This window comes from Rhizobium leguminosarum (assembly GCF_001679785.1).
In the GTDB taxonomy this organism is placed as follows: Bacteria; Pseudomonadota; Alphaproteobacteria; order Rhizobiales; family Rhizobiaceae; genus Rhizobium; species Rhizobium leguminosarum_R.
On sequence record NZ_CP016290.1, the window covers coordinates 341860 to 399530 of the forward strand.

The 57671-nt window shown below is 56.6% G+C and carries 49 protein-coding genes and 9 pseudogenes (2 of these 58 only partly in view); 36 read left to right on the plus strand and 22 right to left on the minus strand.

Going from position 1 to position 57671, the window contains the following annotated elements; genetic code table 11:
- From BA011_RS43400 to BA011_RS36140, 4 genes and pseudogenes are all read left to right on the plus strand, one after another.
- Positions 1-957, plus strand: a pseudogene (locus BA011_RS43400) (AMP-binding protein); its annotated part reaches 164 nt to the left of the window's first position; the annotation flags it as partial.
- Between the two features lie 45 nt (positions 958-1002).
- Complete coding sequence (locus BA011_RS46405) at positions 1003-1503, plus strand: AMP-binding enzyme (RefSeq protein ID WP_335727700.1); 501 nt, start codon at positions 1003-1005, stop codon at positions 1501-1503.
- Positions 1504-1548: 45 nt separating this feature from the next.
- A complete protein-coding gene (locus BA011_RS43405; RefSeq protein WP_151343747.1) occupies positions 1549-1866 on the plus strand; it encodes a class I SAM-dependent methyltransferase in 318 nt (105 codons plus the stop codon).
- 130 nt (positions 1867-1996) lie between these two features.
- A pseudogene (locus BA011_RS36140) lies at positions 1997-2763 on the plus strand (IS6 family transposase).
- A gap of 26 nt (positions 2764-2789) precedes the next feature.
- On the opposite strand, the gene BA011_RS36145 reads toward BA011_RS36140, so the two are convergent.
- Positions 2790-3740, minus strand: coding sequence for an IS481 family transposase (locus BA011_RS36145; RefSeq protein WP_151343721.1), 951 nt, complete (start codon positions 3738-3740; stop codon positions 2790-2792).
- 139 nt (positions 3741-3879) lie between these two features.
- Positions 3880-4569 carry an ROK family protein gene (locus tag BA011_RS36150; protein ID WP_237352817.1) on the minus strand — a complete coding sequence of 230 codons (690 nt, stop codon included), beginning with the start codon at positions 4567-4569 and terminating at the stop codon, positions 3880-3882.
- Here BA011_RS36150 and BA011_RS36160 point away from each other — a divergent pair.
- Positions 4543-5681 (plus strand): IS3 family transposase gene (locus BA011_RS36160; RefSeq protein WP_186806533.1). Its coding sequence is split into 2 segments (ribosomal slippage): positions 4543-4801 and positions 4801-5681, totalling 1140 coding nucleotides; the frame shifts between segments, so codons are not numbered across the junction. The two genes, BA011_RS36150 and BA011_RS36160, sit on opposite strands and share 27 nt — an antisense overlap.
- Here BA011_RS36160 and BA011_RS43410 read toward each other — a convergent pair.
- Positions 5647-6198 (minus strand): ROK family protein, encoded by a 552-nt coding sequence (locus BA011_RS43410; RefSeq protein ID WP_237352818.1) that lies wholly within the window; start codon positions 6196-6198, stop codon positions 5647-5649. The genes BA011_RS36160 and BA011_RS43410 overlap by 35 nt on opposite strands.
- Positions 6199-6902: 704 nt before the next feature.
- Here BA011_RS43410 and BA011_RS36170 point away from each other — a divergent pair.
- The 5 genes from BA011_RS36170 (at position 6903) to BA011_RS36185 (ending at position 12331) form a co-directional block, all read left to right on the plus strand.
- Entirely contained in the window at positions 6903-8189 is a 1287-nt protein-coding gene (locus BA011_RS36170) for a DegT/DnrJ/EryC1/StrS family aminotransferase (protein ID WP_062943399.1), read from the plus strand.
- Positions 8190-8320: 131 nt separating this feature from the next.
- Entirely contained in the window at positions 8321-8992 is a 672-nt protein-coding gene (locus BA011_RS36175; protein ID WP_062943398.1) for an HAD family hydrolase, read from the plus strand.
- Between the two features lie 154 nt (positions 8993-9146).
- Positions 9147-9674, plus strand: coding sequence for a GNAT family N-acetyltransferase (locus BA011_RS43415; RefSeq protein WP_237352819.1), 528 nt, complete (start codon positions 9147-9149; stop codon positions 9672-9674).
- Between the two features lie 330 nt (positions 9675-10004).
- Positions 10005-11213, plus strand: a complete 1209-nt coding sequence (locus tag BA011_RS36180; protein ID WP_237352820.1) for a glycerophosphodiester phosphodiesterase family protein — start codon at positions 10005-10007, stop codon at positions 11211-11213.
- A gap of 35 nt (positions 11214-11248) precedes the next feature.
- Positions 11249-12331, plus strand: a complete 1083-nt coding sequence (locus BA011_RS36185; RefSeq protein ID WP_420493453.1) for a hypothetical protein — start codon at positions 11249-11251, stop codon at positions 12329-12331.
- Between the two features lie 339 nt (positions 12332-12670).
- Here BA011_RS36185 and BA011_RS36190 read toward each other — a convergent pair whose 3' ends face one another.
- From BA011_RS36190 to BA011_RS44675, 3 genes are all read right to left on the minus strand, one after another.
- Positions 12671-13201 carry a hypothetical protein gene (locus BA011_RS36190; protein ID WP_237352821.1) on the minus strand — a complete coding sequence of 177 codons (531 nt, stop codon included), beginning with the start codon at positions 13199-13201 and terminating at the stop codon, positions 12671-12673.
- A gap of 201 nt (positions 13202-13402) precedes the next feature.
- Positions 13403-14116 (minus strand): GntR family transcriptional regulator, encoded by a 714-nt coding sequence (locus BA011_RS43420; RefSeq protein ID WP_072642680.1) that lies wholly within the window; start codon positions 14114-14116, stop codon positions 13403-13405.
- A 194-nt stretch (positions 14117-14310) separates the two neighbouring features.
- Positions 14311-15018: a hypothetical protein gene (locus BA011_RS44675; protein WP_155773543.1), complete on the minus strand. Its 708-nt coding sequence runs from the start codon at positions 15016-15018 to the stop codon at positions 14311-14313.
- Between the two features lie 1232 nt (positions 15019-16250).
- Between BA011_RS44675 and BA011_RS46195 the strand changes: the two genes are divergently transcribed.
- Complete coding sequence (locus BA011_RS46195) at positions 16251-16385, plus strand: hypothetical protein (protein WP_257785329.1); 135 nt, start codon at positions 16251-16253, stop codon at positions 16383-16385.
- A 217-nt stretch (positions 16386-16602) separates the two neighbouring features.
- On the opposite strand, the gene BA011_RS36195 is transcribed toward BA011_RS46195, so the two are convergent.
- The 4 genes from BA011_RS36195 to BA011_RS36210 all read right to left on the minus strand — a co-directional run bounded on the left by BA011_RS36195 (position 16603) and on the right by BA011_RS36210 (position 20963).
- A complete protein-coding gene (locus tag BA011_RS36195) occupies positions 16603-17565 on the minus strand; it encodes a molybdopterin-dependent oxidoreductase (RefSeq protein ID WP_151343749.1) in 963 nt (320 codons plus the stop codon).
- Between the two features lie 219 nt (positions 17566-17784).
- Positions 17785-19308 (minus strand): ISNCY family transposase, encoded by a 1524-nt coding sequence (locus tag BA011_RS36200; RefSeq protein ID WP_065284366.1) that lies wholly within the window; start codon positions 19306-19308, stop codon positions 17785-17787.
- Positions 19309-19493: 185 nt separating this feature from the next.
- Positions 19494-20516, minus strand: coding sequence for a carbon-nitrogen hydrolase family protein (locus BA011_RS36205; RefSeq protein WP_064250620.1), 1023 nt, complete (start codon positions 20514-20516; stop codon positions 19494-19496).
- Positions 20517-20579: 63 nt separating this feature from the next.
- Positions 20580-20963, minus strand: a complete 384-nt coding sequence (locus BA011_RS36210; protein ID WP_065284367.1) for a RidA family protein — start codon at positions 20961-20963, stop codon at positions 20580-20582.
- Positions 20964-21143: 180 nt separating this feature from the next.
- On the opposite strand from BA011_RS36210, the pseudogene BA011_RS46410 reads away from it, so the two are divergent.
- A pseudogene (locus BA011_RS46410) lies at positions 21144-21506 on the plus strand (LysR family transcriptional regulator); the annotation flags it as partial.
- Here BA011_RS46410 and BA011_RS36215 read toward each other — a convergent pair.
- The 3 genes from BA011_RS36215 to BA011_RS36220 all read right to left on the minus strand — a co-directional run bounded on the left by BA011_RS36215 (position 21473) and on the right by BA011_RS36220 (position 24231).
- A complete protein-coding gene (locus BA011_RS36215; protein WP_065284368.1) occupies positions 21473-23086 on the minus strand; it encodes an asparagine synthase-related protein in 1614 nt (537 codons plus the stop codon). The pseudogene BA011_RS46410 and the gene BA011_RS36215 sit on opposite strands and share 34 nt — an antisense overlap.
- Before the next feature lie 73 nt (positions 23087-23159).
- A complete protein-coding gene (locus BA011_RS44680) occupies positions 23160-23318 on the minus strand; it encodes a hypothetical protein (RefSeq protein WP_167379018.1) in 159 nt (52 codons plus the stop codon).
- Positions 23319-23676: 358 nt separating this feature from the next.
- Positions 23677-24231, minus strand: coding sequence for an acyl-homoserine-lactone synthase (locus BA011_RS36220; RefSeq protein WP_065284369.1), 555 nt, complete (start codon positions 24229-24231; stop codon positions 23677-23679).
- 350 nt (positions 24232-24581) lie between these two features.
- Between BA011_RS36220 and tnpA the strand changes: the two genes are divergently transcribed.
- Together tnpA and tnpB are read left to right on the plus strand one after the other, a co-directional pair.
- Positions 24582-25010 carry an IS66-like element accessory protein TnpA gene (gene tnpA, locus BA011_RS36225; RefSeq protein WP_065282713.1) on the plus strand — a complete coding sequence of 143 codons (429 nt, stop codon included), beginning with the start codon at positions 24582-24584 and terminating at the stop codon, positions 25008-25010.
- Entirely contained in the window at positions 25007-25318 is a 312-nt protein-coding gene (gene tnpB, locus BA011_RS36230; RefSeq protein ID WP_065284370.1) for an IS66 family insertion sequence element accessory protein TnpB, read from the plus strand. Before tnpA ends, tnpB begins: the two co-directional genes overlap by 4 nt.
- Here the strand turns inward: tnpB and BA011_RS36235 are convergent.
- Positions 25306-27393 carry a recombinase family protein gene (locus tag BA011_RS36235; protein ID WP_065283441.1) on the minus strand — a complete coding sequence of 696 codons (2088 nt, stop codon included), beginning with the start codon at positions 27391-27393 and terminating at the stop codon, positions 25306-25308. The two genes, tnpB and BA011_RS36235, sit on opposite strands and share 13 nt — an antisense overlap.
- A gap of 492 nt (positions 27394-27885) precedes the next feature.
- Here BA011_RS36235 and tnpC point away from each other — a divergent pair, with 492 nt between their 5' ends.
- On the plus strand, positions 27886-29529 hold the full coding sequence (gene tnpC / locus BA011_RS36240; protein ID WP_064246225.1) for an IS66 family transposase: 1644 nt from the start codon (positions 27886-27888) through the stop codon (positions 29527-29529).
- On the opposite strand, the gene BA011_RS36245 is transcribed toward tnpC, so the two are convergent.
- The gene (locus BA011_RS36245) at positions 29498-29743 is read right to left on the minus strand and encodes a DUF6429 family protein (protein WP_041365332.1); all 246 of its coding nucleotides are present in this window, start codon (positions 29741-29743) and stop codon (positions 29498-29500) included. The two genes, tnpC and BA011_RS36245, sit on opposite strands and share 32 nt — an antisense overlap.
- Positions 29744-30110: 367 nt before the next feature.
- On the opposite strand from BA011_RS36245, the pseudogene BA011_RS36250 reads away from it, so the two are divergent.
- Positions 30111-30350 (plus strand): annotated as a pseudogene (locus tag BA011_RS36250) (protein rhiA); the annotation flags it as partial.
- A 13-nt stretch (positions 30351-30363) separates the two neighbouring features.
- On the opposite strand, the gene BA011_RS36255 reads toward BA011_RS36250, so the two are convergent.
- Positions 30364-31553 (minus strand): IS3 family transposase gene (locus BA011_RS36255; protein ID WP_151343586.1). Its coding sequence is split into 2 segments (ribosomal slippage): positions 30364-31301 and positions 31301-31553, totalling 1191 coding nucleotides; the frame shifts between segments, so codons are not numbered across the junction.
- A gap of 125 nt (positions 31554-31678) precedes the next feature.
- On the opposite strand from BA011_RS36255, the gene BA011_RS36265 reads away from it, so the two are divergent.
- Positions 31679-32080 carry a hypothetical protein gene (locus tag BA011_RS36265; RefSeq protein ID WP_237352823.1) on the plus strand — a complete coding sequence of 134 codons (402 nt, stop codon included), beginning with the start codon at positions 31679-31681 and terminating at the stop codon, positions 32078-32080.
- Between the two features lie 103 nt (positions 32081-32183).
- Positions 32184-32789 (plus strand): tail fiber protein, encoded by a 606-nt coding sequence (locus BA011_RS43440; RefSeq protein ID WP_237352824.1) that lies wholly within the window; start codon positions 32184-32186, stop codon positions 32787-32789.
- A gap of 754 nt (positions 32790-33543) precedes the next feature.
- On the opposite strand, the gene BA011_RS36270 is transcribed toward BA011_RS43440, so the two are convergent.
- Complete coding sequence (locus BA011_RS36270) at positions 33544-34287, minus strand: helix-turn-helix transcriptional regulator (protein ID WP_064245853.1); 744 nt, start codon at positions 34285-34287, stop codon at positions 33544-33546.
- A gap of 696 nt (positions 34288-34983) precedes the next feature.
- Here BA011_RS36270 and BA011_RS36275 point away from each other — a divergent pair.
- Positions 34984-35634 carry an outer membrane protein gene (locus BA011_RS36275; RefSeq protein ID WP_064245852.1) on the plus strand — a complete coding sequence of 217 codons (651 nt, stop codon included), beginning with the start codon at positions 34984-34986 and terminating at the stop codon, positions 35632-35634.
- Between the two features lie 35 nt (positions 35635-35669).
- Here the strand turns inward: BA011_RS36275 and BA011_RS43450 are convergent.
- A pseudogene (locus BA011_RS43450) lies at positions 35670-36171 on the minus strand (IS6 family transposase); the annotation flags it as partial.
- 98 nt (positions 36172-36269) lie between these two features.
- Between BA011_RS43450 and BA011_RS46200 the strand changes: the two are divergent.
- The gene (locus BA011_RS46200) at positions 36270-36398 is read left to right on the plus strand and encodes a hypothetical protein (protein WP_257785330.1); all 129 of its coding nucleotides are present in this window, start codon (positions 36270-36272) and stop codon (positions 36396-36398) included.
- A gap of 424 nt (positions 36399-36822) precedes the next feature.
- Here BA011_RS46200 and BA011_RS46270 read toward each other — a convergent pair.
- A pseudogene (locus BA011_RS46270) lies at positions 36823-37721 on the minus strand (LysR family transcriptional regulator ArgP).
- A gap of 101 nt (positions 37722-37822) precedes the next feature.
- Here BA011_RS46270 and BA011_RS45730 point away from each other — a divergent pair.
- The 4 genes and pseudogenes from BA011_RS45730 to BA011_RS36290 form a co-directional block, all read left to right on the plus strand.
- Positions 37823-37939: pseudogene (locus tag BA011_RS45730) on the plus strand (LysE family translocator); the annotation flags it as partial.
- Positions 37918-38886 carry a GlxA family transcriptional regulator gene (locus tag BA011_RS36285; protein ID WP_065284372.1) on the plus strand — a complete coding sequence of 323 codons (969 nt, stop codon included), beginning with the start codon at positions 37918-37920 and terminating at the stop codon, positions 38884-38886. The pseudogene BA011_RS45730 and the gene BA011_RS36285, both read left to right, overlap by 22 nt.
- Positions 38887-38892: 6 nt before the next feature.
- Positions 38893-38999 (plus strand): annotated as a pseudogene (purU, locus tag BA011_RS43460) (formyltetrahydrofolate deformylase); the annotation flags it as partial.
- A gap of 212 nt (positions 39000-39211) precedes the next feature.
- Positions 39212-40546 carry an ISNCY family transposase gene (locus BA011_RS36290; RefSeq protein ID WP_065279157.1) on the plus strand — a complete coding sequence of 445 codons (1335 nt, stop codon included), beginning with the start codon at positions 39212-39214 and terminating at the stop codon, positions 40544-40546.
- 356 nt (positions 40547-40902) lie between these two features.
- Here BA011_RS36290 and BA011_RS36295 read toward each other — a convergent pair whose 3' ends face one another.
- Positions 40903-42360, minus strand: a complete 1458-nt coding sequence (locus tag BA011_RS36295) for a PLP-dependent aminotransferase family protein (protein ID WP_065284373.1) — start codon at positions 42358-42360, stop codon at positions 40903-40905.
- A gap of 75 nt (positions 42361-42435) precedes the next feature.
- Here BA011_RS36295 and BA011_RS36300 point away from each other — a divergent pair, with 75 nt between their 5' ends.
- The gene (locus BA011_RS36300; protein WP_065284374.1) at positions 42436-43059 is read left to right on the plus strand and encodes an FMN-binding negative transcriptional regulator; all 624 of its coding nucleotides are present in this window, start codon (positions 42436-42438) and stop codon (positions 43057-43059) included.
- Positions 43060-44057: 998 nt separating this feature from the next.
- On the opposite strand, the gene BA011_RS36305 is transcribed toward BA011_RS36300, so the two are convergent.
- On the minus strand, positions 44058-44879 hold the full coding sequence (locus BA011_RS36305; protein ID WP_237352826.1) for a DUF3800 domain-containing protein: 822 nt from the start codon (positions 44877-44879) through the stop codon (positions 44058-44060).
- A 264-nt stretch (positions 44880-45143) separates the two neighbouring features.
- Between BA011_RS36305 and msuE the strand changes: the two genes are divergently transcribed.
- From msuE to BA011_RS36355, 10 genes and pseudogenes are all read left to right on the plus strand, one after another.
- Entirely contained in the window at positions 45144-45731 is a 588-nt protein-coding gene (gene msuE, locus BA011_RS36310) for an FMN reductase (RefSeq protein ID WP_065284376.1), read from the plus strand.
- A gap of 20 nt (positions 45732-45751) precedes the next feature.
- Entirely contained in the window at positions 45752-46855 is a 1104-nt protein-coding gene (sfnG, locus tag BA011_RS36315) for a dimethylsulfone monooxygenase SfnG (protein WP_065284377.1), read from the plus strand.
- 124 nt (positions 46856-46979) lie between these two features.
- On the plus strand, positions 46980-47894 hold the full coding sequence (locus tag BA011_RS36320; protein WP_065284378.1) for an ABC transporter ATP-binding protein: 915 nt from the start codon (positions 46980-46982) through the stop codon (positions 47892-47894).
- Positions 47894-48790, plus strand: a complete 897-nt coding sequence (locus tag BA011_RS36325) for a branched-chain amino acid ABC transporter permease (RefSeq protein WP_064251353.1) — start codon at positions 47894-47896, stop codon at positions 48788-48790. The genes BA011_RS36320 and BA011_RS36325 overlap by 1 nt, the downstream gene beginning before the upstream one ends.
- 3 nt (positions 48791-48793) lie before the next feature.
- Positions 48794-49861 (plus strand): branched-chain amino acid ABC transporter permease, encoded by a 1068-nt coding sequence (locus BA011_RS36330; RefSeq protein ID WP_335727699.1) that lies wholly within the window; start codon positions 48794-48796, stop codon positions 49859-49861.
- Between the two features lie 73 nt (positions 49862-49934).
- Positions 49935-51269, plus strand: a complete 1335-nt coding sequence (locus BA011_RS36335) for an ABC transporter substrate-binding protein (RefSeq protein ID WP_064251354.1) — start codon at positions 49935-49937, stop codon at positions 51267-51269.
- Between the two features lie 130 nt (positions 51270-51399).
- Positions 51400-52182 carry an ABC transporter ATP-binding protein gene (locus BA011_RS36340; protein ID WP_064251355.1) on the plus strand — a complete coding sequence of 261 codons (783 nt, stop codon included), beginning with the start codon at positions 51400-51402 and terminating at the stop codon, positions 52180-52182.
- Between the two features lie 23 nt (positions 52183-52205).
- Positions 52206-53447 (plus strand): SfnB family sulfur acquisition oxidoreductase, encoded by a 1242-nt coding sequence (locus BA011_RS36345; protein ID WP_065284379.1) that lies wholly within the window; start codon positions 52206-52208, stop codon positions 53445-53447.
- A 318-nt stretch (positions 53448-53765) separates the two neighbouring features.
- Positions 53766-54611 carry a calcium-binding protein gene (locus BA011_RS36350; RefSeq protein WP_065284380.1) on the plus strand — a complete coding sequence of 282 codons (846 nt, stop codon included), beginning with the start codon at positions 53766-53768 and terminating at the stop codon, positions 54609-54611.
- 365 nt (positions 54612-54976) lie between these two features.
- Positions 54977-55947, plus strand: a pseudogene (locus BA011_RS36355) (IS481 family transposase).
- A gap of 233 nt (positions 55948-56180) precedes the next feature.
- Here BA011_RS36355 and BA011_RS36360 read toward each other — a convergent pair.
- Positions 56181-57311 (minus strand): replication protein RepA, encoded by a 1131-nt coding sequence (locus BA011_RS36360; RefSeq protein ID WP_065284381.1) that lies wholly within the window; start codon positions 57309-57311, stop codon positions 56181-56183.
- Positions 57312-57650: 339 nt separating this feature from the next.
- On the opposite strand from BA011_RS36360, the gene BA011_RS45735 reads away from it, so the two are divergent.
- Positions 57651-57671: the start of a hypothetical protein gene (locus BA011_RS45735; RefSeq protein ID WP_237352827.1), read on the plus strand. It continues 1152 nt past the right edge of the window; only the first 21 of its 1173 coding nucleotides appear in the window; it begins with the start codon at positions 57651-57653; its stop codon lies off the right edge, out of view.

The window sequence follows — 57671 nt, forward strand, 5'->3', positions numbered from 1 at the left end:
GCTGCAAGTGCGCAGGGGAGACGTTGTCTCCATTTTATCCCCGAACACGCCCGCCATGATCGAAGCACATTTTGCAGTCCCGATGATTGCCGCCATTTTGAATGCCGTGAACACACGACTTGATCCTGCTTCAATGGCTTACATCCTGAGCCATAGCGAGAGCCGGATATTCCTTGTCGATCAGGACTACTTGGAGGTTGCTAGCGAGGCGCTGCGGCTGTTGCCGGCGTCCGATCGCCCTTTCGTCATTTGGATCAGCGACGACCAATCGCCCGGCCGTTGCCCGCAAGGCGAGGTCGAGTACGAGCAACTATTTGTTGCGGCGTCAGCAGTCCCGGTCCTGCCGCTCATATCAGATGAGCAAGACCCGATAGCGTTGAACTATACGTCCGGCACCACCGGCAGGCCGAAAGGTGTTCTCTATCATCACCGGGGAGCCTATCTGAACGCGATCGACAATATTCTGACATGGTCAATCCCCAAGGCTGCAGTTTTCCTTTGGACCTTGCCGATGTTTCATTGCAACGGCTGGTGCTTCCCCTGGAGCATAACGGCGGTTGGCGGAACCCATGTCTGCCTTCGCTCTGTAAGCGCGCAGTCCATTCTCGCTGAGCTGAAATCGCACCCAATAACACACCTCTGCGGCGCGCCGGTCGTGATGGGCATGATTGTCGAGGCACAGATGGAGCGGCTTGAACGTCCTGTCGCATTCGCAACCGCCGGTTCGCCGCCCCCTGTCCCGATCCTGAGGGAAATGAGCGGCTTGGATTCGAAGTGACGCAATTTTACGGGTTGACCGAGACATACGGTCCGATTGTCTCGTGTGAGCCCGGTTCCACCTGGGGCGATCTGTCCCCTGATGAAAGGGCAGGCTTCATGGCTCGTCAGGGCGTTCGTCGTCTGTTGCAGCAAGACGTTATCGTTGCCGACCCGCAAACGCTCGAGTTGGTCGCGAAGGACCGTAAGCAGCTTGGCGAGTTCCTGCTACGCGGGAATGCCCTCATGACCGGTTACTTGAAAGACGATGCGGCGACGACAGAAGCATTCAGGGGAGGGTGGTTTCACACGGGAGACTTGGCTGTCTGGGATGCCGACGAGGTCATTGAGATCAAAGACCGATCCAAAGACACCATCATTTCCGGCGGTGAAAATATTTCGAGCATCGAAATCGAACGCGCGCGCTATCAGCATCCATCGGTCCTGGAAGTGGCCGTCGTTGGCCAGCGGCATGAGAAATGGGGGGAAACACCCTGTGCCTTCGTGCGGGTTAAACGTGGTGACGCGATTTCCGAAGACGAGCTCCTTTCCTTTTGTCGGTCAAAGCTCGCTCGTTACAAGGTACCCCGTCGGGTGGTGTTTGGCGAACTGCCGAAGACTTCGACTGGAAAGATCAAAAAATCTGAATTGAGAGAAAGGGCAAACGACATGCTACGCGAACCGGGCTCTGCCCAAACACCGCAGGCGGGCCTTCAGGCGCCGGGCAAACGCACGATACCCAAGTAAAGGGACAGGCCCTCCGGCGTTACAGCCCAACCGGCCAATTTTGACATGAGGAAAGGCTCTTCCGATGAACGATTTAGTGCGTTGCAGTTTGGTCAAAGTTCTAGGGATCAACAGGTTTATCAACATATCTGGGCTGATGGTGACGATCGGCCGCCATCACCTCTGTTCGTGGAGATGATTGAACTGGCAATGAAGCACGCGCCGGATCTGGCTGTTGCCGACCTTGGCAGTGGCGCCGGACGCCACGCCAAATGGGCCGCCCAAAAAAGCTGCTGCGTTGACGCTATTGAATATGATGAAACCGCCCTTGCAAGGCAGGCTGCCTATGCCGAGCGTTGTGGAACGTCACCAAAGCCAATGTGAGAGAGTGGCTCCCCGCACGGGCGGCACAGATCTACAATTGTGTGGTGTGTTCGACGCGATGCATCACTTGGCAAGCACTTTGTCGGCATCGTCAACTTAACGGAATGTGGAATTCGATGTGCGATGAAGGTTGATGACAGACCGTGATCCACTCTATCGTCGACATCGCTTTCCCGCTGAAGTTATTGCCCACGCCGTGTGGCTCTATTTCCGTTTCCCTCTGAGCCTGCGAATGGTCGAGGACTTGCTGGCTGCCCGTGGGATCATTGTCGCGCACCAGACCGTCCGGCTGTGGGCGGAGAAATTCGGCCGCACCTTTGCCAACGAGATCCGTCGTCGATCATCCGGTCGGCTTGGGGACAAGTGGCATCTCGATGAAGCCGTTGTTTCAATCCGCGGCAAGAAGCATTGGCTGTGGCGCGCAGTTGATCAGGACGGTTTCGTCTTGGAGGTTCTCGTACAAAGCCGCCGAAATGCAAAGGCCGCCAAGCGCCTGATGCGCAAGCTCTTGAAGGGTCAGGGACCGTCGCCGCGTGCGATGATCACCGACAAGCTTCAGTCCTACGGCGCAGCAAAGCGAGAGATCATGCCAAGTGTAGAGGATCGCTCCCACAAAGGGTTGAATAATCGGGCGGAGAATTCTCACCAACCAGTCCGGCGGCGAGAGCGGATCATGAAGCGCTTCAAGTCACAGCGACATCTACAACGCTTCGTCTCCATCCATGATCCGATCCCAACCTATTTCAAATCCCGCGCCACGACATCTCCTCCGGCCACCATCGCGAACTGCGCACGGCGCCGATGAGCCTGTGGGCGAAAATTGCCGAGCATGAGAGATATCTGCGGATGGCGTCTTTCGCTGGCCTTTCATCCGTTAAGTTTACGACGCCGCTTTAGGTTCGAAAGCCACCTATAAGAACTACCTACCTGTTTAGTCCCGGCATTTGATGGATAGGATCGATGATGAATCGATCTGGCTCGGAAGTCCACCTTTTGCAGATGAACTCGTAGGGGGTGAGGCCCTTTAGTGTCTTGAGCCTGCGCCCAAAATTGTAGGCGTCGATGAAGTCGGCGAGATGCTTTTTCAGTTGTGCGTGATCGTCGTAGTGGAAGCGCTTGACAGTCGCTTCCTTGATCGTCCGGTTCATCCGCTCGACCTGCCCATTGGTCCATGGGTGCTTAACCTTTGTCAGGCGATGCTCGATCTCGTATTCCTCACAGACTCGGTCGAAGATGTGCTGGAAGGCATTTTGGTCACAGGCCCGGTTGGTGAACTGGATGCCATTATCGGTCAGGATAGTATGGATGGTGTAGGGCACCGCCGCGATCAGGTTGCGCAGGAACTGGGCGGCATTCATCTTGCCAGCTTTGGCATAGAGCTCAGCGAAGGCGAACTTGGACGTGCGATCAATCGCCACGAAGAGATAGAGCTTGCCCTCAGCCGTCTGCACCTCGGCAATATCGACGTGGAAGTAGCCGATCGGGTAGCTTTTGAACTTTTTCTTCGGTTCTTTGTCGCCTTTCACTTCCGGCAGGCGTGAAATGCCGTGGCGCTGCAGACACCTGTGCAGGGACGAACGTGTCAGATGCGGGATCGTCGGTTGAAGGGCATAGAGGCAGTCATCAAGAGGCAGCAATGTATGCCTGCGAAAGGCGACGATGACGGCTTCTTCTTCAAGGGAGAGGATTGTCGAATGCGGGTCCTTCGGGCCTGTCGGAAGATCGGCCAATGATGTCCGTCTCTTCCATTTGGCTATTGTCTTCTGATTGACCCCATACCGCTTTGAAAGCGCTCTCAGGCTCTCTTCACTATTTTGTATTGCTCGACGGATTGCCTCTGTCGTTGTGGCGCTCCCGTGTAGAACCTGGCCCATAGTGCCTCCCTCCATTCTAAGGAAAATAATGCACCATCAAATGCCGGGACTAAACACCTACCGTCTGCCAGATGCTTTCAAAGGCAGCCCATCTTGGCGCCACTTAAGACGCTTCCTGAGGATCGTATCGCGGATGTCATTAGATGACGAAATTCAGCAATTCAGAAAGAAGCAGACTGGCAGCACCGCGTAGAGCCGCCAGGCATTCGCCATCTCCGAAGGCAAGGACAATTTCATCACCCGGGCGATGGAATACCAAAACCCGAAAGCTTTCCTGGATTAAATGAAGTATGGAGTTTCCCCCTCGTACGATGTCGCCGTGAATAACGATAAAATTGGGCGCCATGAACTGCTGGAGGTTCGCCAGGCCGACCGAAATATTGAACGCGTAGTCGCGAAGTAATTCTCTTGCGCCTGGGATATCGTCGTTGGCCAGAGTCAATAATCGGCTCACATCTAGGGAGTGAGGTTGTGGCAACCGCCTGACCTTGGCCTCGTCCGTTAACCACTTCGAGCTGGCGATTGTTTCCCAGCATCCGCGTCGGCCGCACTGGCATATCCGACCTCTGATGTCTACGGTCGTATGACCGATTTCCCCGCCTGCACCTGCGGGTCCCCGATAGAGATGCCCATCAAGGTAAAGCGCTCCACCCAAAGTCTCGCCGATATGGACGGAGGCGAAGTTTCTCCGACCGCGGCCTTGTCCAAACCATCGGTCAGAGCTGGCTCGGGAAATCTGAACAGCCAGGATAAGTGGAATTTCTGCCTGACTTCGGCTTAGATGCCGGGAACAGGAGATACCATGACGAGACGACCGCGCCGGAACCATAGCCCGGCTTTCAAGGCAAAGGTGGCGCTCGCCGCGATCAGGGGCGAACAGACGCTGGTGGAACTGTCCCAGCAGTTCGACGTGCACGCCAATCAGATCAAGCAGTGGAAAGACCAGCTCCTTGAGGGGGCGACGGGCGTTTTCGGCGATGAAGCCAAGGCGGAGCCGGCGGGTCCAACCGTCGATGTCAAAACGCTGCACGCCAAGATCGGCGAACTGACGCTGGAGAACGATTTTTTGTCCGGTGCGCTCGGAAAGGCGGGATTGCCGGGCGGAAAGAAATGATCGACCGCGAGCACAAACTGTCGGTCGTGCGCCAGGCGAAGCTTCTCGGCTTCAGCCGTGGCAGCGTCTATTATTCTCCACGTCCCGTGTCGGACGTCGATCTGGCTTTGATGCGCCGGATCGACGAACTGCATCTCGATTACCCGTTTGCCGGAAGCCGGATGTTGCAAGGGCTTTTGAAGGCAGAAGGGCTGCAAACCGGACGGCTGCACGTCGCCACCCTGATGAAGAAGATGGGCATCGAGGCGATTTACCGTCGCCCGAACACCTCGAAACCGGCACCAGGACACAAGGTCTATCCCTATCTCCTTCGCAAGCTGGCGGTCACCAGACCCAATCAGGTCTGGGCGATGGACCTGACCTACATTCCGATGGCACGGGGCTTCGTCTATCTCTGCGCTGTCGTGGACTGGTTCAGCCGGAAGGTCCTATCGTGGCGGCTGTCGATCACGATGGAAGCAGCCTTCTGCATAGAAGCGGTCGAAGAAGCGCTTGCCCGCTATGGCAAGCCCGACATCTTCAACACCGATCAGGGGTCGCAGTTCACCTCCGTCGACTTCACCGCCGTTCTGAAGAACGCCGACATCGCCATCTCCATGGATGGCAAAGGCGCGTGGCGAGACAATGTCTTCGTCGAACGGCTCTGGCGGTCGATCAAATACGAGGAGATCTATCTCCACGCCTACAAGAGCGTTTCCGAGGCCCGCGCTGCCATCGGCCGATATCTGAGCTTTTACAACACCCGACGCCCACATTCATCCCTTGACCGGCAGACGCCGGATCGGGCTTACTTCAATGCGCTGACGCCGATGATGGTGGCAGCATAATCGAGGCGGAAATCCACTTAGCAAAACGCCCGGAACTGTTCAGACAAACCGAGCCAGCTCTGTCCCCAACCAGCAAAGCTCTGGTATCCTGATCGACACACACGGTAACGCCGAATCTTTTGTGCAACTCGGCTTCGAGCGGTAAGCCGTCCAGGAATGGCCCGAGACTGACGGTCACGATTGTGCCCGTCTCCGTATTGATCATTCCTGCAACTGCTACACCTATCCCTAAGATCGGTGTGCCAGACGCGATAGTTTCTTCGACACAGGTGCTTATAATACGGAATGCGTCGGAGGGGTGTGTTAGGTTTTTCGGAAAATCGGCGGCGTGTTGAGCATAGACCTCGCCCTCCAAAGAGACCAAACACGCACTCACGCGGTCGTGCAGCAGGAGCACCGCGCATATTGGCCTTGCATCCTTGGAAAACCACAGCTTGGTAGCCGGCTTGCCGCCTGCTTCGCTGGGAGGTATCACCTCTCCTTCCGCAAGAACACCCTGATCGATCAGGGGCTGCACAATCCCTCCGATAGTCCCTCGAGTCACACCGGTAAGGCGGGCCAGGTCCGCCCTGCTGGATGGCCCTATGTCGTACAAGGCTTGCAGCAATCGGCCCCGATTCGCAGGGCCCAAGGTTCCCGTTGGAATCAGTTTTTGGGCCGGTACTATACCCTTAGCGCTCTCATCTTTATGGCGATCGTCAGGACTGCCCTCACTTTCTCCCAGTCGGTGAGCTTCGAGTCTTCTTATCAAAGAGTCCATAGAATCCAATCCTGTTGGCCGAATCAATTGCGCCACCAACGGCCAGCACTATCAGAGGGCTAACCGCTTCTTCGCCATCCGGTGAGGCTCGGGTTATGATCTGGGGGCCATGTGCTGTTCTTCCAACGCATCTTATGATCGGCACCTGGCGCTTTACGGGAAACTTTGGCCGGTTCCCGTCCCAAGCCTTCATTCAGTGATCTTAGTTGTCCGCCCGATCATAAAAGAACTATTGAAATATCCCAAGCGCTCCGTGCAGAAGCTGACCAAGGTGACGCCCAAGCGGCTGCCTGACCATACACAACAGAATCCGATATTATACTTACTTTATCTCTCGCATCGTAAATATACTTTAGCATATAATTTTTTATATACTTAATTTCAGCTATCATAGCTGGGAAAGCAGTGCTAGCGTTTGTGTGGGCTGATCAGCATTCTAATGAGCATGATTGGAGAACGCGATGAACGGATTCGGTGCACTACGGCTCATAACTCGCAACGCAACTGGTGCTTTCTCAGTCGAGAAGCTCGCCGTTTTCGGTGGGAAGCCTGTGGTCCCCCAGGGACGTGTTACGCCTTGGCCCGCAGCGGAGAAGAAACACTCGGATGCCCTGCGTGGAGTTGTGGATGGTGGAAGGTATCACCGCGTTAACCATCCAATCGTGAGCGAATTGGAGCAAAATCTTGCAAGGTGGACTGGGAAGTGGCAAGTGCGCGCTGTCGGCAGCGGAACGGCAGCCATCCACATCGAGCTCGACTACGTCAAACAGCGAGGCGAGCAAGTTGTTACCGCAGCATTGAATTGGCCGGGAGCGGTAGGGCCAATCACGATCAGCGGTCTCCAACCCGTCTTCGTTGATGTCGACATGAACTTGGCCGGGATTGATCAGCGCGCGGCCGCTGAAGAGTTCGGCCCCAACGTGGCTGCAGTTTTAGTCACTCACCTTTTCGGAAACAATGTTCTCGTCCCCGACGCGAGGTCTGCAGCGCGAGCTCAAGGCATTGCTGTGATCGACGACATCTGCCAATCGATCGGAGCCGCGAAACCAATCGTCGGCGGTGCACATCTTGATGCAGACGCACTCGCTCTATCCGGAAACGGCGCCAAGCATCTTGGGGCTGGCGAACTGGGATTCGTGATTACCGAGGACGCCAACTTGATTGCACATGTTGATCGCGTATCGCTGTCCAGCTCGTCTCGGAGTGGAGCGCGAATATTCTCGCCCTATTCCCAAGGCTACAACTACAGGCCAAACGTATTCTCTTCATCTATAGCGAACTTGCGGGTCACAGAGATGGATACGCAACTCCAAATCCGAAGAGACAATAGCAAGCTTTTATGGGAGATGATCAGCGAGCTTGTGGGTATATTTCCTCTTTTCAACCCGTCTGACTGCCACCATTCGATGCTCAACTTTCCCCTCCGGATCGAACCTGCGGCACTTGGCTTCGCGCCAGGCCCGGCGGCAAGGGATTTCGTGGTCAAATCGCTGCAGGCCGAAGGCGTACCTATCTGTGTTTGGCTCACGAAGCCCGTATTCGAATATCTTCCGGACATTCGCGAAAACTGGAAGGCCGCCGATTTTCCAAATACAGTGAAACTCTTGGATACGATGTTTTACGTTTCCGAGATTGCGCCGCCCAACGATGGCGAATTGATGGCGCTTTATGCAGAGGCGTTTCACAAGGTTTGGAATGCTCTTCATAAGCAAGGCCCGAAGATCGCCGCGGGAGCAATTTCCGGCTGAGCACTGCGCGTCGCAGCAATTTCCCAGTGCCACAATGATCAACATCCAATCGGTTTCAATCATACTCTGCTGAATGCCCGGAAAGCTGCACTGGGACAAAACTCAGAGCCATTACAACGAGGACTCCTTGTATGTCTTTTTCAAAAAGTCCGGAACTATTGATCTTCGACTGCGACGGGGTTCTCGTCGATAGCGAGCTTATCGCAACCAAGGTGCACATCGAAGCTTTGGCGAAATGCGGCTATGTCATATCCGCTGAAGAGTATAACGATCGCTTCATAGGAATGACTGACCAGCAAAGTTATTCAGTGATAGAATCCGAGGGCGGCTTACGCCTACCGGAGGATCATCATGAATGTGTGATGGCCGAAGTTGCAAGTCGATATACTCGTGATCTGCGTGCAATCAGCGGCGTTCGACAAACCTTGGAAGCTATCGATTTAAGGAAGTGCGTGGCGTCGAACAGTGACGCTGCAAAGCTCTGCTTGGCACTCAAAGTCACAGACCTGCATGATTTCTTTTGGCCCCATCTCTTCAGTGCTTCGCAAGTTGCGCGTGGTAAGCCAGCGCCGGATCTGTTTCTGTTTGCAGCACAGAATATGAACACACCGGCTGGAAGTTGTCTCGTTATTGAAGACAGCGTTGCTGGAACTCAGGCGGCGGTGGGAGCGGGGATGATGGTGATTGGCTTCATAGGTGGCTCGCATTGCCTTCCTGGGCATGGAGACAAACTGATAGAGGCAGGTGCCACAAAGCTGTTTAGCCGCATGGCGGCGTTGCCACAAATCTTAGCAGGTTTGTGATCACGGAGTTGCGCGCTGGCGAACCGTCTTGAATCGCAGCCGCACTGTCCAGGATAAATCGTGGGATCCGATAGCATCAGTTGGTGTACCGGCTTCACCTTAAATTGACCGATCCTCGCTCGATTGCTCGGCCCGCCGGAAACATGGAGACACTATGACCGCGATACCAACGGTAGCTGGAAGTCCGGTAACGATCGAGTACCTAGAAAGACTTCCGAATTTCATTTCCATTTGCGCAAGCTGGACTTTCGGACAATGGGGCTGTCAATCGCATGGTTCGTACGAACAAACGCGAGCAGAGTTTGAAGAAGCAAAGAAAGGTTCAGTGCCGCTAACACTGGTCGCCATTGAAAACGCATTGCCAGTTGGAATGGTCACGTTGGCTGATCGTGATTTCGATGGAAAATCTCATCTATCCCCGTGGCTTAAGTCGCTTTTTGTCCATCCATTTCACCGCAAGAAAGGAATAGCCACGTTGTTGATCGAGCGGCTGGAGCATGAAGCATTGCGCCTCGGTTACAAAAGCCTTTACTTGATAACAGAGGACGCGCGGGTTCTTTACGAAAAGAGCGGCTGGCAGGCAATTGATTGCGTCCAAACACCCTATGGCGCAGCAGCTTTGATGGAGAGAGTCCTGCCGACGCCTCCTCCCCTGAGAACCGCTACGCCAGGACGAAAATAGCTGAGTCGGAGCTCCAAGCTGCTTTCATCAAAAATCTCTCAACCCGTGAGCAGGCGATGTCGCAACCCGGCAAACGCAACGTCTTTGTTGGGCTCCGCTTTTAGGGATCATCTTGATGTCGGACAGCCTGTTATTACAGCCATAGCGCAAGGGGTGAACCAGGCGTCGGCCGACAAATCCCATCGCGCAGCGTGGGCCTCTTCCCTGCTTTCGTTCCCACCCCAGGCCTTGGCCACTGCTGAGACGGTTTGCGCTGTTGCAAAAAGCCCCAGGAACACGCCGTACAACGTAGCGAGCTACCCAAATTCTCATCGAAAGGTTCTGAACCTTATGCACACCAGCAACAACGTAGCATCAGCCATCCTAAATTTTTACGCCTCTCGTTTTGGTTACCTCGGCGGCCGACGGGATCTGCGGGCATCGCTCATTTTAACTTCTTTTTTTGCTTTCGCGATTCCATCCTATGCCGAAGCAGAGGCGCTGCTTCCGGTAAAGCCTTCACCATATCTTGTAAGTGCGATTACAAGAAACATGTTTAAGCTGCCGAAACCCGACGATGACTTGGTCCTGCTATCTGCGCACCGCGGATCTTGGGAGATCTATCCCGAGAATTCAGCCTATGCGTTGCAGGATGCCTGGAATTCGCAGATTGAGAGCGTGGAAGTCGATGCCCGCTTCACCGCAGACAATGAAGTCGTTCTATCTCACGACTACAGGATTGAGCGCGAGTCAACTGGAAGCGGCCTATTATATAATCAGAACTTTTCGCAGCTACGACAGGCCGATCTACGGGACCGCCATGGCCGCGTTTTTACGGATTCACAAGGGCGAAAGGCGAAGTTCCTAACGTTCTCTGCCGCGCTCGATCTACTCGCCCAATATGTCTCCGATGATGGTCATGGTTACGTGATGATCGTCGATATCAAGGCGGCGGTCGATGATCAGGACCCCACTGATCCCGTCGAGCTCATGCAACGTTGCCTTGACATTCTCGCGACCAAGGGAAATGCGGAACTCAGCAAAGCCGTAGTATTCAAGCTCAAAGCAAAGGATGCGGGGGATGTCGGCACGATTTTAAATCGGACAACCTACAACCCCAATGTCATTGGCGGGCTAATTGTCGTCGAAAACCCGGACGACGAGAATGTGAAGAATTCCAACTATGATCCCCACGAGGACTCGATCTATGATCAATGGAACGTGGCGCCGTTCTCCATTCAGTTTGAAATGAACCAATTCTATAAAGGTGACGGTCTGCAGGCATATTTCGACTATATCGACCAGCAGCAGGGCTTCGCCACCTATCATGAAAGTAACTACTTTCCAGAGGGAGTCGCCAACAGCGCCGGAAAATGCTGCTTCGAGCACAACACGGATCCAAAATCGACCGCTCAACGAGGGATCGTACCAGATTACCGAGGAGATCCGGAGATGGCGATCGTCAATCGTACCAATCTTATCACCACTGATTGGCCCGACGTGGTCGGCGATATGTTGCGCCAGATAGGGCGCCGCAACACCACCGAGCTCACTCGCTAGAGCAAGACCTCCGCCTTCAAAAAAGGATTATTTTGATGAATAATGGAATGAAAATCTTCCTATTGTTTTCCACACTGGGCTGTCTTGTCGCTGGCGAAGGGCAAGGGGCACCGTGCACCAATGAAGCAAATTGTCTTAGAAGCGCGTCGAACAAAGTATCTCAGACGCTCACACCGAAGGTAGTGCCAATTTTCGGGGAATTTCCAAAGCTGTACATACACGACTCGGCGGCAGAAGCGGATTATCCGGTGCCCGAAGATACGAGGCAGGCATTTGACTTCTATACCAACAAGACTTCCTTCAACTTTCCACCGCACGCGTCAATCGAGACTAGTCAAAGCGCGTCGATCAGACCGGACACGGGGTTCACTGTCCTTTTGGTCGAAAAGACCCGTGAAAATACCGTTCCTAATGGCGGTAGCGCCTTATCGCTTCTAAGTTCTAATTCGAACGATGCTTACCTATCATTCGCGTTGGGAGCCACGCCCAATCCGAATAGTCAAAAGTGGTCTTTTGCGAAAAGCCTGCTTCAAAGCGACATGGCGTCTATTGCATGGTGGCAGAAGCCCTGGGATATGAACGTCGTGGGGCCAACAGGGGCATTCTCCGGCACAGAGTGGATTTACTATACCTTCACTCCAGACGGCAAACTTCGCATCGACCGTTTTGCGCCATATACCTATTTTCTAGCGTTTACAGCTTACCAATGGGATGAGGCAGTGCTCGACAGTGGGTTCCCGCATTCTCCTTTCAGCTCAGGTACGCCGGCCGATCGTCCGAAATCGGTCATTTTCGGATCGGTTGGCCCATGGGTTATTGGCGCTGCAGCTGTGCCCGGTCAGACGTCGCCCATGATTGAGCCAATAGAGGCGTTGCCGGGATTTGAGGGAGTGACGATCTTCTCGACCCCGTTGTCGACGAAAGAAGTTATAGCGTATCAGAACTCCCTGAAGAGGAGCGACTTTCTCGACGTCAACATGCTGCCCTGCAACAGCGGCCAGTACCTTTCCGGCGAGATAAGGACTCCCTGCGGCACGGCTCGTCCTGGCAATCCTCCGTCGAATGTAAAATCGGTGGCTGGTGAAGGGATCCGCACCAATATCGAACGCTATGATTAGCGATGTTGGACGACTGTCATTTGTTCCGACGGCGATTACACGGCATCAGTTCAGCTACCGCGATGCCGCAATCCCGGCGCTTGCAAACCGAATGTCTGAAAATCGGGCAAAGGTGGTGACCCCTCAAGCTGCGAAGTCGCCGCGCTAAGATATTCTAAAACCATCGCAGGATTAAGCCGTCTTCAATTTCTCGAGCATTGCAGCAGTGAGATTTTCTCCGGCGCGGCTCCAGGTCCGGCGTACGATCACTCAAAATCGTATCGACTGCGAGATCCGTTTTGCGAAATGCCATCTGAACCCGCTAAGCGACTTGAGCGTAGGTTCTCGTCCGGCCCTTATTCATCTTTGGCCCAGCCGTTGGTGTCGGCCGTCTTCGCGAGGAGGAATGCATAATAACCTGCTGATCTCGTCGAAGGAAGATCTGCTCATCGCCGACACGGCATATCCGCCGCCCAAGCCTTTTTTCGTTGCGTCCGCTGCCTCGAAGAATCTCTGTGCGACGGTGGCGTTAAGGCTGCCCTGCGGAAACCGCACGACAACAAAACCTGTCTTACCTTTTGTGTCGTTGAGGCGAGAGGTAAGGACGCGATATTGGCGGAAGACGTAGCCCAGGGAGCCGGCAAGTCGATCCGCCGCGGCGTCATCGAGATCACCCTCGGTCTGAAGCGATGCATTGGTTTTGAGGAGATACCCGCCTGGCGTAACCTCTGCCCCCAAGGTCGCAGCGTCGATCCCGTTGGCTGTTATGATCTTTGGCACAATGTCTTTTGAGACTTCGGCTGAAAACGTCGCTCGATCATCATAGCTGGCCTGGGGAAGCCGCGGCAAAAGGAAACCTGCGGAGGGCGTTGCCCGATAGGACACAAGCACCTTTCGCTTTGCCAGCGCCGTATTCTGGAATGCTGAAGGGATGGCAGCAGCCTCTTTGATTTGGCAACATAATTAAAATGCTGGTGGCTGATGCCGACGTTGGCTTTTGGATTGCCCGCAACAGCCGCAGATATGCGCGGCACTCGGCAAAATTCTTCAAGCTCGTTGATTAGATCACTCGTCGAGATGACGGTTGCGATGTCACAAACTTTTCGGAGGCCCCGGAAAACCTGTTAATCCACGTTCGTTCACCTCTTGTACAATCCTTGAGACGGCACCCTGTTCTAGATCCAGGTGGTTCATCAACGCGGACTCCACCAGGGTCGTTGCCGTGCCTAGTTCAGACATTGCGGCAATTAGCTTCTCGAGGCTTTCGACAAACGCGGGCCGAAGTTCTGACGCAGTTATTTCCATTCGTAAAGGGTGAGTGCAAAAACAGAATCGGTGAACGATTTTGCAAGCCTCGCAATTCGATGCTTCTTGGGCAATTTTAGTGAATATCGCTTCTGCCCTTAAGGCAAGTTCGTCAGGGGACAGTTTATCCGTCACGGTCCAGCTCTCTGGGACCTGCGGCCGCATTCGATTTAATGCCGAGATCAGGATCTCACGTCCGACAACATAAAATTCTGACAGAGCTCTTTCCGACATCGGCCTTGTGAAAAAGCCTCTTTGAGGGATGTATTGGATCTTCCCTTCAGCTGCAAGCCGCTGAAGCGCTTCGCGAACTGGCGTTCGACCAAGATCGAGCTTAGACGCTAGATCCTGTTCCCTGAGATGTTGCCCCGGCACACGACCGTTACTGTGGAGAATTCGTCGAATAGCATCGTAGGCAATATCGGCCTTTGCAGGTTCTGGTTCAGTAGAAAAATTTGGGTCACCCCCACGACCTTGGGGCGTGTTCTTGCAACACCGCATTTGATAGTTTTCCTCTGTCGATATCCTTCAAGGACCCTACAGGAGCTTCTTGCATTGAGACCGGACGGTCGCTTCGAATTGAAGGTCGAATTAGTCGGCCGGCACCGCGTTTCGCGCCCGAACCAGATTCGGCATCAACCACCTGTATTACAGCCGCGGCCGTAATTGGCAGCTATCGCATTCTGCCACTAATTTCAATGCCATAGGCACAAGGCTGCGTCGGAATGGCGTGCTGGTCGAATGTCTACCGCCTGTCGTATCTTGCGTAAGCGGCCGGCTTTAAGCGAAGCGTGTCTCCAAGTCCTGCAAGCGCCATCAATGTAGTGGCAGTTTTCAAAATCAACATGTTCATGACAGCTCTTCGGTGGACGTGTGTCGGCCTCACCGTCAACGGGTAATTTTGCCGATCGGTTATTCCTATCAATTAGCCGATTATAGGCATCGGCGGATTTGATGTATCCGCGGTTCGCGAGAGCCTCGGCTTGTCCATCAGTAGCGATGGTTTCGCCGTTGTCGGAATCACCTCCAGCGCAATCAAAGACACGTTCAGATTTTGAAAGAGACCATGTGATCTGATGCATTCGTTCCGGTTCGTGTTTGGTGGCGAGAAGTGCTTTGGTTAGGCTCGGGCCTATGCTTGCCTCGTGTTCGGCAGATAGTTGTTGCAATGGCGACAATTTTTCAAGGCTCAGCTCCATGCCGGTCACCACGGGACGGTTAACCCGATAATATCTTCCGCTATCTGCGAATTCCCGAAGCGCATCCAGATGCTCGTTCCGTGCGGCCGGCCAGCGTATAGCACGCCGTGGAGCAACCACACGTTCGCCATCGAGGAAGGCGAGCCCCATTTCCGGGCTATCACACCTGGCTTTGTTTGGATGCATTTTGTCACGTCGGTTCATCTAAGCCTCCCGTCGCTGACCAGGGTAGTCCCCTGCCGCGTGTTGAGCAGGTCTAGACGGCGCTCCGCCATAGATCAATATTTAACATTAATATATTTTTTGATATATTTGGCCCATCGCCATAGCGTACGTTTATACTTTAACGATCGAATACAAACTCGCCACGATATAGTATTGCTCAAGAGCGTTGAAGGTTTGCTTGAGTCCGCGAATGTTCGAGCTGACAATCTCCTGTTGGTGACGGCCAAAGCTCGAAGTGGTCATGTACGGCTATGACTCCCTCAAGCAGCACGAAAGGTTCCCCTCTATCTGACAACCCCGACATGTTGGTCGAATTGAGTATTTCGTCACCATCGGGCCGATCGCCAGTGGGTTGAATTTATTGGCAGAATCTGAGTCTCGACAGAGACACTTCCTTCGCTCTTGTATTGAAAGTCGAACACAGATCGCTGACAGGAGAACGCGTGGGAAGAACACCGGTTACGCCGAAGTCAGTTTACTCCGGACCACCTTTATATTCGGCCGGCACAGAAAGCGTTTTCGGCAGGTCGGAAACGATGACATCCTGGCTCCCCCTTGCGGTAGATCCGACTAGTTCGCTGGACGAGCGACACACCGCAAAGCAAAGAACGAACGGCATTCTTATCGCGCCAGTCACCGGCGCTCGCTCCCAGAACATTGATACTTTATCCTCGCGACACAGGCGGTCTCATAGCCACAACACGTGGCTGCCGTCGAAACAAGTTCGACGACAACCACGCTGCCTTGGGAGGCGTCCCGAGAATCCGGTCTTCCGGATGAGGTAGCAGGGTCAGCTACTATTCGTACACATTCGACGAACGCAATTGCCGCCGCGAGAATCGTTGGGCGCGCCACGCTAGATTATCGCGCCGGCGGTTACGCACCTACAGAGGTGAACAGTCTCGTAGCAGATGCAGGAAAGGTACAGCCGATTAATCTCCTACTCCCCATGGCAGCCACGAGCCGACGCACATTCGCCGATGTCGAGAAAAATGCCGGTCATTTTCATAATTTCTTTGCGAGTGACAAAAAGGCGAGGCGTGTTCGTCGAGCCCATATTGCCCACAATCGGCGTACGAATGAGGTATCCAGATTGTAGGTAATCCGAGGACATCGGCGAAGAGGTCGTGGCAGCGAGCCTCCCAGATTTGGCAGGAGTGAGGGCTCTTGCGCATGGTTTTCTCAATCCAGTCACAAACGAAATGCACCCCGTGATGACTAGGGGAAAGACGGGTGGCCATGATGACGACACCAGTCCGCATTTCAAAACAACCGCCCTGGTGTCGGCAACGATCGATGACAAGCGCGGACAGGTGCTGCGACAGCTGCTGATCTACAGCGCGTGATCGCGATCATCGCCTCAACCGTTCAATGGGCGGTGTTTGTCGTGCGTGGCCTGGTGTGACGGCGGCCTACCGCTTCGGTGCCACCCGATTGTAACTTTTCGCAGGAAAGCTCTTGTCCTGTCGATCTGGCAGACCGGAGTGCCGCTGGCTCATCGAGAAATCTCGATTTTTTCGTGCCTCCGTGGACGCCCATCCCAATGTCGCAGTGGGCTCCGGGTCAAAGATCAACTTCAAGCTGAACCATGTGCACCCCATTTCTCGCGTCAGTCAGCGGCTGTCCCTCCCCAAACTCATCCGTGCACCGACATAGCAAGATATTCTGGCCTGATGTAGGGGTCCACGGCAACTCGAACCGCTGCCAACTCCTTCCCTCGCGCGGCCCTACCGAGGCAGTCCGCCATGAGCCTCCACCGTCCACACTGACCTCGACGCTTGATATCTCACGATCTCCCCAAGCCCAGCCCCATATTTTCGTTGGCATGTCCGCTGACAGCAGATCATTTGGGGACGGCGATACGATAACGGACTCCGGGGCGACGCCCCAAACCGGCTTCATCCCCGACGCCGTAGGGTCATTGTAGAAGCGCGTCGTATAGGCGCCGCTTGCGCGCCGATCCGCAGCCGTGATCGAACCAACCCATTTTACGGAGTTTGTGCCATACCAACCTGGCACGACCAGTCGAACCGGTCCTCCGCGCTCTGGAGTGAGTGGCCGACCGTTGATCTCAAGTGCGAGGATAACTTCTTCTGCAAGTGCTTTGCCGATCGGCAGGTCTTTTTGATAGGCTTCTTCAACATCTGCGTATCCGCCCCACTCGAGGCCGGCAGTCCAGATGTAGGACGCATGGCTGCTGATCTTTGCGCGTTCCAGAACAAGCGACAGCGGCACACCTTTCCAAACTACATTTCCGATCCTGCGTTTAGCCACTGTCGGAGCAAGCGGACTTCCAGCGCATTCGTGAAACGACATGTACTCGCGCTGTGGCATTGCTTGAAGGTCAGACAGATGCAATTTCGTCGGGCTACCCACGAGGCCATCGACATCCAAATGCCAATGCTCGGGGTCGATCTCCAGGAACCCCATATGCGTGACCAGAAAAAGATCATCTTCAGGGGTGATCCACGATTTAAGGGCATGAACTGCGCGGCGACAAACAAGGTGAGACTCGTATTGCCTCACCCAAGAGTGTTCCCGGAGAATAATGCCGTTGCCTCACTCGGATGTTCTCGAATGCCTCACGGGTTGTTACGATCTTGTCCCCGCACCTGGTGCAAGGTGACGGAGGTAGCGAAGCCGCTCGCGAGCGCGCCCTCAATAGCGCTGTAGCGAGCGGGCGGCTTCGCGGGCGTTCATCATGTTTTCCGCGGGTTGTCGAAGGCCAACCTGGCGGTAAGAGCCTCACTGCACGACCTCTACGTTTTGCGTCTGCCGCGCGGCATCGGCGAATGGCCCGAACACCAGCGCATTGGCCTGTGTACTGCGCCAGATCTTCATTCGACGCTGCACGGTCCGAATGAGGCCGTCGGGATACACGCCGGGGTATTTGACCTGCAAGCGTTCAAGCAACTCTCGCGAAGTTCGCCAAGGCTCCGCCTCGAACCAATCCTCGAGTTCGGCAGTGACGGCGAGTAGAGGATCGGGCCTCCGCCGCTCTCGCTTGGCCGCTGGCTTGGAGCGGGCAGTCGGTTTCACTTCACCACCACGCCAAGCAATCCGTAAGCCAGACAGAAAGTCTTCGAGCGGTAATGCCTCGCCGTCGGTGGCAGGCGGACCATCAGGCTTGTCAGCAATTTCGACCAATCTCTCTTGTGCCAGCCGTATGTCGCGGAGCAGCCGAACCGGATCGAGCGTCAGGTACATCGCCTTGAGCCGAAGGCATGTATCCTCCGGCGTGCGTGCGTCGTCAAGCAGCCGCTGATAAGGCGTGGCGGGACGATGATAGCGCTTGATCACCTTGGCTCCGTCACGGTGCTTTTCTTTCAGCTTGAATGATGGCTGAAAGAAATTCACGAACAACCGCATTGAGGAATAAAGCTTGGCCAGCTCCCGGGTGGCTCGCAGCCCCTCGAAGCGTCGGTATCCAACGATCTTGCGCACGATCGCGCCATTCTTCTGCTCGACAAATGCCTGGTCGTTCTTTCGGTAGGGGCGGCAACGGGTGAGTTCGATATTATCTCGCAAGCAATACTCATGAACGCTCTCGTTCATGAACACACTGTCGTTGTCGGTGTCGAAGCCCAGCAGCGGGAACGGCAGCAACTTGCGCAGTTCGGTCAACGCAGTGATCAGTACCGTTTGCTCGCGAACCAGCAGCGGCGCGCATTCCGTCCAGCCCGTGGCTATATCGGTCAACACCAGCGTTTGCGAGAAGGCACCTCTCGCGTACGGGCCGGAATGAGAAACGAGATCAGCCTCGACAAAGCCGGGTGCGGGGTCATCCCAATCCGAGAACGTTCGAACGGGAACACTACGCCGAATCGCCGTTGATCCTTTCCGGCGCCGCGGACCCGTGGCGCTCGCTTTAATCTCCTTGAGGACTCGATCAATCGTCGCTGGGCTCATCGTCAAGAGTTGCCGGCGCGTCTCGCTATTCATATCGCCATGTCCATGACGTTCCATCGCTTCGATCAGTGTTGGCAACAGGGGGTGTAGTCGCTTGCCGCAAATTCGATCCGACGCCTCCCAAACAACGACGAGCGCCGCCCGCACGTCATCGCCGTAAACCCGGCGCCCTGGCCGAGGACCACCCTTCGCCGGTTCGCGTTCTCCTCGCAGCAGTCGCATCGCATGCTTGCGATGAAAGCCCGTGAGCGCCACGAACTCGTCTAACATCCTCGCCTTCTCGGCCCGCCCGCCTAACACATAGCGACAACTGATCGCTGCCACCAATTCCGCACGTGTCGCCATGCTTACCTTCCTCATCACAGCTCCCGAGGTTGATTCGTCGGGAGCAATTTAGATGAGGCAATAACCCATTCTCAGGGAGCAGTTCAGGCGAGGCAATGCGCGTCTCATCCTGATCGTCGCGCTATAATGAACGCCGTCGGCAGGGCCCTGGAAGGAGAAACCCTTCTTGGTCATGTGCATACCCGTCCGCGCCATCACCCTTACTCCGGCATGGCCACGGCTTCAGGGCTCGTTAGAGCGTCCTCAGCGCGGCCTTCCAAAAATCTGATTGGGTTTCGACGCATCCGGTTCACGGTGACGTCGAAAATATCGAATCGGTTGTAACCAGCAACGACGTCGTGAAATCGTTTCGGCTCAACACAGTCGTCGAGATCGATTTGGGCATAGCCGATACCTTCGTCGGTCATTTCGTCACCAGTTGCCGCTCCTGTCGGCCCTAGGAAAAAGCTAGTGGCCCGCGGACTGGCATCTATGATCGCTTCGATCGCAGGATCATCCAAGGCAATGGATTTGCGTGCGACTTCGTCCAAGTGCCCCGCCACGATGATCCCGAAGCACTTAGCCTCGAAGCAGTGTGCTGAGGCACGGATGCGGTTGGCTGCTCGGTTGTCGTAGTTGTCGCTTTCTGTGGGAACGCGAGTGGGCCAGATCGGCGGGTAGCTACTTATATGAACTTGCTCGCCCTGCGTCATCAGACTGTAGCGCGCGAGCGGATTTGTATTTTCCCCGCAAATTAGCCCGCCAATGCGACCGATTCTCGTGTTTGCGACGACCAATCCAGCGCCATCGCCCGGATCCCAAACTAGTTTTTCGAAGAAGGTTGCGACCAGCTTTCGATGGTGGATCAGGATTTGGCCGGTATCGGAAATCAGAACATTACTATTCCACAAACCTCCGACACTTGCCGGGTTGCGCTCGGAAAAACCGATTGAAACGAAAACACCGTTATCGGAGGCGGCCTTTCGCACACGCTCAATTTCCGGGCCGTCAATGTACACCGAAGCTTTCAAGAAGCGTTTAAAATGTTCGTGCGATTGAATGGGCGGGTAAAGTGCTGCCCAGACAGGGAAACCGGGAAGAAAGCTCTCCGAAAATGCCACGAGCGATGCGCCGTTTCGGGCAGCCTCTGCTATCACCGAGCAAGCTTTTTCAGCGCTCGCCCCAGGATCGAGATAGACGGGGGCAATATGAGCAGCCGCGGCCCAGAATTTCATGTTTCCCATCGACATTCCTCTACTGATCCAGGCTCGCCATCAGCCATCTCGACTAGCTCGGCAAAGGCGGGCTCAAGATTGCCGCTTTGCTGTTAGACCGATTTCAATGCGTGCTCCAAGCGGCAGGCTGGCGCAGCCGATTGTGGTGCGGGCCGGGTAGGGCGATGAAAAACGCGTCGCGTAAATCTCATTCATCTGGTCAAAGTCACCCATGTCGGTGAGATAGACATTGACGGATACGACATCATCCGACCCCAGGCCCGCTGCCTCAAGGACTTGAAACAGATTATCGAAACACTGGCGTGTCTGGTCGGCTACATTTCCGTCGACAAGTTTGCCGGTGCCGGGGTCTAGCGGTGTCTGGCCGGAGCAGAACAGAAGATCGCCGGCCCATGTCGCGTGCGAATACGGTCCCACTGCCGCAGCGTTCGAGGCACTCACAGTTCGTCTGGACATGCGTTCTCCCAAGGTAGGTTCAAGTAGTGCGGCCTGCTGGCGATCCGCGTTTCCGCAAGATATTTTGCTTCACTGCACACCACACATACAGCGGCACAGCACGTTTGAAACTATCAAAACGAATTTGCGAGCCAATCCGAATAGGATGCACTACCCTGTGCAAAAATAGACGGAGGTAGCATGGCGACTGCAATCGATCATCTTGATTGGGACGATCTCAAACTCTTCCTCATCGTCGTTCGGTGCAAGAGCGTGACCGGCGCCGCTCGCGAACTAAAAGTCAGCCACTCCACCGTATCTCGCCGACTTGCTCGTCTGGAATATACGGTTGGCGGTGCACTCGTCGAAAGGACCAGGGACGGGCTTCTGCTGACACCGGCCGGCCTGGTTACAATGCGGCGAGCGGAGGAAATCGAGAACGGCGTGAATGCTCTTCGTAGCGACGTAAGCAATCGTGACGAAATACGCGGCACAGTCAGATTGGCCACCATGGAAGGCATCGCAACGCTTTATCTCTCCGAGCGCCTCGTTGAACTCAGTAGCCCGTTGGCCAGTTCAACGTTAATCGCGTGGAAGATAAAGCCGAGCTCGCTAAGCGGAGAATCGTATCGGATGTCGTCTATTGTGGCGATCAGGTGGTCAGCATCGATCAGTCCCAGTTCATGCAGCAGGCAACGACGGGATAATTGACTAGTGATCTCGCTAGCACCCATAATCAGCGAGCCGGACAGATAGTGTTCGAAATTTTCTCTTATAGAAACGGCTAAGAATCGTTTGGGATATCCAAGCCATTCCAACATCCGGCGGTGCAGCGCCTTTTCGTGCCTCCAGGCTAAAGGCAAACTCCGATAAAATCGTACGGCTTCTGGCTGGGCGAATGGGCTAATTGGCCATATGCCATGGCTCGCAAACAAAGGAGCCCGCGCGGCGTGTGCCTCCAGTACCGAGATCGGCAGAATAGGAAAGGGTGCCCGATCGCAGCTTGCTGCATAGTCGGACAATCGGTTTTTGAGCACCAGTGTCATGGCAGAGGGAAGGATCGCAGGAAGGAATGCATCGCTAATATTACGAGCGAATTGCTCATGATTTTGCTCGAAAGCATGGGCCATTAGCAACTCATCACCGCCTGTACCAGTTGCGACCGCCCGTGGGGCTGAGGCAGTTGTGAGCGACTTCAATAGTTGACGGAGAGGCTGCTGAAGATCGGCGTTGTAGGGAGCGGGGACGTAGTCGCTACTCACTTCGAACCCACACGGAACCATTGGTATCGTGTCAACGCGCAGCGTTTGGTCGCGAAAGCCAAAGTGCTCGATTGCTATTTCGCGCCGCGAAATCTGTTGACTACGAGCTGGCCCCCCGACCTCCAAGGCATAGGTTTGCAGGGCGTCAGGATGCTGCCCCGCCAAAATGGCGGCAACGACTGCCGAATCCAATCCTCCGCTGAATTCGCTAGCCGTGAGGGCGGGCGTGAGCGGCCAGCGACGCAGCAGGGTGTCGATCAAACGGCATGCTGCGGCGGCAACATCGGCCCCATCCACAAGCGGGGTCGGAATGAAATACGGTGCCGGAGGGGGATATTTCGTCTCGACGGCTCCCGTCCTACTGATGCAAAGTGACCCGCGCTCCGTCAGCATGAAAACACAGCGAAACATCGTGGTTGTTGCATAGGGGAGCGTCCCGACAAGACGCAGGCCAGTTCGGTCCGTGTCGACGTCAGCGAGAGTCATGCCCGAATAAAAGTCCGCTATCGACCAGGAGAGATCGATGCGCTCACCGCTGACCTTCAGATAAAGTGGCGCAACACCTCCATGTCCGGCGCTGAAGGTCACCGTGCCGGAATGGCGATTGATCGAAATTGTCTGATAGTCCAATGGCCATTGCCCAAAAGCACAGAAATCATGCGCTCGTTCTATCGGCCAATCCCTGAGTGCCACAACCTGCCCACTCGCTTCGGCGGAACGCTCGCGGCAGATCAGGATGATTTGATCGGTGGTGTCCCAACGGAAGCTTTCGAGTAAAGGATGGTCTAGGATCTTGATGGAGATGTTGGGGTAGGGCGGCGGGTACATCGGGGGCTCAGCCACGCACTCGAGATGACCTCGGTCAATCGTTCCCTTGAACATGGGTGATCGCCTAGTTGATGAAAATCTAAAGGGGCAGTGACCGCCGCCTTGGCGACGGTCACACGGATGAGACTTAGACGTCGAGTTTGTCCATGTCGCCCGGTTTTCCCCCCTTGATCATGGCAGCGATTTCTGTGGTCGAAGGGGTCGGTCCGACGCGCGGCGCCTTGGCAAACACGCTCAACTCGCCACCGATGAGATTAACGGGCTTGCGGGTAGTTATCGTTTCCATGTTATAATTCTCCGTTGGTTGCTTTCCTCGCCGTTCCCCTAAAGGGGTGCCAATGACGCGAGTGACTGAGTTACACTGACTGTCCCATGCCGTTCTAGGGTGGCATAGGCTGCGGAATCATTAGGCTGCAATCGATCCGGGCGGCTACGTGACTGGCTCTCTGACCTAAGCATTGAACGTACGACAATCGCCCGGTAAAAAAGCGGGTCTGATTGCGATGTGGCACCGCTCGTGCAAAAGAATTCCAGGCAGGGACTTGTGCGCGCTTATGAACCGGACTGGCGGCGAATTGGTGACCAAAACTTCCTGAGCCGTAAGGTTCAAACATCGAGCGGAACTTCCTATACTAGCTAATTGCCTAAAACGTCTGCGGGGCGGACGATGGGATGACTTCGAGCGGCACGACTAATTCGTTGTCGAAAATGCTGGGCTCTGAGAGGATGTGTGTTTGCCACCCGTTGGCGCGCAAGGAGTTTATCAGCTTTGGGTGCGTCTCGCCGATGAGCGAGGTGATGCCAGCAACGCGGCAAAACTCCATCAACCCGATCATCAAAACACGCGATACTGGAACCCCGTCAATCCTTTCGTCACCGCTTGCAACCGCCCACCGCGTCCATTCGAAAACGTCGTGCGACCTTGGCCACTTTTGACCTCGCATGATTTGCGGGTAGACGGTTGAAAGAAGATGTGGCTGCACCGTAGGAAGGAGCCGAGAATACCCGATCACCGTATCGTTCTTGATAACGCTAAGATGAATAGCGCAATCGTGATCAAACTGATCTATTTCCCGTCTGTCACTCTTGCGTAATGCCTGCCACCCACGTCGTTCCACAAATTGCTGGTGTCGAAATCGCCAGATTTTCTCCATGATTACGGCGTTAGCCCGAGAGTCCCCAATGCAAATCTTCATCATCGCTCCCTGCCCCCCGGGGATCACTATGCGCGATCTTTCTGTCCTTCAAAATGAGTAGAAATACTCATTTCTGAGCTAGGTCGCGGATGATTAACGTCTTTCGTCGCGCAATCATGATTTGAATTCAGACAATCCCGCGCGGCGTGGGAAGGCGGTTCGGAAAGATCGGCCAAAACGGGTTTAGAATGCCATCACTCGTGCCGCTAGCGTGAATTTGCAGAGCATAAGGTGTGCTCAAAGACGCCTAAGGCTCGATCAAGCGTACGCATCCGAGTTGGGCCGCATTGTGGAGTGAGTGAGAGTGTGGATGCTCTGTCTATATAGACGGCAATATAGACGGTGCTTCACACATGGACTTGATGAATGATCTCACCGGGCATTTTAGCCGGATGGAGATTGTCGATAGCGGGCGTCGCCGGCGTTTCACGGATGAAGGGAAGCTAGCGATTGTGGCTGAGAGTTATAACGGCCCGCGGCAGGTGACGGCCACGGCGCAGCGTCATGGGATCACGCGCTGGCAGTTGAATGCCTGGCGCAGGGCCGCCCGGGAAGGACGGCTTGTCCACCGCTCGACAAACGGGTTTGTTCCAGCGATCGTCGTTGCCGAGCCGGTTGTTGCGAACACGCCACCTGCGGCGACTGTCGCTGTGCCGCCGCCTGTCAGCGACCACGGTCGCATGGAGGTGGTGAGTGCGAACGACCGGCGTGTGATCGTCGGTCGGGATGTCGACGTGGACGTCCTGCTGCGGATTATGCGGGGTCTGGAGACGTTGCGATGAACCCGTTTCCGATGGGAACGGGTGTCAAGGTTTGGTTGTCGACCGGACATACAGACATGCGGTGCGGCTTTCCTTCGCTAGCCCTTCGGGTGCAGGAAGTGTTGAAGCATGACCCGCTGGGCGGTCATCTGTTCTGCTTCCGGGGCCGCCGAGGTGATCTGGTAAAATTGATCTGGCATGATGGCCAGGGCGCATGCCTGTTCACGAAAAAATTGGAACGCGGCCGGTTTATCTGGCCGAATGTAGAGGGCGGCGCGGTGGCAATCACGCCGGCGCAGCTTTCTTATTTGCTCGACTACGCATTTTGATGCCCCTCCTGGTGAGGCTGAATGATTCTCAGATCGAGGTGATTAATGGTGCGGTTACGAAGGTCGCGAACCGCGTTGACGATCGCTGGGGAATTTTGGAACAAATATGCTCCGGTTGACTGCTGGTCGATGAGCAGGCGCTTCCGCCTGATTTGGACGTAAATCCAATTGACAGGAATATCGAGCCTGGCGGCCAGTTGTACGGCGCTGAGCAAAGTAGGTTCGTGTGTCCATCTGTTGCGCTGCGCCTTTGCCTTGATGCCCGCTGCAAGGCGGAGGCGTTGCACTGTGATCGGCAAAACCTTGTCTTCGCAATTGGGTGAATGGTGTCCTTCGCGCGTCAGTATTTCAGCGATTTGATCGTCGGGCACGCCCGTCAGAGCGAGCTCCAGCAGACGCGCGCGCAGTTCTTCACCGCGCGTGAGCTTGGCGACGGAATTGACTTTCATTTTGACGTGGAGATCAGTCACGGCGCCGCCACGCCACACGATCCTCGCCAAAGCAACGTCGCGCTCACCGCGGTCAAGTACGACTTTTTCGACAAGGCACCGCAATAGTGCCTTGCGATGAGCGTCGGTCGTCGCATCGTTGGCCCAGATTTGGGGAAGGCTATCGAATAACGCAACGACCTTGTTGTTGAGGTCTTTGCTAAACCCACTGCGCTTGGCGGGTTCAGTCGATGCTCGTTGGGCAACGGCATCTTCAGCAGCGCGAAGTTCGCTCAACGCTGCTTCCCATCGACGCTCGAGTTCGGAGGCGACCAGACGATTATCAGGGTCAACGCGATTGAACTGGCGTTCTGCCAGCGCCGCGGCGTAGCGCTTGCGCTCAAGCTCCCGTTCAGCGCCAGCGCGCAAGGCCTTGTTGACCTGCTGTTGTGCCTGCCGAGCCCGCGCTAGCGCGTCAAGCTCCCCAGGCGCCAACGCGGCCAGGAAAGCGTCCGCCACAGCTGCATCGATCTGAGCCGCACGGACACGCTGGCAGTCCGGCAGGCCAGAGTGGGAATGCAGGTGGTTGCAAGCATACTCTCCGCCACCTTTATAGCGGACGTACATCTTGTAGCCACATCGCCCGCACCAGGCGATGCCGTGCAACAGCAATTCGCCATCACGGGGAGCTCCCCTGGTTTTGGCACGCATGTATTCGGCTCTGTTGTCTCGCACAATATCGCGGATCTTCTCATAGGTTGACCAGTCGATGTAGTGGGGGTAGCGATCCTTCACGATGATCCGCCAGTCTTTAATATCCTTGGGTGTTTTCGCCTCTGAACCGCCGTCACGCCCGGCGGCGCGAAAGCGGGTCCGTCCATAAACGAAGGCACCGGCGTAGGCGGGATTCTTCAAGATCCGGGCCACCGCCGAGACCGTTGCTCGCGCCCAGCGTAGTTCGCCAAACCGGTCGCGGCGCGGCAGGGGAAGGTCCCGATCATTTAGGACGCGCATGACCTTGGCGACGGTCCGGAACTTCAGGAATGTCCGGAACACAAGCTCCAGCCGTTCCTGAACACCTAGATCAGGATCTTTTACGACCACCCCGCTCGCATCGCGCACCAAACCAACCGGCAGCATGAGGGCAAGCTCGCCGCGCTCAGCCTTGGCAAGCAGACCTGCGGTCAAACGGCTCCGGATTGTATGCAGCTCAAGCTCTGAGATGGTTCCCTTCAGACCGAGAAGCAAACGACCATTGGCGCTGCCGGGATCATAGACGCCATCGCGATCGGCAATGAGGCAGCCGCGCAGGCCGCAGATATCAAGCAGCGGATACCAATCCGAACAGTTGCGAGCAAGTCGGGTCACGTCGATCGACAGGATCAAACCGATCTCACTCAGACCAACCCGTCCGACGAGTTCCTTAAAGCCGTTCCTGCCGGTCGTAGAGGCCCCACTGATGCCGAGATCGGCATCGATAACGTCAATATCGGCTTCATGCCAGCCAAGTTCACGAGCGCGCTCGCGGAGCGCGTACTGTAGCCGTAGGCTCTCTTGATTGCTTATGACTTGATGCGGTGTCGACTGACGGACGTAAACAACCGCTCTGCGTGCCAGATGGGTGGGCTTGACCAGTTCGGACTTCATGACATACCTCCGCCAGAACTGCGGCGACGTCGTCGAGAATCTGACGCCGCAACGCGGGTGATAACGTCGCCCACAGGTTCTTCGGTTCGATCATCATGACCTTCGAGAGTTTCCGCCACCGCGATAAGATCCCGAACTGCCTCAACGCTAAGTTTAATCTGATTCGTGGCTTCGACATATCCCTGTGTCGCTGACACGGGTATCAGCAAGGTCGATCCACCACGATGTTCAACCTCATACGACGGCGCGAAGTTGCCGCCTCTACGTCCCACCTCACGGATTACATTAAAGGAGCGTCCAAATAACGGATGGCTCGGATCCAGCACCTCGATCTTGTCCGGTGATGATTCGTCAGACTCACAAGCAGGGATATTTCTGTAGGCCGTCGCTGTCCGGAATTGACTGGCGAGCCCCTCAGGAAACCTGGCGCCCGACGCGGGTTTGAACGTCTTTTGCATTGAATTTGTTGGATAAATATGCTTCTATGACAGCATGTCGTTACCGCCTCTCTCACTGCCGGACGATCTTGCCAGCGCCCACGCCGCGTTGCTGGCGGAACGCGAGGCGCGGATACGCGCTGAGGCTGAAGCGAGCAGTGCAAAAGCAAAACTTTCCGGCATTGAGGCGCTCAACGCCCATCTGCAATTGCTGATCGCCAAGTTGGAGCGCGACAAACACGGTCCGAGCCGGGAGCGCACCCAGCGGCTGATCGACCAGATGGAATTGCAGCTTGAGGAACTGGTCGCTGATGCGACCGAGGATGAGCTTGCGTCAGAGGCGGCCTCAGCGAAAACACAGACCGTTCGTGCCTTCACCCGCAAGCGCCCGGTGCGCAAACCCTGGCCAGAAAATATTGAGCGCGAACGTCTCGTCGTCGACGCGCCGACCGCCTGCACCCATTGTGGCAGCGAGCGTCTGTCGAAGCTTGGTGAGGATACTACCGAGACGCTGGAGGAGGTCCCGCGCCGCTTCAAGATCGTCGAAACCGTCCGGGAGAAATTTACCTGCCGGGACTGTGGCTGCATCAGCCAGGCGCCGGCGCCTTTCCATGCCACGTCGCGCGGCTTCCTTGGCCCCAACCTTCTTTCCACGATCGTCTTCGACAAATTCTCCGAGCATCAGCCCCTGAACCGCCAAAGTCGCCGGTTCCGCAGCGAGGGGATTGATCTGTCAACCCAGACGCTCGCCGACCAGGTTGGCTACGTCAGCGCCGCCGTCAAGCCACTCTTCGATATGATCGAAACCCACGTGTTTGCGGCCGAGCGCCTCCACGGCGATGACACCACCATCCCGATCCTGGCCAAGGGGCAGTGCATTACCGGCCGCATATGGACTTACGTTTGCGACGACCGGCCATTTGGCGGGCAGTCGCCGCCGGCTGCCGTCTTCTACGCCTCCAGCGACCGGCGTGGCGAACATCCGCAACGACATTTGGCCGAGTTCACCGGCATCCTGCAGGCCGATTGCTACAATGGCTTCAATCCGCTCTTCGACCGGAGCAGGAAACAAATCCCGGTAACGCCAGCCTTCTGTTTTGCCCATGCGCGGCGAAAGTTCTTCGAGCTGGCCGATGTCTCTCGCAGTGCCCGGCGGGGCAAGGGCTTGAGGCCTGTCTCTGCGACGGCGCTGGAAGCGGTCAAACGCATCGATGCGCTGTTTGACATCGAGCGCGACATCAACGGCAAAAGCGCCGAAGAGCGCCTTGCCGTGCGCCAGGAAAAGAGCAAGCCGCTGCTCGACGAACTGGAGGCTTGGTTCAGGCTGGAACTCGAAGGCCTGTCGCGATCCTCACCGGTGATTGAACCCATCAACTATATGCTGTCGCGCTGGGCCGACTTTGCCAGATACGCCGACGACGGCAGGATCTGCATGACGAATAACGCGGCGGAAAGAGCCCTGCGCGGGGTTGCATGTGGAAGAAAAAACTGGAGCTTCGCCGGATCCGAGCGGGGCGCCGACCGGGCGGCCATCATGCTGACCCTTATTACGACGGCCCGCCTCAACGACATCGACCCGAAGGCTTGGCTCGCAGATGTGCTGACGCGCATCGCAGATCTTCCCGTCTCCCGCCTGCGTGAGCTCTTGCCTTGGGAATGGAAGAGGATCAAGGCGGTGGCGATATCGGTTGCCGCGTAAACAGCGTCCGAAACAGCTCCTCCGACCGCCGCAGACCCTCGTCCGTCAGCACCAGCGACTTCGACTTGTTCACCGGGTCGCCGATCATGCCCTTCTGATGCAAGCGATCCGTCGTTGCCCAGTCAAAGCCCTTCCAGGCACAACGCTCGTTATGCAGCGTTAGCCACAACAGCGCCAAAACGGCATCGTCGATCTTGTCCTCATCGATCTCCATGAACCCGACGTTACCACGCGAACCCCATTAAGTCCTGCGGCCCACCTCGGATGGATACGATCAAGCTGGCTCTCAGGCCGCTTTTCGTTTGAAGGGATTGCGTTAGAAAACCATCTCTGCCGGTGCTTATCTGCTACCGACCAAATAGGCTTCGACCGCTATTACCGTCCCGGGTCTCGGGGGCATGCCTATGGGTTAATCGTGGTCTGTCAGGGAGTAAATCTACTCATTTACGTCACCCAGAAATGATTATAGCTCAATTCGTGTCTCCAACACTCGCCTCAGTTGGAGCTGGGCCAAGAAGCGGTCCAAATGATTGGACTAGTCCTGGCGTCAAGATTGAAAATCAGCGGAAAGGGAGAATCAAATGTCCTTGCATGTCAGCTACGTAGACAAGGAAATGACGGATCATGCCCGTGCATCACAGCCGGGAAGCGCGGCGCTTGCCCAAGGAACGCAATATTCGTTGCTGTTGAAGAATCAATCGGCGCAACCTTGGACCTTCTATGTCTATCAAAAGATGCCTCAACCTGTTGCCAATGTCTTCTCCTTGGCATGGTTCTGCTCTCCGTATCAAATTCGGGTTGGCAATCAAATCAAGTTGACCTGCCACTGAAGTTTCATCCGGCTGCGATTAGAGCCTCGGCGGGTTTGAATACGCCAAATGGCGCGGTGGGAGCAACCGGCGGAAACGCGAAGCTTTCATCTTGCGCAGCGTTGGAGCCGGTTGCGGCGATGATCCCGGCGTAGCCTGCCGGGGTCTGGTATCCGAGCGACGAGTGTGGCCGGAAATGGTTATAGTCGTCAGCCCATTCAGCAATGGCGCTGCGGGCATGATCGAGGCCGAAGAAGAGGCTCTCGTTGAGCAACTCGTCGCGCATCCGGCCGTTGAAACTCTCGACATAGCCGTTCTGCATTGGCTTCCCCGGCGCGATATAGTGCCACTCGACCTTGTGATCCCTCGACCAGGCGAGGATGGCATTCGACGTTAGTTCGGTGCCGTTGTCGGAGACAATCATTCCGGGCTTGCCGCGTCGTTCGATCAGCGTCGTCAGTTCTCGGGCGACACGTCGACCAGAGATCGACGTGTCCGGGACCGCTGCCAGGCATTCGCGCGTCACGTCATCGACAATGTTGAGCACGCGGAAGCGTCTGCCGCAGGCGAACTGGTCATGCACGAAGTCCAGCGACCAGCGGGCATTGGCCTTCGCTTCAACCAGGATCGGCGCACGTGTGCCGACCGCACGCCGCCTGGCTTTCCGCTTGCGAACGGAAAGACCTTCCTCGCGATAGAGCCGGTAGATGCGATTGACCCCGGACGGCTCTCCGTCCCGCCGAAGCAGGACAAACAGCCGACGGTAGCCGAAACGACGCCGCTCATTGGCGAGGTCGCGCAGCTTCGTCCGCAGTTCAACCTCCGGCGGTCGGCTTGACCGGTAACGGATCATCTTGCGGTCGGCGGATATAATCTGGCAGGCCCGCCGCTCCGAAAGACCCATGACGGCCTTCAGATGCGTGACGGCGTCACGCTGGGCGGCAGGCCCTACCATTTTTTTGCAAGAAGCTCGCGGAGCGCGGCTGCATCAAGCATCTGCTCGGCCAGCAACTTCTTTAGCCTCGCATTCTCGTCCTCAAGCGCCTTCAGACGCTTCGCTTCGGAGACTTCCATGCCGCCGTATTTGGCTTTCCAATTATAAAACGTTGCTTCTGAAATCCCGTGCTTGCGGCAGAGATCGGCTGCCTTCGCACCCGCCTCCTGTTCCTTCAGCACCGCAATAATCTGCTCTTCCGTAAATCTCTGCTTCTTCATATGTCCGTCCTCAATGGTCCGGACTCTAATCCATTCTGGAGGAAATTCTCAGTGGCAGGTCAAAGTTCACTTGGGAGCTCGCCTATAATTTCGTCTGGAGCGACACGGGACAACTGATTCCTGGCGTGGACTTTTTTGCCTCCGGGGTGGAGGACTGCAGCCCCAGCGGGAAAAACACCACTACTTTTTCACTAAGTGGTGGACCCGGCCTGACCGTGCCGATCAAGGCGGATCCTGCAGGATCACTGGTCATCAACGATGCTGGCAATGTGCCAAACAATCGGTTCTCTGTGGGTATCGGCATGTCCGGAACAGGAACTTATGTTGTACAAGCGGGCACCAATCTGTTCCACACGTTCACGCCGACTCCGAGCTATTGGATTGCGGCGGGAACGAATGTGTCTATCGGTTCGGTGCTCAGTATCGACACGATCACCCAGACCAGTGAAGCCAAGTTTCCCTCTGCCGTCTTCAATCTCGTAGGCGTGCTCCACGAGGACAATACCTGGGATGTCAACCCGGCTTGATGGCAAGGTGAATTGGCTTCAGCTCCGCCGGTCAGGTCGGAACTGATGCATGGGAGTGCCTCTTGTTGCTGATAAGTGGCACTCCTTCCCTCACACATCAATCTTGACCAAGGAACAAAAGATGTTTGCAGGGCCTCCAATCGGTGCGGTCTGTCCCTTTGCGGGGCAAGTTGCCCCTACCTCGCGCTCGGTCAATACAATCTGGAGCAACACGCCCTGCGCAAGCTCTGGCGTGGCTGCGGGTACAAATGCGGAAGCTCCTATCAGCTACGTCGAAGCCCAGGGATGGATGCCTTGCGACGGACGCTATCTTAGGGCTGCCGCTTATCCAGAACTCTATGCCGTTCTCGGCGGACTCTATGGAGAGCGGAGTTCTACGGCCGATCTGGAATTTCGGATTCCAGACTACCGTGGGCTGTTCCTGCGCGGCTTCGATGCCGGTGCCGGTATGGACCCTGACGCGAAACGACGGCTAGATCCAACTGGCAATAATGTTGCGAATGTTGTTGGATCACTCCAATGCGATGCTCTGCAAGTTCACGCGCATCCCTATGAGATAACGACGCCGGCGGGAATTTCGCAACAGGGCAGTGCCGCCGGAACTTCCGTTTCAAGCAAATCGACAGGTTCACCGGAAAATCCGGCACGCACAGCTCTTGAGACGCGTCCCAAGAACGTGGCCGTGAACTACCTGATCAAGTTTCGATAACTTGAAAGGGGCGCAGGTCCTTTCACTCGATTCAGAGACATCGGTCCGGAAGCGACATCTTGCCGGTCGGCAAAAGAGGAGAAGCTTAATGACTGCTACTTTGAGAGCTTTCGGATGCCTAGCTGCTTTCGCTCTGACCGTCACATTCGCGCAAGGTGCTGCGGCTGAGGAGCATCAAAAAGGCAAGGTCGTGGCGACGCCCGTGGAAACTGGCGTTGTGATCCGCGGCGTCACACTTGCCGGCCCGGTTGGAAATCCGGGAACGTCAACCGGGAAAACATGCGACTTCAGCGGTGAGCCCGTGGATCCATCCGGACGTTTGGAGGGGGCAAGCGTCAACTGCAGGCCAAATGGCAACCGGGCGAATACATTGCCAGGGCTACCCGCACGCTTTAACGCGTATTGCGTGATAAATGCGCCGGTCAAAAGTGCGCGGCTAATCCAAGCTGCCCGACCAGAAAATGCCAACCACTGCGATCTGTCGGGGATCACCCCAAAAGACGCGACTGGTCAATTCGGGGGGCCGTCTGGCGGTAGGCGGTCATTGGACGACGTCTGAGGAAACAAATTCAAAGCACGTCCTCGCAGCCACCCAAGGGATGCTCTCTGCTCGACCTACCGAAAACTGTGTTGCGCCTGTCTATCAATTCAAGCGCCGATTTAGCTCTGCATTTCAACGGGCTACTATCTGGTCATGATGGCTGTCGTGATCCAACGGGCCCGATCTTTGAAGTGGCCGAAAACTCCATATATTTCAGCGAATGATTCTGAGACGAAAGCTTTCGGCAATCATCTGAGGTGTATTAACCACATTAAGCTTTCGCTGGATGTTCAAAATGACATTTTGGATGGTTCGATGGGATCGTCCGAGAATCGTTGCGATCTCTATTGCTGTTTTGCCTGCGGCACACCAATGGATGATTTCGCGCTCTCGCGTTGTGATCATGGGTAAGGCCTGAACTTTTCGACTGGCATCATTCCCAATTTCGGCGCGGAGCAAGCTGTGCGCGTAAGCCGCCATCAGATAGAGCGCGCTTCGGTGGCGGGTTGAGAGCTCTACCTTTTCCGCTCCAAAACTGACAATAGATTGAAACCCAGCGGCAGTGTGTAAAGGAACGCTGAAGCCGTCAATCAACTTGAATTCGCGTGCCTCATTCATGACGCGACGGCTCTGCCGAGTGAGTTTTTGATCTCGCAGAGCTTCCGACCAAACAAATGCGTGATCACATGTCTTGCTAAGCTGCACTATGGGGTCAGCGTGGACATAGTTGTTTTCACGATAGCGATCAAACCACACGGCTGACCAATTGCCCAAAACGAAATAGGGATCAATTCGCTCCGGAGGCGAGGGGATTCCGGATATCGCGAAATAACTAAACCCGAAATATTGTGAAATTTTGCCAAGTAAGAGTAACACATCGTCTTTGCTCTTTGCACTGGCTGACTCTGACAGGAAATCGAACACCAGATTCGAGACCGTTGAGGATTCTTCCTTCACGACAACCTCCCGGTTCGGCGCAAGATTAACGTCGTCACATCTAAGCAGTGAGTGCCCAGTTCGGTGGGCGGCTAAACTCTAAAAACCATATTAGATACCCTTGATACATACAACCAAAAAGCGCATCTTTCAGGTCAAGTTGGTCGCCCGAATAAACGTGCGCGTTTTCGCCAGCGGGATCGTCGTCGGCAAATCGTTTGGCGCCAGTGCCACCAGCTGAAAAATAGACCAGAATATATTCCTAAATATATTTTTGTATATTTTTCCAGTTATTGGTGGACTATCAATGCATTACCGTTCTTTTACATAGACTAAACGAATATACTATTGAATATATCCGCTGCGTCTCTTGTCTTGAATCACGTATTTGTAGAGAGTCTGCTTATGCAGGAGGTATGACAACGCTGGAATATTCAACAGGCGAAGGGCTGTCGCAGGGAAGAACGTCGGGGGCTATGGTCCAGGAGGTAGGCTCCGGCACAGCAGGGGACAACGCCCCTATGTCCCGAAAAGCGTCGGGTCGACACAAGACCCAACGGACGCGATGCGAAACTTGATCCAGTCGAGCGATCTGGCTCTTCTCATGGAAGCTCATGATGCCCTCTCCGCGGCTATCGCGGGTCATGCGGGGTTTGCAGACCTTTGGGCGTCCAGCCCAGCACCGGATGTTAGTTTCCGCTCGTTATGGAGTTATATATGTCGCTAATTAAAAGAAAAATCTTCTCCGTGGGCGTCTCGATCCTAATGGCATGCGGCGCGTCGGCGGCCGATCTAGCTGACCACAGCGTTCCGAGCGCCCCCTCTTATGACGCACCGCGAACCTTCTCGTGGGCCGGGGCTTACGCCGGTCTTCACGGAGGTGTCGCGGCCTCCAAATTCAACCCGTTCAACAATGATCGCGCTCCAGCGGTGGGCGCTCAGGTAGGTTACAATTTCCAGGCCGGGCCAGGCGTTTTCGGTGCAGAACTGGAAGGCTCTTACATGAACAACGAAGTGCGTGTGCCTGGCGGCAAGGTGGAAAGCCGCTTCCGCGGTGCCGCGAAGGCCAAGGCTGGTCTGGGCTTTGACCGCACTTTCGTCTACGGCACCGCGGGCGTCACAACGACCGAGTTCGAGGGCCGCCGCCCCGCATCCGGATCGGACAAGTGGAAATCCGGACCGGATAGCTGGAAACAGGGCTACCTCTTCGGCGGCGGCGTCGAGCACGCGTTTTCGGGCGGCGTGTCGGCAAAGATCGAGTACAACTACGTCATTAACAACGCCGTCCCGACGACGAGCGGAGGCATCAGCTCGAAGTCCGACCTCAACGATAATGTAATTGAGGCGGGCATTAACTTTCGCTTCTGACGAACTCGTCTGGAAGCCTTGAGCATGGGCACGAATCAAAGCCGTGCGGACAACTTTCGGACGAGTTGGCCGCTGACGGCTTTCCACTGGGCCATGGCATGCGGTCGGCGGTTGCGAATTTGGGTAGCAGAAGGTTTTGTGTGATCTGGAACGAAGAGATTGCGAACGTCGGAGAACAGCGAAACAAAATGTTGCAGGCTCCCGATTGATCGGCATCCCTGGCGCATTCGTTCCCGTTTTCGAACGGCAGATGCGAGTTCTCCGCCTGTTGTTTAAGCTCTTGTGTGAGCGATGCTCAACACCCGGCATGACCTGACGTTTTGCCGCTTCATAGGAGCGGAGCTTGTCAGTGATCATGCGCCTCGGCACCATCCCCTGCTTTTTTAGCAGACGCATCACCAAACGTCTGGCAGCCTTGGTATTGCGGCGAACCTGCACGATTTCGTCGAGCACATATCCGTCTTGGTCGACAGCCCGCCACAACCAGCATCGCCTGCCATTGATCCAAAGCGCAACCTCGTCGAGATACCAGACATCACTGCCCGTCGTGTCGCTGCAGGGGAAGGGCAAGATGAGCCAAAATCGTGTGTTTAAGCATGGAATGTTCGGTCCTCGATCCAAGGTGAGCATCAGCCGTGCCAAACATCAAGATCTATATCGATCAGGGGCTTCCTGAGCACACGCAACTCGGCCTTCGCGAGAACCTGGCGCCTCTGAGAGACATCATCTGCCATACGCTGAAGGTCGAAAGTGCGGCCTGCTAGCTTGTCATTTTGACCGCCTATGGTATGGCTGACCAACTCGTGGTGAACATTGAGATCGCCATCTTGCCCAAACCTGACCGCACCCCCCGGTACTTTCCGACCCTGCGGCGAAAATCCAGAAATCGATTGCAGATGTCGTCAATAGGCCAGTTGCGGTACGGTTGTCTGTTCTTGACCCGGCGGAATACATCTCTCTGAAATAGGTGTTGCGACAGGGCCGCGTACGTCCGCCTTTTCGATCGAGGCCTGCCGAGTCTTTGCACCGACTTCATCGATCTCTCGATGCCGCTCGGCGGGCGCAATTGGCCACACGTTTACGCGTGCCGGTGGGATCGACGCGGCGATTGCCGTCGCGACCGAGCGAAGCCAAGGCTACGACATTAGCTGTTCATCTACTTCACGGAACGTGATTAAGGAGTCGGCTTTAATCGTCGAGGTGCTGCTTGGCGACTGCGATCACAATGTCGGTGAGGGTCGCGAACCGGTCTGCAGCAAGCCTGTTGATCTGCCAGAAAAGTGGGATGTCGAGCGGCTTGTCGGGGATCAACTCCACCAGTGTTCCTTTCTGAAGATGTGGGCGGACGAGACACTCGGGGTTCATGCCCCAGCCAATGCCTGCCACGCTAGCGTCAACGAAAGCATGCGTGGATGGAAGAAAATGCGTCGGACAGATGAATTCTTCGCCAAGTGTCTGGGCGATCCATCGGTCTTGAAGCTTGTCTTTCTGGTTGAAAGTCAGGGCCGGTGCAGTGCGGAATGCCTCGCCGCTGATGCCTCCGGAAAAAATAGCGCTCAACGAATTCCGGGCTTGCAGTGGCGCGGTAACGCAACGAACCGAGGGCGGTGCGGCGGCATCCGGGAACCAGCCTTTCGCTCCCTGTCACAGCCGCAATCACCCGCCCGCGCTCTAGCCAATCAGCCGTGTGGCCCTCGTCATCAATAACAACGTCCAGAAGATAGTTTGAGGATTTGGCAAATGCGGAAAGTGCCACGAGAAACCAGGTTCCGAGACTATCGGCATTTGTTGCGAGGTGGATTGTCACGCGTTCAATCAACTGGGTGGACGGTGCGAGCGACGGTGAGTGCTCATACAGGTCTCGTTCAAGCAGCCCAACATTTTCTACGTGCCGACACACCCACTGCCTGCTCTGTGGCAACGCAAGGATTTCCCCTGACGACTAGCGCGATACCCATTCGCTCTTCGAGGTTTTTGACGCGCTGCGAAACTGCGGATGGTGTGACATTGAGCATCCCTGCCGCTTTTTCGAAGCTTCCAGTCTGCACAACGGCGGCCAAGGCCCGCAACGCGGAGTAGTCAAGCATGTAAGTTCGCCTTAATCGAGGTAAGCCACTTTAATTAGCCTAACTTAAAGCATTCCGGTAGTGGCTGACACGACAATCGTGAGTATGCAGAACTGCCTCAGACCAACCCGAAATCGATCCTCGCCTGGATCGCCCTGGTGACGCTTGGCCTCGGCCCGGGTGCGTCCTCGCACACCGTGGCAGCGATCCTCGGTGGATGCGCTGTTTTGAGCGTAACGGCGCCCCTTCCGTGGCGGGAACGGGCCAGTTGCGGTTCATGGCCGATCGGACAATCTTCGATGAGGACGAGGATATCGACACCCTACTCGTAGCAGGCGACCCGGCCTTCTTCGAAATCGACCCAGCCGTCATCGCCTGGCTCCAGCGTCGAGTACCGACGGCCAGACGGTTCGGATCGATCTGCACTGGAGTGTTCCTGCTCGCCGCCGCCGGTCTTCTCGACGGAAAAAGGGTCACCACGCATTGGGAATGTGCCGCGAAGTTCAGCGACGAATATCCCGATATCGATCTGGATGCCGACGCCATCTACGTGCGCGACGGTTCTCTGATAACGGCTGCCGGTGTCACGGCAGGTATCGATCTCGCATTGTCGCTCGTCGAGGAAGACCATGGCAAGGACACCGCAATGATCGTTGCGCGCTACATGGTCATGTTCATGAAGAGACCTGGCGGACAGTCGCAGTTCAGTGCGCATCTCGTCGGCCAGATGTCAGAAACGACGCTGATCCAGAAGGCCCAGGAGTACGTCTTGTCGAATTTGAACGGCGACCTCGACGTGGAGAGTCTTGCCCACGAGGTCGGCATGAGCATCCGAAACTTCGCGCGGGTCTTCCGCAAGGAGCTCGGCTTCACGCCGGCGGAATTCGTTGCAGCCGCCCGCACAGACGCCGCGAGACGACTGCTGCAGGACACCACGCAGCCGCTCTTGAGGATCGCTACCACTTGCGGCTTCGCGGACGTGAATGCTATGCGCCGGGTCTTCGCCAAAACCATCGGCGTAAGTCCGAATGACTACAGGAGCCGTTTCCAGACATCGTCGAAGCCATCGCAAGCCGCACCTATTCGCGATGCTCAAGGGCACCCGGGGAGGGCACTCGCGATGGAGATAGCGTTAGCTACCTCCCATCCTGGCGCGGTCGGCGGGCAGGGAGCGCGAGCGGTCTGAGTTCGAGTCGTCAATCACGACAGTCCTTTCCCCACATCAAGGCGACGAAGGAAAACAAGCCGCGGGCTGAGGGCCAGATTCTTGATATGGTTGAGCAGGCAGGCACGGAGCTGACCCAAGAGTGAGAGCCGTAAAGCAATTCGTGAAGGGAACTGGTTCGTCGAGATGACAACGCCCTCTAGTCTAGTGCCCGTCCACAAACGGTAAACCACTGAAATTATTGGAGGAATAGCGATATTGCGACGGGCAAAGCCCGGCGGTTTCAGGTATACTTTAGATCAAGCCATTGATTCTAAAGACAAACCCGCAACCGCCGGAGCCGACAATGCGCCAAGAACGCACCGTCCAAGCCAATATATTCGATCTTTTCGCCGAACACGAGATCGGCCGCGAGCTGAAAGCCATGTCGCAATGGCTGGATGAGCATCGTGATCTGCTCGGGCTGGTAGCGCAGGACCTGCGCCGCCACGGCGTCAAGGAGACCGGCCGCGAGGGCCTGCCGGCGGAGGCCGTGCTGCGTTGCGCCCTGCTCAAACAACACCGTCAGTTGAGTTATGAGGAGTTGGCCTTTCATCTGGAAGATTCCGCCTCGTTCCGGGCCTTTGCCCGGCTGCCGTGGGGGTGGAACCCGAAGAAGTCGGTCTTGCACAAGACGATCAGCGCGATCCGGGCCGGGACCTTTGAAGCGATCAATCGCGTGCTGTTGACGAGCGCCCGGCAGGACAAGGTGGAACGCGGCAAGGTCGTGCGCATCGACAGCACCGTCACTTCGGCGCTGATGCACGAACCGAGCGACAGTAGTCTTTTGTGGGACTGCGTGCGGGTGATGGTGCGGCTGTTGCAGCAGGCGGCTTCCTTGGGCAGCGCCATCTCATGGCACGATCACTGCCGCGCGGCGAAGAAGCGATCCCGGGCGATCCAATTTACCCGCGGTCGTCCGAAACGAGTTCAGCACTATCGCGCGCTGCTCAGGATCACGCGCACCACCTTGAGCTATCTCGAACAGGCGGCGGCGCAACTGCCCTTGGCGGCGGGCCCGGCGGTCGAACTCTGGCAGGCCCAACTCCGCCACTATAAGCCGCTGATCGAACGGATCATCGCCCAGACCGAGCGGCGGGTCCTGGCCGGCGAGGCGGTGCCGGCTGGCGACAAGCTGGTCAGTTTGTTCGAGCCGCATGCCGACATCATCGTCAAAGGCAGCCGCGACGTCGAGTATGGCCATAAGATCAATTTGACCACCGGCACAAGCGGGCTGATCCTCGACCTCGTCGTCGAAACCGGCAACCCGGCCGACAGCGAGCGCTTGCTGCCGATGCTGGAACGCCACATCGGCATCTGGGGCGAGGCGCCGCGTCAGGCGGCGGCCGACGGCGGCTATGCCAGCCGCGATAATTTGAGCCGAGCCAAAGCCTGGGGCATCTGCGACATGGCCTTCCACAAGAAGTGCGGCCTCAGGATCGAAGACATGGTCAAGAGCCGCTGGGTCTATCGCAAGCTGCGCAACTTCCGCGCCGGCATCGAGGCCGGCATCTCCTGCCTCAAACGCGCCTACGGCTTGGGGCGCTGCACCTGGCGTGGGCTCGACCACTTCAAGGCTTATGTCTGGTCCTCGGTGGTCGCATACAATCTCGCCCTCTTCGCCCGCCTCAGGCCGACCTGACATCCCATGTCGCCAGCCAAAACCGGACCGGCGTGACGCCGGCAGTTGCCAATGCGCGCATGTCCACCAGAAATCCTGGCCGCCGCAATTAGCACCCATGAGCCACACCGCATGGCTTCAAAGCGGCCACCAAGCGGAACCCAAGTGCGCTGCAAGCTCAAGAAAACCAGCGTTTATGGACGGAAACTAGTCTAGAAACGAGCCTGGTCACTGGAGACTTTCAGAGGTCGGTCCGACCGAAGCAGGTGCGCTAAGCTGCGGTATACGCAGTATGGTTCGCGCGGTGCCATGGGATTTCGCGTGAATCATCCAGTCTTATGTCGCGAGTGCGACCAATGACTGCTGGCAGCCACCGGTCATGCCGACCAGAATTTGGATCGGTAGACCTGTACTAGCTTCTCCACAGCCTTTCCAATCAGCGCAACGGGCATGGAGGCGTATCCAAATATAAACCCCGCACGTTGATCTGTTGGGGACGCAAACAGACGCGAAATTGGGTAGATCCCGACACCTTCTTGCCTCGCGCAGCCGGCGAAACGCTCTTCATCGCTGGCAGTGAGGCAGTTGAACCACGCGACGATATGCAGGCCCGCCGACGTTCCAACGATGTCGACCTCGTCGCCAAACGCTTCGGCCATTGCATTCAGGAATACCGCACGCCTTTCGGCGTTCAATCGCCTCATCTTTCGAACGTGGCTTTCATATGCGCCCGTGTCGATCATTGACGCGAGAGCCTCCTGTTCAAAGCTCGAGCTGTGTCGATCGGTGATCTGCTTGCATCGGACAAAGGTCTCCACAAGCGTGCTAGGCAGCACCGTGTAACCAAGGCGGAGCGTTGGCGATAGCGTCTTGGATACGGTGCCGACATAGATAACCCGACCTTTTCCGGTCATCCACAGCGGCGGAATCGGACGTACGTCATATCGATACTCCCCGTCGTAGTCGTCCTCGATGATGTAGGTGTTCCCGGCGATCGCCCATTCGATCAGGGCCTTGCGACGTCCGGACGGAAGGACGCCGCCCAGCGGAAACTGATGGCTGGGCGTCACAAATGCCAGTGCTACACCCGTAGGATCAGGAAGCCGAGAGGTGTCCATTCCATCCTTATCGCATGGGGTGGCAACGGGCATTGCTCCTGTAGCAAGCATCACGTTGCGGGCCATCGCGTAGCAGGGCTCCTCGAGGACAACCTGGCTTCCCGCATCGACAAGCACCCGCGCGCACAGGTCCAACGCCTGCTGGGAACCGCTGACGATGATGATCTGGGCGACATCGCACTCAATACCACGAGCTCGCCAGAGGTAGCTTTGCAAGGCACGGCGAAGTGCCGGGCTACCGGCTGGATGCTCATAGCCAAGCCGTTCTCGGTGCGCCAGGACTGCCGCGTTCAGGGCACGCCGCCAAGCTAGCTTGGGAAAATCCGACGAAGCCACGTCGCCGTACCGGAAGTCGTATTGAAGCACTGCCTGTTCCGCGCTGATGTTCTTGGGCAACGCCATTGCACGCGAGGCATAGGCGGACACCCGGGGAGTGGTGTCTTGCGGCCGCGATTCGGGCCTAGTGCAAGTATGTCGTCCTTCGAACCCAACCGTCGGCTTCGCGCCCTGCCGCACCTGAATGTAGCCCTCAGAGATCAACTGGTCATAGGCGGCCGTCACCGTGGTCCTGGAAACGCCGAGTTCACCCGCAAGCGCGCGGCTCGAGGGCAATTTCTCACCCGTATCGTAGACGCCAGACAAAATCTGGTCGCGCAAAGACAGGTAAATGCGGCGCGTCGCGCCGCTCTTTCGTGAGCCCTTCGCTAACTGGACCAATAAAATATTCCAAAAGTGGCGGTGTACCTTGTGCCACTTTGATGTGAATAATGCGCTCAGGTCAAGGAGATGCTTATGTACACCCCGCCAGCCTTCGCCGTGGAAGACACGACCGAGCTTTACGAGATGATGCGGCAATGTCGCCTTGCCAATTTCGTGACGGCTACACCCAACGGGCCGATGGCCACTCCCTTACCTATGTTCATCGATGAGGCCGAGGGAGAAAGGGGCGTCCTCTATGCGCATCTGGCGCGACCGAACCCGCAGTGGCAGGCTCCTGTCATCGGCCATGGACTTGCAGTCTTTATGGGGCCGGACGCCTATGTGACGCCGTCCTGGTACGCTTCGAAAGCAGAGCATGGGAAGGTGGTCCCAACGTGGAACTACACAGCGGTTCACGCCAGCGGACCGGTCGAGTTTTTCGAAGAAGCCGAACGACTATTTGAGATTGTGTCGCGCCTCACGAGAATCCACGAGGTGTCACGCTCGCTACCTTGGGCAGTCACTGACGCTCCCGAAGCCTACATTCATGCTCAACTTCGTGGCATTATTGGTATTCGCATGCCCGTCGTGTCGCTGCAGGGAAAGTGCAAGATGAGCCAAAATCGTCCTGCGGCCGATCGCAAAGGGGTGAAACAGGGACTTGGCGATAGCGGCAGCCCTACCGATCAGATCGTTTCTGACATGATCCCCGGCTGAGACGAGCAATCGGGGAGTGAGATTCCGGAAGTAGCAATAGATGTTGGAATAACCCTTGATCGATGAACGGATCAAGGAAAACGCCCCTAGTTTCACAGCGATGAGCATTTGTGTCGACGCGACCAAAGCAGGAGAAGGAAGCCTGCCCTACAGGGCTTCTGACAGATGCCTGCTTTTACGCATTGGGAGCGGCTAGCATGGCCCGAAGCACAATTGACAGTTGAGCCGATGCCTACACCCGGTTCGGAGCCAAGTCCAATCGGACGCACTGTTCGGCGCAAGCACTGTGAAAAGCGGGCGTTGAAGGAGGGAATGATTCCTTCGATCAATCATGTCGTCGATCTGTATAACGCCGTCAGAATATGTCATTCGCGTTGGCGGCGGGAACTATGATGCCAGTGGGGCAATAATTGGAAACTGGATTATTTTTATCGGCAACGGCGGCTTCGCGCCCGTATTTTCGCCGTTCTCGCCGTATCCGAAAGTACCTAGAAGCTGACATGAAATCGCCCTAGGAATGCAGCTATAAGTTAGCTGGCGTGTCATCCGTAGTTGGCTTGTGATCATATCGGATACTTCTCGTCAGAATACTAGGACACGAGAGCGAATGCCGGCAAACCATCAACATCGCAGCCTGCTGTGCCGGATCGCACATCATCGTCTTAGAGGAGGCTATCCTACGGGCAGGGTGGTTGGGATCGAGCGTCTCATAGAGGAAGGCGGCAGCCGCGCGGACGGTGACGGTGGCCGTCATTGCGCGGTGGGATATCGATAACAAAAGCGGCTTGGTGATGGTTACGAGGGAACGAGCGATGCCAGTTCGTACTTGATTTCGACGAATGTTGCGTTCGTACCGCTGTCAGGTTAATTCGGTTTAACGAAAAATTCCTTGCAACAAATCATGGGGTACGATAGTTATTCGGTCGGGCTTGGCCCACGAGATCGCCTTTGCGGTCGCCCAAAAGCCTCAATGGAAACGTCGGAGGCTTTTTGAGTTTTTAGGCCTTCCGTTCGACATTTTCAAAGCAGCTATATTTGGATCCGAGCATCGGCCGCTCGTCTTCCTTGATATGGCAGTCAATCAGCTTTCCGTCGTCGGTCAGGCGCTGGTAAGGACGATTGCTGGCGTGATAGCCGCCCATGCAGATCGGCCATAGATACAGATCCGCCAGTTGCGCCATCGGAGAAGTCTTCTGCTTGGTCTTGAACTCGTAGAGCGTCTGGTTCAACTGCTCGGGGGTCAAGGGGCCGTATTTATCGGAATTGTCCTTAGCGAACGGCATTCCCTCCGCCTTTAGAGCCTTGTAGTAGCCCCGCAGGTTCGCATCTTCAGCCTTGTTGCAGCGTTCAGGATGCACGCGCAGCTTCATGCCTTGGGTGATAGCGTACTTCGCGGCACGTTCAACGACGACAGTAAATGCGGTTTTGCAGAGCATCCAAGGATTCTGCTTGTACTGCTCGAGGTATCGTCCACAGTATCCAGGGCGGTCGACAGTGCACGCGATACCGACCACGGGCGCCTCTCGCATCAGAATGTAAAGTTCCTCGTAGAATGCTCCCAGCTTGTTCTTCTCCCAGGCCCGCAGGAAATCGAAGTTCTCGTTCTGCGATCTGATTTCCGACGAGTGCAAGGGCGCCGTGATTTCCCATTTCTCACAGAACTTTGCGTGAACGTCTCGGGCGTTGTCCTCTTCGTCACTTTGAACCAGGATTCCACCGAGTGCGAACCAGTCGTATCCGTGCGCCGCTTTCTTCCCGACCTTGTGGGTGGGATGTCTAGTTCCGGAATCATCGAGGTAGAGGTTCAAGGTGACAGGCACGGCAATCTCTCGTGGCAGTCGATCGACCGCTTAGATTTTGGGGTGGTTCGAATTCCTATAATGCGATTATCTTCAGCACAACGGTAGCCAAATGGCGCACCGAACGCCACATCGGCGCACCGTGCACTGCTGCCGAGTTATTATTTCGGCCGGCACGGCCATTTCCAGGATCAGAATTCCACATTTGGAACGAATATTAGAATCCAGTCGTTATCATTAGTCCATTAAATATATAGACTACGCCAACAATTGGGGCGTGGCGAAATGAAAATTCTGGGTCTATCGGGCAATGTCAAGCAACCGTCGCGAACTGCCTCTGTTGTGGAGGCCGTCGTCGTTGCAGCGGCATCGAAGCTGGGCCTCGAAAGCCGAACCATAGAGCTGGTTGACGCTGCTCCGATTCTATTCAGGGCGCTTCGATCCGACCAGCTGGATGCCGCGGGGCGTGCGATTATCGACGCCGTCGAGGCGGCTGATGTCCTGGTTGTCGGGTCGCCGGTCTACCGGGCATCGTATGCCGGCGCTCTCAAACATCTTTTCGATCTTGTTGACTACCGCGCACTGACCGGCAAGCGGGTCATTCTAGCCGCCACAGGCGGCACACCGCTGCACGGTTTGATGATTGAACATCAGTTGCGCCCGCTATTCGGCTTCTTCAACGCGCTGACGCTGCCGACTGCTATTTACGCCACAGAAATCGATTTCGCGAATTATGAGATTACCAGCCCCGCGGTTCGCGAGCGCATCGAGCGCGCAGTTTCAGAACTCGCGCAGGTGCTGCCGGTCTCCAATAACGCCGCTGCCGACCGCGCCCATGGAAACCGCCCAGCGCCCCTCGCCGCGTCAGCTTAGTCATTTTAAGGGAGAGTGCCATGTCCTATGCCAGTAGAGAGCCGGTCAAATTTGCATACTGGGTGCCCAATGTTTCGGGCGGCCTCGTCATTTCGAACATCGAGCAACGCACCAGCTGGACGATCGAGTACAACAGAAAGCTGGCGCAAATCGCCGAGGCGAGCGGCTTCGATTACGCACTGAGCCAGATTCGCTTCACCGCCGGCTATGGCGCCGAGTTCCAGCATGAATCAGTCTCCTTTAGCCATGCACTGCTGGAATCCACGACGACACTAAAGGTGATCGCAGCCATTCTGCCGGGACCGTGGAACCCAACGCTGGCGGCCAAGCAGATTGCCACGATCAATCACCTCACCAATGGCCGTGTCGCCGTCAATGTCGTGAGTGGCTGGTTCCGCGGCGAGTTCCACGCGATCGGCGAGCACTGGTTAGATCATGACGAGCGTTACCGCCGCTCGGAGGAATTCATCCGCGCGCTACGTGGCATCTGGACCGAGGATAATTTCACGTTCCACGGCGATTTCTATCGCTTCAACAATTATTCGCTGAAGCCCAAGCCGATCGATCCGCAGCCGGAAATCTTCCAGGGCGGCTCCTCGCGCGCCGCGCGCGATATGGCATCGCGCGTTTCCGACTGGTACTTCACAAATGGCAACACACCGGAGGAAATCGGCAAGCAGGTCGCTGACATCCAGGGCAAGGCGAAGGGCAACGGTCATTCCGTCCGCGTTGGCGTCAACGCTTTCGCCATCGTCCGCGAGACCGAGGAAGAGGCAAGGTCCGTCCTTGCCGAGATCATCGAGAAGGCCAATCCGGACGCGGTCAATGCCTTTGGCCACGAGGTCAAGAATGCCGGAAAGGCGTCGCCTGAAGGCGAGGGCAACTGGGCGAAATCCTCCTTCGAAGACCTGGTCCAGTATAATGACGGCTTCCGCTCCAACCTGATCGGTACGCCGGAGCAGGTGGCGCGGCGTGTGGTCGATCTAAAGCGTGCCGGGGCCGATCTCATCCTGCTCGGCTTCCTGCATTTCCAGGAAGAGGTCGAGTATTTCGGCAAACACGTGATCCCGCTGGTGCGGGCGATCGAAGAGGCCGAAGCTTCGACCGCAATTGCTGCGGAATAAGTCAGCATGAGACAGGCGGCCGGTTTTCGGCCGCCACGGGGAATAACGGAGCCGCAGATGGCGACACCTGCGGGCGGGATATTGCGCGCTAAGCGACCGGTTGGGCGCAATGGAAAACGGGGGCATGCGCACGATGACATTGGCTTTTGGATCGCTGGGTTCCGCGCCTTTTACGCCGGAAATACAGGAGCACTTGGCTGGACTTGACGGTCAGCTGCGCCAGGACGGCGAGCGGCAAGCGACCACAAGTGAGACAATTCTAGATCTTGTAGGGGTGACCTTGTCGTTCGGCGGTGTCGTCGCCCTGACGGACATCGATCTGTCAGCGCGTCGGGGAGAAATCCTCGCCATTATCGGGCCGAACGGCGCGGGCAAGAGCTCAATCATCAACGTGATCAGCGGCGTGTACCGATCGGATCGCGGTCATGTGCGGCTCTCCGGGCGGCTCTACACCCAGGTCCCGACACAGAAGCTCGCCCGTTTGGGTATTGCCCGCACGTTTCAAAATCTGGCCTTGTTCAAGGGCTTGAGCGTTCTCGACAATGTCGTCATTGGCCGGGCGCACACGACGCGGTCGAGCTTCATCGAACAGATCGTCGGCCTCGGTCGTGCCCGCAGGGAACAGACGGATGCCCGCAGTCGGGCCTTGAACGTGCTCGAGTTCCTCCACCTCTCGCATGTCGGCGATCGTCTGGCCGGTACACTGCCTTATGGTTTGCAAAAGCGGGTGGAATTGGCGCGCGCACTGGTGGCCGAGCCCGACATCCTGCTGCTCGATGAGCCGATGGCCGGCATGACGGCGACAGAAAAGAACGAGATGGCCGGTTTCGTGCGCGCCGCCCGTGACAGGTTCGGTACCACCGTCGTGCTGATCGAGCACGATATCGGGGTCGTCATGGATCTCTCCGACCGCGTCGCCGTGCTCGACTACGGCCGCAAGATCGCCGACGGAACGCCCCACGAGGTCCAGCACGACCAGCGCGTGATCGATGCCTATCTCGGTGTCGCCCCTGAGAACGAAAACGGGGAGGGCATCTAATGGCTGATTTCGACTGGCTGTTCTTCACCGAGGTCCTCGTCGGCGGCCTTCTGTCCGGCGTCATGTATTCGCTGGTCGCGATCGGCTTCGTGCTGATCTACAAGACTTCCGGCGTTCTTAATTTTGCGCAAGGGGCGATGCTTCTGTTCGCGGCGCTGACCTTCGTCAGCCTGACGGAACGCGGCATTTCCTTCCCGCTGGCATTCACTATTACCTTCGCGATCATGGTCGTTATCGGAATAGCCGTCGAGCGCACGGTGTTAAGGCCGCTGACCAACAAGCCGCCGATCACGCTCTTCATGGCGACGCTTGGCCTCTCCTATGTCATCGAGGGGGCGGCGCAGTTGATCTGGGGCACGCAGGTGCACGGCCTTGACCTCGGTATCGAGGACGTGCCGTTCGACGTCGGTGGTGTCTACATCAGTCAGTTCGACATCTTCGCAGCCGTCGTTTCCGCCTCCATGGTGCTGCTGCTTTCTCTCTTCTTCCGTTACACCCGCATCGGGCTTGGTTTTCGCGCCGTCGCCGACGACCAGTTCGCGGCGCTCACCGTCGGATTGAGGCTCCCCTGGATCTGGGCGACGGTGTGGGCGGCTGCAGGCCTGGTGGCGCTGGTCGCCGGCCTGTTGTGGGGAGCCCGCGTCGGGGTGCAATTCTCCCTGTCGCTGATCGTCCTGAAGGCTCTGCCTGTTCTTGTGCTCGGCGGCTTTGACTCGATCCTCGGTGCGATCGTCGGCGGACTGTTGATCGGTGCGTCCGAGAAGCTCGCCGAGGTCTATATTGGTGAATATTTTGGCGGCGGTATCGAGGGCTGGTTTGCCTATGTCATCGCGCTCGCCTTCCTCCTCCTACGACCTTCCGGCCTGTTTGGCCAGAAGCTCGTGGAAAGGGTCTGACCGATGTCCACGATCACTCATGATCTTCCGGCATACAGTTTCCCCGCCCGCTGGGCGACGCCACTGGCCTGGCTTGCCATTGCCTATGTCGTTGTGCCGCTTCTCGGGTCCGACTATCTGTTCGAGGCTATCCTGCTGCCGTTCCTGGCGCTCAGCCTCGCCGGCCTCGGTCTCAATATCCTGGCGGGTTATGCGGGGCAGGTGTCGCTTGGAAGTGCTGCCTTCATGGCGGTTGGCGCCTTCGCCGCGTTCAATTTCAACCTTCGCGTCGACGGTCTGCCTTTGATCATCAGCATGGTTCTTGCGGGTTTCGCAGCTGCCGGCATCGGCCTGGTGTTCGGCCTCCCAAGCCTGCGCCTCAAGGGCTTTTACCTTGCGGTATCGACGCTTGCCGCGCAGTTTTTCGTACAGTGGGTGCTGACCAAATTCAGCTGGTTCTCCAACGATTCCGCATCCGGCGTGATCGATGCGCCGCAGCTTTCGGTCTCCGGCCTTGTCTTCGATGGTCCGGTCGGACGATATTATTTAGCTCTGAGCGTGGTGGCCGTCCTCACGGTGCTGACCTATCGGTTGATGAATTCGCAGACCGGCCGCAATTTCATTGCCGTGCGCGACAACGAGACAGCGGCGCGGATCATTGGCGTGCCGGTGCTGAAGACCAAGCTTCTGGCCTTCGCGGTCTCCTCCTTCATCATCGGTATTGCCGGCGTCCTGTGGGCCTTCGCCTATCTCCGCACGGTCGAGCCTGCCGGCTTCAATCTCGACCGCTCATTCCAGATCCTGTTCATCGTCATCATCGGTGGGCTTGCCTCGATCCGGGGTGCCTTTTTTGGAGCGGCGTTGATCGTTGTTTTTCCACTAGTCCTGTCGCGGCTTGGTTCGTTCCTGCTCGGCGACATCTTCAATTCGGGCGTGCTCGATATGAGCCAGCGCATCGTGCTCGGCGCACTCATCATTCTCTTTCTGATCCTCGAACCGGATGGGCTCGTCGCCCTTTGGGACCGGGGTTCGAAAACGCATCGGCGCCGCGATCGTGCGGTCCTGATCGAAACGGAGCCTTCAAAGCTCTGAAATACCAACAGCCTTCATCAGATCAACCCGAACCGGCGCCTTGCCCCGGTCGATACCCGGAGTATGTCCAAAAATGACGATCCTTGCCAAATTCAAGATCGTGGCTCTTGCCGCCAGCCTCGCCTTTACGGTCGCACTGCCGATGGCCCACGCGGATGAACAATACTTCCCGCTCCAGAGCTATCGCGTCGGCCCCTATGCTGCCGGCGGCACCGGCTTCTTCGGTGGCTTCATCGATTATCTGAATCTGATCAACACGCGGGACGGCGGCGTGGGCGGCGTCAAGTTGACATGGTCGGAAGCTGAAACGCAGTATGAGGTCGAGCGTGGCGTCGAAGCGTACGAGCGCCTCAGGAGCAACCCGAGCGTGGCTGCCTGGAACCCGCTCTCCGTCGGCATTGCCTATGCGATGATCGATCGCATCACCGCAGACAAGGTGCCGCTGATCACCATCAACCATGGTCGCACCGATTCGACCGACGGCCGCGTTTTCCCTTACGTCTTTCCGCTGCTTCTCAATCCCTACAGCGAAACATCCGGCATCGTGAACTATATCGCGGGAAAGGAGGGTGGACTCGAAAGCTTGAAAGGCAAGAAGATCGTCGTTCTCTATCACGGCTCGCCCTATGGCAAGGAAACCATTCCGATCTATGAACTGCTGGCGAAGAAATACGGTTTCGAACTGCAGCAGATCGAGGTGCCGCATCCCGGCACCGAACAGCAGTCGCAGTGGCTCACGATCCGGCGCGCCAAGCCGGACTACGTCGTCCTGCGCGGTTGGGGCGTGATGAACCCGGTCGCGCTGAAGACCGCAGCGAAGGTCGGCTTCCCGGCAGACCACATTATCGGCAATGTCTGGTCCAATTCAGAAGAAGACGTCATTCCCGCTGGCGAGGCCGCCAAGGGCTATACGGCAATCACCACCCAGGCGTCGGGAGCCGAATATCCGGTCGTTCAGGAGATCGTCAAAACGATCTACGACGCAGGCCAGGGCAATCTCGAAGATAAGAACCGCATCGGCTCGGTCTATCACAATCTCGGTATCGTCAACGGCATCCTGAATGTCGAGGCGATCCGTATTGCCCAGGAAAAGTTCGGCAAACGGACGCTGACCGGCGACGAGGTCCGCTGGGGGTTTGAACACCTGCAGCTCGATCCGGCGCGTGTCGAGGCGCTCGGCGCCAAGGGCCTGTTCCACTCGATCAATGTCACCTGGGACAACCACGAGGGCAACGGCTACGTGACGTTCCAGCAGTGGGATGGGAAGAAGTGGAACGTCGTCTCTGACTGGATCGCGCCGGACTGGGCATTGCTACGTCCGATCATCGAAAAGTCGTCGGAGGCTTACGCTGCGGAAAAGGGCATCAAGCTTCGTACGGCGGCAGACGCCGAAACAGCGACCAACTGATCCTTTGAAGCCGCGCGCGGCGGGCGCGGCTTCTAGCAAAGGCGTGGGAATGGCTGCTGTTCCCTCTCAACCAGCCTCGCGCCTTCTCCTTTTTCAATTGCAGCTCTCAGGCATGGACAGGAACACGATCATGGGTCACGACACTGCTCTGCTTGCCGTCGATGGTCTGAAGGCAACGTACAATCATGCCATCACGGCCCTCGATGGCGTCGACCTCCATCTGGTGGGCGGTGAAATCCTCGCGCTCCTCGGCGCCAACGGTGCCGGCAAGACGACAACGCTCAAGGCGCTGTCCAACCTGCTTCCAGCCGAACGTGGACAGGTCGTTTCAGGCAGTATCCGGTTTGACGGGCTCGACGTCCTACACACAAGCCCCGCTACCTTGGTGCGCGCTGGTCTCGTGCAGGTACTTGAGGGTCGCCATTGCTTTCGCAGCCTGACGGTCGAGGAAAACCTAATCTCTGGTGGGTTGGGCCGGGGCAGCACACGCGCTGAAATTACCGAGGATATCGAGAAAATCTACGCGCATTTTCCCAGGTTGAAGGAAAAGCGTCGTGCGCTCTCCGGCCTGACCTCGGGCGGCGAGCAGCAGATGACGGCGATCGGCCGGGCGCTGATGTCGCGGCCACGTTTGCTGGTGCTTGACGAGCCATCCATGGGCTTGGCGCCGATCGTCGTCCAGGACATTTTCCGGACGCTGCGCCACCTCAATCGAAAAGAGGGCCTTTCCATCCTTGTGGCGGAGCAGAACTCCGCTGTCGCTCTGAAATATGCCGATCGCGCCATCATTCTCGAAAACGGCGTTGCCGTGCTCAATGGCAATGCGAACGATCTGCGGGGGCGCGACGACATCAAGTCCGTCTACCTCGGCCAAAAAGCCGTGGCTCCCTCCATCCCGGCTGTTGCCAGCTAATCCAATCCAAGAGGAGAAACACCATGACCCATCCCACTATAAATACCGAAAATGCCGCCGTGCCACCTGTTCCACGCCCGTCGCAGCCTGCCCACATTATCAAGAGTGACGCCGAAGCGATTGCCATCGCCAAGACACTTGCGGCAGAGTTCGTCAAGGAATCGGCAATGCGCGACCGCGACCGCATCTGGCCGGTCAAGGAACTGGACGCGTTTTCGCAGAGCGGGCTTTGGTCTATCAACGTGCCGAAGGCCTTCGGCGGTCCCGAAGTCTCTTATGCGACGCTTGCGAAGGTCATCGAGATCATCTCGGCGGCCGATTCATCGATCGGACAGATTGCTCAGAACCATCTTGGCGTTGTGGCAGCGATCCGCACGGTTTCGGACCCAGCCCAGCAAAACCTGTTGTTCGCGGAAGTGCTGAAAGGAACGCGCTTCGGCAATGCCTTCTCCGAATTTGGATCCAAGCGCGCGGTGGATTTCGAGACCAAATTCGTCGATGCCGGCGATCATGTCGTCGTCAACGGCCAGAAATTCTATTCGTCAGGGGCACTGCTCGCGCATCTGGTGCCAATCGTGGCACTGGATGACGAGGGCAGGGCCTGGTACGCCATTGCCGAGCGCGGTGCGCCGGGTCTGACCGTCATCGACGACTGGTCCTCCTTCGGCCAGCGTACCACGCTGTCGGGCACGGTCCTGCTTGACAATGTCAAAGTGCCGAAGACGCATCTCGTGCCCGGCTACAAGGGGTATGAAGTGCCGACCGCGGACGGCGCGATCTTCCAGATTATCCAAGTGGCTGTCGATACCGGCATCGCGCAGGCCGCGATTGACGAGACCGTCAGCTTTGTGCGCACCAAGAGCCGCGCCTGGGTGGATTCCGGCGTCGACAACGCTTGGGACGATCCCTACACAATCCAGGCGATCGGGGACTTGACGTTACGGCTGCATGCGGCGCAGGCGCTGCTTGAGAAGGCAGGTTATGCCATTGACCGGGCGATCCTCGATCCGAATGCGGGAACCGTTGCAGAAGCTCAGATCGTTACCGCCGAAGCGAAGATCCTCTCCACTGAAATCGCGATTGCGGCCACCAACAAGTTGTTCGAACTGGCAGGAACGCGCTCAACCCTTGCAGAGCACGGGCTTGATCGCCACTGGCGCAACGCCCGCACCCATACTCTGCACGACCCGGTCCGCTGGAAGTACGCCATTTTGGGTAAGTATTTCCTGAATGGCGAGAAGCCACCGCTCCATGCCTGGAGCTAAGGTTTCCGATCTGCAAAGCCCCTGAGATCAGTTGCTCTGCAGACTATGTCTGCAGCGTATACGCGGCAGGAAGATTTCGTCCTTCGTCAACGAGGTGTCGCGGACATTGTTGCCACTGCTTGGCCGCCGATTGTCATAGCCCCAAGTCTTTTTCATATTCTGCCGGCCAACTACGAAGGGCGCACAGTGCGGCCGAGATAGACATTTTGGCATCCGTCAATCAAATCGTTCATATCAAAACAATGGATTTCACTAATTCGCTCTTAAAAAACATAAGGGGTGCTGGCGGCGCCGGCTGCCTCATAAGGAGTATATGCGATGAATATCAAAGGCAGTGATAACGGCGATTTTATTTGGGGATCCGGTTACAACGACACAATCGTTGGCGGCAAGAAGAATGACTGGATTGACGCCGGCGGCGGCGATGATCTGATTCGGACTTATGACGGCCATGACTGGATCTTGGCCGGTCCCGGCCATGACATTGTCTGGGCCGGGCCTGGCTCAGACGCAGTCCATGCTGGTGATGATGACGACCTCGTGTATAGCGACGCCCTCCCCCCCTCCAACCCCTTCGAGGAGCGCCGCGTAATACCGCATAGCGGCGAGAGCGACGACCGGCTCCACGGCGATAACGGGAGGGATACCCTAGTGGCTGGTGACGGCTTAGATGAAATGACTGGCGGCAAAGACGGTGACGCCTTCGTGTTTCGGTTCCACGACCCTATGGTTGGAACAACGCACTGCTATACGACTGTGAAGGATTTCGAGCCGGAGCACGACCGTTTTGTCCTGGGCGCCGCCCGCGATAAGGGGGAAGGGGGTCTGTTTGGCGCAAATTTCGTCAACCACTCCAGGGGTTTCCCGGGCGAAGCTGTGGACACTTTCTACAATGGCGCGGCCGCAGACGCGCACGGCGAGCACGTCGTGGTAATCACTGATCGAGGCTTTGCGTCTGGCGCTGCCGCCGCGAAGGCAATTGATCACGAAGCCGCCGGTGACATCATTGTCTACCATGATGAGAAAACTCACGGTGCGACACTAGCCTATGTCGATTCCGCGAACCACGCGCATGCCTTCGCGCATGCCTTCGCTGATGCCGACAATCTGAAAGAGGTGTTGGATCTTACGTCGCTTACGGCGTCAAATTTCGTATTCTTTTAATTCGAAAATCCGAGGAGCGTTCCACCCTCGGGGCGCTTCTCTTTTCCAACGTGGCGCAGGTTACGGAAAATAGAAACGACGTGATCTCATTGATCGACTGCACCGTGACCGGTCGCTGCTATCCAATGTGGGCGTTGTTCAACGGCAAAGACGTGATCCTGGTCGAAAGGATCGTGAGACGCTGGCAGAGTTGGCCCTGCTGCGGAAGACCAGCGTGGTATCAGGAGCGACGCCTGCGTAGCGTCCGTCTTCTGTACAGGCCCGCGAAGCAATTCCATCTTTGTGAAAGTCCGCGTTGAGGGCCTTGGATGTTTGATCCCAGGCTTTGATGGAGCATCCTTGTCTTCCGAATCAAAGGATGCGCTATGGGCCAGGTTCTTCATAAGGTGCCACGACGACAGAGGCAGTCCGTCGAGCGATACAACATAGTCAAGAGAGCCTGAGAACGCTTTCGAAGCGTTATGGGATAATCAGAAGACCGTCGCCAAGTGGCGGAAGCGATCCTCGGTTGCGGACCTTCCGACCGGCCCGAAAGAGCCGAGATCGACGGTGCTTTCCGTCGAGGAGGAGGCCGTTATCGTTGCCTTTCGCCGGTATACACTGCTGCCGCTCGATGACTGCCTCTATGCACTGCAGCCGACAATCCCGCATCTCACGCGGTCTTCGCTGCATCGTTGCCTGCAGCGCCATGGCATCGGCCGCCTGCCGGATGTCGATGGCGACAGGCCGGCGAAGAAGAAGTTCAAGAGCTACCCGATCGGCTACTTCCACATCGACATTGCCGAGCTGCACATGCTCGTTGCCATCGATCGCACCTCGAAGTTTGCCTTCGTCGAACTGCACGAGAAGGCCACCACCGCCATCTCGCGCGAATTCCTCCTACGCCTGATTGCAGTCGTCCCCTACAAGATCCACACCGTGCTCACCGACAACGGGATCCAGTTCACCACGCCCCGGCGCTGGAGGGTCGGCTGTGCCGCTGATCAAAGAAGCGATCGCCAATGGCGAACGCTTCTGGGCCCATGCCTTCGAATAGACCTGCGCCACCAGCGATATCGAGCACCGCACGACCAAGCCGAAGCACCCGTGGACCAGTGGTCAAGTCGAGAGGATGAACCGAACCATCAAGGATGCCACCGTCAGACGCTTCTACTATGAAAGCCACGATCAACTCCCCGAGCACCTCGCCGACTTTGTCGCCGCTTACAATTTCGGCCGCAGACTCAAGACTCTCAAGGGCCTCATACCCTACGAGTTCATTTGCAAAGCATGGACTTCACAACCCGAGCGCTTCGCCTTCGATCCGCTCCATCAAATGCCGGTACTAAACACCTAGGAGGCGTTTTTCACGCCTCGGCCACACTCGCGGGGCACTCAGGTCCTGAAAACGCGCTGTGTGGGATTTGGTGAGCTACCACGTGCGATCAAGTCCGCAAAGCTTCATCTCTTCAAAAAATCCAAAATTTCAAATCTTCCTGTTCTGTAAATTCAGAAGGATTTTAGAAAAAGGTGTTCCGCAGTGTTCCGTAGTCTTCAGTTCTATATATAGGCGCGACCGATTCAGCGTAGCTAACGCTTTATGGTTTCACGCTTTTTTGTGGAACTCTTGGCGGGGAGTGACAACGCATCAGAATCAGCCGGTTTCAGCCGGATGCCGCCTTCATTGACGGCGACGGGGAGCTTGGGAAACAGCTCGCAGATGTGAGCCAGTTCCTTCGTGAATTTGGCCCGGAAATCGCGATCGCGGGTATAGCCGCCGGTCTTGCCCGAGGTCACGAAATGCCCCTCCCCGAACTGCTCTTTTAGGGCTTTCCAACTGATCGAAACGGGTTCGCTCAAGTTGTAGCAGCGGTGGCCGAGCCAATAGTAGATGTCGATCTTGCGCGGCGAGTCCGAAAACGCGCGGATCGCATGGACGTTGACCGGTAGCGCGTGCCTGGCGAGGGTGTCGTAGAACTCGCGGCTGAACGTGATGGTGCTCGCCCAGAGCATTTGCTGGTCGGGATGGGTCGGGAACCAAACGTCCATCGACTCAAACGGCGCGGTGTTGACCGTCTTGGTATGGCCCCCTTTCTCGTCGAAGGTGCCGATGGTCATCTTGCAGGCCGCCAGCGCGTTCAGCTGCTGTTTGAAGGCGATCAGGTTACCGCGTTGGCCGCCGTTGGCTCCAAAGCCCATCTTCTTGATGAAGGCGGTCAGGCTGGCGTCGATCTTGATCGTGGGCGACTGCTGGCGGATGGCTTCGCTGCACAGGTGCAACAGCAACAGGCGCGCGCGGGAGCCATAGGGCAACGGCTGCTTGACGAACTCGCCCCTTGGCGACAGCAACTCACCGGCATTGACAATCAGCCGCATGCTGCCCTGTTTGCTGCGGTACTCGCGCTCCTCGAGCGGCTGGCGGCTATAGGGCAGGCCACACAGGGCCAGCACGCTATGAATATGGCGCAGGTCTTGGCGGGCGCCCCCTTTTTCGAGCGCGTCTTTGCTTTTCGCGCGGCGCCGCGCCCCCGGTGACATGGCTGCCATTTCATTCGCGCGGGCCTCGGCCTTGGCATCGCGCGCGGTCTGTTCGGCGATAATCTCGCGCGCTTCCAGGACGAATACGGCATCCATCTTGAGCCGCTCGCGGGCTTGGGCGAGTTTCTTCCTCAGATCGGCGTCACGGATAAGGGAGAGATCGGGCGTACTGATGTCGATCATCGCCCGATTACTCCGTCTTGTTCTCCGCCATTTCCAGTAGGGCTGCGATGCTTGATTCTGGCCTTAACGATTGATGTTTCAGGATTTTCCAGCATATCGCGACACTTCACTTTCGTTTGTCGCATTATTGCATTTTTTACATTTTGACGGTATATAGACGTTATATATATGAAAATCCGTTACGGAGGCTTATATTCCACATTCGGAGATTACGCGCTATCAAATAGAGACGACGTCGGAACGCATTCAGCGCCACGGCGGATGCCCCGAATAGGCAACGAAAATACAAAATCACCTCCGAAAAAGCTCGGAGACTGATGAACCTGCTTGGAGGACAAGATGCACTGGATTTCCAGATTA

Bases quoted from the DNA above. Each gene is read 5' to 3' on its own strand.
- BA011_RS36325 (WP_064251353.1), top strand. From the start codon at position 47,894: ATGGCTGATTTCGACTGGCTGTTCTTCACCGAGGTCCTCGTCGGCGGC.
- tnpC (WP_064246225.1), top strand. From the start codon at position 27,886: ATGTCGTTACCGCCTCTCTCACTGCCGGACGATCTTGCCAGCGCCCAC.
- BA011_RS36320 (WP_065284378.1), top strand. From the start codon at position 46,980: ATGCGCACGATGACATTGGCTTTTGGATCGCTGGGTTCCGCGCCTTTT.
- BA011_RS36350 (WP_065284380.1), top strand. From the start codon at position 53,766: ATGAATATCAAAGGCAGTGATAACGGCGATTTTATTTGGGGATCCGGT.
- BA011_RS36330 (WP_335727699.1), top strand. From the start codon at position 48,794: ATGTCCACGATCACTCATGATCTTCCGGCATACAGTTTCCCCGCCCGC.
- BA011_RS36215 (WP_065284368.1), bottom strand. From the start codon at position 23,086: ATGTTCAAGGGAACGATTGACCGAGGTCATCTCGAGTGCGTGGCTGAG.
- BA011_RS36205 (WP_064250620.1), bottom strand. From the start codon at position 20,516: ATGGGAAACATGAAATTCTGGGCCGCGGCTGCTCATATTGCCCCCGTC.
- BA011_RS36175 (WP_062943398.1), top strand. From the start codon at position 8,321: ATGTCTTTTTCAAAAAGTCCGGAACTATTGATCTTCGACTGCGACGGG.
- BA011_RS36245 (WP_041365332.1), bottom strand. From the start codon at position 29,743: ATGGAGATCGATGAGGACAAGATCGACGATGCCGTTTTGGCGCTGTTG.
- BA011_RS36200 (WP_065284366.1), bottom strand. From the start codon at position 19,308: ATGAGGAAGGTAAGCATGGCGACACGTGCGGAATTGGTGGCAGCGATC.
- BA011_RS43415 (WP_237352819.1), top strand. From the start codon at position 9,147: ATGACCGCGATACCAACGGTAGCTGGAAGTCCGGTAACGATCGAGTAC.
- BA011_RS36235 (WP_065283441.1), bottom strand. From the start codon at position 27,393: ATGAAGTCCGAACTGGTCAAGCCCACCCATCTGGCACGCAGAGCGGTT.
- BA011_RS46405 (WP_335727700.1), top strand. From the start codon at position 1,003: ATGACCGGTTACTTGAAAGACGATGCGGCGACGACAGAAGCATTCAGG.
- BA011_RS36345 (WP_065284379.1), top strand. From the start codon at position 52,206: ATGACCCATCCCACTATAAATACCGAAAATGCCGCCGTGCCACCTGTT.
- tnpB (WP_065284370.1), top strand. From the start codon at position 25,007: ATGAACCCGTTTCCGATGGGAACGGGTGTCAAGGTTTGGTTGTCGACC.
- BA011_RS36275 (WP_064245852.1), top strand. From the start codon at position 34,984: ATGTCGCTAATTAAAAGAAAAATCTTCTCCGTGGGCGTCTCGATCCTA.
- BA011_RS36185 (WP_420493453.1), top strand. From the start codon at position 11,249: ATGAATAATGGAATGAAAATCTTCCTATTGTTTTCCACACTGGGCTGT.
- msuE (WP_065284376.1), top strand. From the start codon at position 45,144: ATGAAAATTCTGGGTCTATCGGGCAATGTCAAGCAACCGTCGCGAACT.
- BA011_RS36290 (WP_065279157.1), top strand. From the start codon at position 39,212: ATGCGCCAAGAACGCACCGTCCAAGCCAATATATTCGATCTTTTCGCC.
- BA011_RS36180 (WP_237352820.1), top strand. From the start codon at position 10,005: ATGCACACCAGCAACAACGTAGCATCAGCCATCCTAAATTTTTACGCC.
- tnpA (WP_065282713.1), top strand. From the start codon at position 24,582: ATGGACTTGATGAATGATCTCACCGGGCATTTTAGCCGGATGGAGATT.
- BA011_RS36335 (WP_064251354.1), top strand. From the start codon at position 49,935: ATGACGATCCTTGCCAAATTCAAGATCGTGGCTCTTGCCGCCAGCCTC.
- sfnG (WP_065284377.1), top strand. From the start codon at position 45,752: ATGTCCTATGCCAGTAGAGAGCCGGTCAAATTTGCATACTGGGTGCCC.
- BA011_RS36300 (WP_065284374.1), top strand. From the start codon at position 42,436: ATGTACACCCCGCCAGCCTTCGCCGTGGAAGACACGACCGAGCTTTAC.
- BA011_RS36145 (WP_151343721.1), bottom strand. From the start codon at position 3,740: ATGGGCCAGGTTCTACACGGGAGCGCCACAACGACAGAGGCAATCCGT.
- BA011_RS36340 (WP_064251355.1), top strand. From the start codon at position 51,400: ATGGGTCACGACACTGCTCTGCTTGCCGTCGATGGTCTGAAGGCAACG.
- BA011_RS44675 (WP_155773543.1), bottom strand. From the start codon at position 15,018: ATGAACCGACGTGACAAAATGCATCCAAACAAAGCCAGGTGTGATAGC.
- BA011_RS36285 (WP_065284372.1), top strand. From the start codon at position 37,918: ATGCGCTGTTTTGAGCGTAACGGCGCCCCTTCCGTGGCGGGAACGGGC.
- BA011_RS43420 (WP_072642680.1), bottom strand. From the start codon at position 14,116: ATGCGGTGTTGCAAGAACACGCCCCAAGGTCGTGGGGGTGACCCAAAT.
- BA011_RS36360 (WP_065284381.1), bottom strand. From the start codon at position 57,311: ATGATCGACATCAGTACGCCCGATCTCTCCCTTATCCGTGACGCCGAT.
- BA011_RS36220 (WP_065284369.1), bottom strand. From the start codon at position 24,231: ATGATGAAGATTTGCATTGGGGACTCTCGGGCTAACGCCGTAATCATG.
- BA011_RS43405 (WP_151343747.1), top strand. From the start codon at position 1,549: ATGAGGAAAGGCTCTTCCGATGAACGATTTAGTGCGTTGCAGTTTGGT.
- BA011_RS36170 (WP_062943399.1), top strand. From the start codon at position 6,903: ATGAACGGATTCGGTGCACTACGGCTCATAACTCGCAACGCAACTGGT.
- BA011_RS36150 (WP_237352817.1), bottom strand. From the start codon at position 4,569: ATGGTTCCGGCGCGGTCGTCTCGTCATGGTATCTCCTGTTCCCGGCAT.
- BA011_RS44680 (WP_167379018.1), bottom strand. From the start codon at position 23,318: ATGGAAACGATAACTACCCGCAAGCCCGTTAATCTCATCGGTGGCGAG.
- BA011_RS36210 (WP_065284367.1), bottom strand. From the start codon at position 20,963: ATGTCCAGACGAACTGTGAGTGCCTCGAACGCTGCGGCAGTGGGACCG.